The following is a 55,692-nucleotide window of genomic DNA, read 5'->3' on the forward strand; positions in this document are numbered from 1 at the left end:
CTGGCCAGGCTCGATATCAGCCTGGTTGCCGTCGACGAGGCGCATTGCATTTCCCAATGGGGCCCGGCGTTCCGGCGCGAATATGAGGACCTGTCGCGGCTGCGCGGCATCTTCCCCAACGTGCCGATCATCGCGCTGACGGCGACGGCGGACGAGAGCACGCGCACCGACATCGAAGCCCGGCTGTTCGCCGAGCGCGTCGAGACCCTGGTGCTTGGCTTCGACCGGCCGAACATCAAGCTTGCCATCGAGGCCAAGCAGGACAGCAAGCGGCAATTGCTGCGCTTCGTCGAGCGTCATCCCGGCCGCAGCGGCATCGTCTACTGCCTGTCGCGCAAGAAGACGGAGGAGACGGCGGCGTTCCTCGAGAAGAACGGCGTCACCGCGCTCGCCTATCATGCCGGCATGAGCAAAGACGCGCGTGATGCGAATCAAAACGCTTTCATGACGCTCTCCGGTGTTGTCATGGTGGCGACCATCGCCTTCGGCATGGGCATCGACAAACCTGACGTCGCCTACGTCTTCCACACCGACATGCCGGGCAGCCTGGAGGCCTACTACCAGGAGATCGGGCGCGCGGGCCGCGATGGGCGGGACGCCGAGGCGCATATGCTGTTCGGCCTTGGCGATATCCGCATGCGGCGGATGTTCATCGATGACGAGGACGCACCGGCCGAGCACAAGAGGCGCTCGCATGGCCGGCTCGACACGCTGATCGGCTATTGCGAGACGGCGCAATGCCGCCGCCAGGTGCTGCTTGGCTATTTCGGCGAGGAAGCGCAGCCTTGCGGCAATTGCGACACCTGCCTCGACCAGGCGCCACGTGCCGATGGTGGGGTGGAGGCTCGCATCATCCTGGCGGCCATCGCGCAGAGCGGCGAACGGTTCGGCGCCGGCCATGTCATCGACATTCTGCTCGGCCATGAAACCGAGAAGGTGCTGGCCAGGAACCACCAGAGGCTCGCCAGCTTCGGCAGTGGGCTGGCGCACAAGAAGGACTTTTGGCTGTCGCTGATCCGACAACTCGTTGCGGGCGGATTTCTGATGCCGGATCCGGCCGGCCATGGCGGCCTCGCCATCGCCGAAAAGGGCCATGCGCTTGGCCGTGCCGAGATGCCGTTCCATTATCGTGTCGAGGTGCGCAGCCGCGCCTTGCGCGGCAAGACGCGTTCGGGGCAGGATCTCGGGCAGGCGGATGTGGACACCGGGCTGCTGGCCGCGCTCAAGGCCTTGCGCCTGCGGCTGGCCAAGGAGCGCCAGGTGCCAGCCTATGTGGTGTTCTCCGATCGCACGCTGATCGACATGGCCGAGCGCCGCCCGCGCGATCTCGATGCCTTCGCCGAAGTGAACGGCGTCGGTGCGGCGAAGCTGAAGGAGTTTGGCCAGGTCTTTCTGAGCGCGATTGCCGTGCATCAATCCGATGGCTCGGCCTGAAGTCAGGCCAGAGACTGGTCAGAGGTCTTTATGCCCCGCAAAGTCGAGGGCGTTGCGAATGAAGCTGGGCAGCGAAACGACGAGATCGTGCGTGTGCACGGACTGAGCTGCCACCATTTCCCGGATGATGGCGCGTTCGCGCCGCCACAGATAGGCCGGGACGAAACCTGTTTGCGGAAACGTTCATGGAACAGGCAGCGCAAGACCTGGCGTCCAACACCGGGCGTCAGTGAGCAAAAACTCCTCCTGCTCCGGCAGCGGCGCGAAGCCGCGCATGACGCCCAGGGAGACCGGAAATGCCCGGGAACGCCTATATCAATCGGATCGCGACAGCGGTTCCGGAACATGAGGTTCATCAATTCTATCTGCGGTTCGCGGCTTCCATGCTCGCTGCCAGCCGCCGGAGGATTTTCGAACGCATGGCCGGCCTTGCCGACATCGAGAGCCGCTATTCCTGTTTTGCACCCGCTCTAGACCCTGAGGGGCAGTCCGTCGATTTTCGGGGAAGCTTCATCCGCGGCGCGTTTCCCGGAACGGCCGTGAGAATGGCGATGTTTTGCGAAGCCGCCCCTGCGCTGGCACAAAAAGGCGTCGACGGATTGCGGCTTGGCGACGAAGCGACACGCATCACCCATCTTATCGTTGCCACCTGCACAGGGTTTTCCGCGCCTGGTATCGATCTGGACCTGGTTCGGCGCTGCGGCCTGTCGGACAGGGTCGAACGCACGATGATCGGGTTCATGGGCTGCTACGCGGCGATCAATGCGCTCAAGCTTGCCCGCCACATCGTTCGATCCGACCCGAAGGCGAGGGTCCTGGTTGTCAACATCGAACTCTGCACCTTGCATCTCAGGGAAACCACCGAGCTGGAAAAGCTGCTGTCTTTCTGCCTCTGGGGCGATGGGTGCGCTGCCGCACTTGTCACCGCCGAGCCGCCCGGCATCGAGCTTGAGAGCTTCCACTGCGCTGTCGCGGACGAGCGGCGCGACCTGATGAGCTGGGACATTGGCGACCACGGCTTTAACATGGTTCTCTCCGGTCAGGTACCGGCGGCGGTTCATGAGACCTTGCGGAGCAACCTGGGCGCTATCCTCCGCGACCGGCCAACCGAAGCGATCGATCTCTGGGCCGTACACCCCGGCGGACGTTCGATTCTCGACGCCGTCGAAAGGGCGCTGAACCTTGCGCCCGCTGCACTGGCGCCGTCGCGCGAGGTGCTGCGCCGATACGGCAACATGTCGTCGGCCACCGTCATGTTCGTGCTGGAAAAGATGCTGAAGGCGCCAGCGGGTCTGCTCGGTTGCGGTATGTCGTTCGGACCCGGATTGACGGCCGAAACCATGCTTTTCCGAACCGTGTCATGAAGGCGCTCAGCCACCGCAGCCTCGTCCCGGAAATCCTTGACGGGCTTGCGGCCGACGATCCGCGCGCGCTCGCTTCGCGCCGAGACCTCCGCCACATCAACACGCTGATGTTCCAGGCGCGGATCATGGCATCATTGCTGCGAAAATTCGTGCCGAAGCCGCCACGCCGCATTCTGGAGATCGGAGCCGGCGACGGCACCTTCATGCGCGCCGTGGCGCGGCGCGTCGCCAGGCATTGGCCTCAGGTCGAGCTGACGCTGCTCGATCGCACCGGCCTTGTCACCGCTGCGCTGTCCGCCGATTTCGGTAGGCTGGGATGGCAGATCGAGACCATCACCTGCGATGTCTTCGATTGGGCGGAAAGGGCCGAGGGCAAGCACTTCGATGCAATCACCGTCAATCTGTTCCTGCACCATTTCCACGACGCCCAACTGGTGCATCTGTTTTCGTTGCTGGCGCCGAAAGCCCCGTTGCTCCTGGCGACCGAACCGCTGAGGGCGATCCCGGCGCTGGCCGCGACCCGACTTCTGCCGGTGATCGGCGCCAACGACGTTACCCGACATGATGCGGCCCAGAGCGTGCGCGCCGGCTTTCGCGGCAGCGAGCTTTCCGCTCTCTGGCTTACGGCGAATGGCAGGCCGCTCGAGGAGCGGCGCGCCGGTCTCTTTTCCCACATCTTCGTCGGCGCCAGCGCCGACGGCGGTCGTGACCCATGAGGCTATTGTCGACCCACGATGCGGTCATCATAGGCGCCGGCCCGGCCGGCTCCTCCGCCGCGCTGACGATGGCCCGGCGTGGATGGGCCGTGGCGATTGTAGAAAAGACTGCATTCCCGCGCCGCAAAGTCTGCGGAGAATATGTCTCGGCCAGCAACATCGCGCTGCTCGACCATCTGGAGATCGGCGATGCCTGGCGCGCAAATGCCGGTCCCGAAATCCGCCGCGTCGGCTTCTTTTCCGGCGAGACCTGCGTCGAGGCGCCGATGCCGGGTGCAAAATATGGGCCTCCCGCAAAAGACGGCTTCGGCCGGGCGCTGGGCCGTGACGTTCTCGACACTCTGCTCTTGCAGGCGGCGCGGTCGGCGGGCGCCGAGATCTTCCAGCCTTGCCGGGCGGTCGCCATCGACCGGGATGGAGACATGCAAAGCGTGCACATCCAGGCGAGGGAGGACAATTCCGCCGATGAGACGACCTTGCGTGCGCCGGTGATCGTCGCCGCGCACGGTTCCTGGGAACCGGGACCGCTGCCAAGCCAGCTCGAAAAGACCAGCCGCCCGTGGGGCCTGCTCGGTTTCAAGGCGCATTTCACCGGGTCGTCGCTCGCGCCCGATCTGATGCCGCTGCTTGCGTTTCCTGGCGGGTATGGCGGCATGGTCCTGGCCGATCATGGCCGGCTGTCGATCTCATGCTGCATACGTCGCGACATGCTCGCGCGGCTGCGAGGGAACCATAGCTCCAGGCGGCATGGCCCCAAACAGGATGGCCCTAAACAGGATGGCCAAGTGTCGGCTGCCGACGCTGTGTTTCGCCATCTCATGGCTTCTTGCCGGGGCGTGAGCGACGCTCTGGATGGAGCCAGCCGCGACGGTCCGTGGCTTGCGGCCGGCCCGATCCAGCCTGGCATTCGCGCCTGCTATGAAAGTGATATCTTCCGCGTCGGCAATGCCGCCGGGGAGTCTCATCCGATTATCGCCGAAGGCATCTCGATGGCGCTTCAGTCCGGTTGGCTGCTGGCCACGGAACTTGCGGGCGCGCCAAGCGGCCGAGCGGGGCGTGAAGCTGCCGGCAGACGTTATCAAGCCGCCTGGCGAAAACTGTTTTCGACGCGGGTCTACGCAGCTGCGGCCATCGCCCGGATGGCCATCGGGCCCGGCGGCGCGGCACTTATGGGGGCGGCTGTTCGGATTTTCCCGCAAACACTGACACTGGGCGCGCATATCAGCGGCAAGACGAGGCCGATCAGCGGTCTTACAGAATACGGCGCTCGTCTTCGCTCGCAGAAAGACAAGATATCAAATTAAATCAATGATTTCTGGCGGAGAGGGAGGGATTCGAACCCCCGATGGGCTTGCACCCATGCCGCATTTCGAGTGCGGTGCATTCGACCACTCTGCCACCTCTCCGCGGTCATGGTCGGCCGTTGCCGGCGCGGCGCACTAGATAACGGCTGAACGGGCAGGTTACAAGGCCAATCCGTGAGTTATTTGGCTTGCTCTGCAAGCGGCGGATTCATAGCGAGTCTGGTGCGGGGAGACCGAGGCGGATTGCCGGCCTGCCACGCATCCTTGCCTCCACGACGGCAGCGCGGTGCGGTGCCGTCGACACGGCCAGTGCTCGCCCGCCAATAACAACAGTCCCGGCGCGGCTGTTTGCCTTGACTCGTACCCAACCTTCGGTTAGGGACAGCGCGCAATCGGCGTGGAGGGTTCTTCCGCGCCGCTTGTTTTTTGAACCCGCAGACTGACAAAAAGACGGCTGAACCGCCAGAGGCGGTTCATCAAGGCCGACCGAACAGCGAAAGGCAAAAAATGTTCGCAGTCATTAAAACGGGTGGCAAGCAGTATCGCGTTGCCGCCAACGATCTCCTGAAGATCGAAAAAGTCGAAGCCAATGTCGGCGATATGGTCGAGATCGGCCATGTTCTCGCGCATGGCGAGGGCGAGGATGTCACGTTCGGCGCGCCGTTCGTCGACGGCGCGGTGGTCACCGCCGAAGTCGTCGAGCAGGGCAAGAACCGCACCGTCATCGCCTTCAAGAAGCGCCGCCGGCAGAATTCGCGCCGCAAGATCGGCCATCGCCAGCTTTTGACCACCGTGCGGATCTCCGAGATCCTGCTGGGTGGCGCCAAGCCGACGAAGACGGCAGCGGTCAAGGCACCGAAGAAGGTGAAGGCCGAGGCCGCCTCCGAGGTGCAGGCGGAAGCCGCGCCGAAGAAGGAGCCCAAGGCCAAGGCAGCCGAGACAAAGGCAGCCGAGACCGCGGCAGCACCGCTGTTCAAGGCGCCGAAGGGTGAACCGGACGATCTGACCGTGATCAAGGGCATCGGCCCGGTCGCAGCCAAGGATCTCAACGAGCAGGGCATCATCACCTTCGCCCAGCTCGCCAAGCTGACCGACAAGGATGTCGCCAAGATCGACGAGCACATGCCCTTCAGCGCCGACCAGATCAAGGACTGGCGCGAGCAGGCCAAGGAATTGGCGGCGAAGTGATTTTTCTGGCGATCAGCTCGCCGGATCGGACTTGAAACGGAACGCGAACGCGTTCATAAGGCCTTTTAGGCGCCTTGCGGCGCAACGGAGTTAGTTAGATGGCACACAAGAAAGCTGGCGGCTCGTCGCGCAACGGTCGCGACTCGCATTCCAAGCGTCTGGGCGTGAAGAAGTTCGGCGGCGAAGCCGTCATCCCGGGCAACATCATCATTCGTCAACGCGGCACCACGTGGCATCCCGGCGTCAATGTCGGCATGGGCACGGACCATACCCTTTTTGCGCTCGAGACCGGCGCCGTGACGTTCAACAAAAAAGCCAACGGCCGAACCTACGTATCGGTCAACCCGATTACCAAAGCCGCGGAGTAGCCGGTTCCGCACTAGAACACCGGCGCCCATCTCGGGAACCGGTGTCTGGCAAAGCCAGGAAAAGGATCAGGGGAGATGGGTTTCCATCTCCCCTTTTTCTTGTGCCTGGAGGACTTCAAATGGTTGCCGAAGCGGAAGACTCAGAAGACGAAAGTTACGCGATAGACTGCCCGGTGCTGGTCACCGAGCGGCTGGTGATGCGGGCGCCCCACGAAGGCGATATCGCGCAACTGGCCGAGCTTGCCGACAACCGTCATGTCGCCGAAATGCTGGCCCGCATGCCGCACCCCTATGGCGAGGCCGAGGCGCGCGCCTTCCTCGCGATGACCAAGTCGCGCCGGGCCGGCATCGCCTATGCCCTGACGCTGGCCGGCACCGACACTTTCGTCGGCTGCGCCGGTCTCAACACCACCGATCGCGGACTGGAGCTCGGCTACTGGATCGGCGAGCCCTACTGGAAGAAGGGCTATGCGACCGAAGCAGCGCATGCGCTGGTCGATCTCGCCTTCCAGAGGACGTCGATCCAGGTGCTGCATGCCTCGACGCGGGTCATCAATCCGGCCTCGCGCCGCGTCATCCACAAATGCGGCTTCCAGTATGCCGGCCAGGGCATGCTGAACTCGATCGTTGCCGGCCAGGTGCCGGTCGAGCGCTACCGGCTCGACAGGAAGACCTGGACCAGCCTGCGGAACTGGGTCCACTTTTGATGTGTGCCGATATTCAGGTGAGGTCGGCCTGCAAACGCTGATTTTCTGCGCTTCCCCGTTCTACTGCCTCGCAGTAGAACGGTGCTCACGTACTTTAAGTACGCTCCGCTCCGGTTCTCGAAAACCAAACGTTTTCGGCTCGGCCTGACCTGAATCTCGACGCACATCGGCGTTGAGCTTTTGGTCAAAAGTCCAGCAAAAGATTGCGGGCCAAACCTGGGGTCAGCCCAGTTCGACCCAGACCGGCAGGTGGTCCGAACCGACTGCCTTTCGGTCGACCCAGAGGCGCTGCAGGGATTTGGCAAGCGAAGCGCTGGTGAAGATGTAGTCGATGCGCTTGTGGCGGCTGGGGTCAGTGGGTTGTTTGGGGTCAACCCAGCTGACGAGATCGTCGCCGGTGGCGTTCAGGCGCAAGGCGGCATCGACGGCGAAGTCGGCGGTCAGCGGCATGCCGAATTCGTGGTCCGGGCGGCCGGCGAGTTCGACATATTCGGGCGAGCCGGCCAGCATGTTGAAATCGCCCATGCCGACAAAGGCCTCGGGATGCGGCAATTCCGGCAGGCCGATCTCGGCGACGCCGGACAGCGCGCCGCCTTCGAGCGCATAGTTCAGCATGCGTTGACGCAGAAACTGGATCTGGCTGGCGCGTTCGACAGGGCTGCGGTGATCGAGATGGATGGAATAGAAGCGGATGAAACCAAGCGGCGTCTCGATCAGCGCTTCCAGCGCGCCACGCTGGAAGTTCATCATCTCGAAGCTGCGGCTGCGCGGCAAAAGCAGGTTGCGCGACAGATGAATGGGCGTCTTCGACAGCACCATATTGCCGAGCTGGAAGGTTTTCGTGATGGCGCGGCCGTTCTCGATGTGCGAGCCTATGTTGGCCTCGAAATTGCTGCCATAGACGGCGAAGTAGTCGGGCAGCGCCTCGCCGATCTCGGCGACCATGTCGCGACCGCCGTTCCTGGGGTTGTTGCGGGTCACCTCCTGCAAGGCGATCACATCGGCGCCCTGCACGGCATCAGCGATGCGCCCGACATCGTATTGCCCGTCGAGACCGATGCCGTACTGGATGTTGTAGGTTACAAGCTTCATTCCGACATCTCTCCGGCCAATCTCACGCGGCCATTGTCACAAAACGGCCTCGCCCTTCGCCGCGCCTTGGTTTAGAGCAAAGCCCAAGGTTTAGAGCAATGCCGCAAGGCCACTAGTAGAAACTGCAAAATCCCATGAAATTTCTCGATCAAGCCAAGGTCTACATACGCTCCGGTGACGGCGGCGCCGGTTCGGTGTCGTTCCGGCGCGAAAAATTCATCGAGTTCGGCGGACCGGACGGCGGCGATGGCGGTCGTGGCGGCGATGTCTGGCTGGAGGCGGTCAACGGGCTGAACACGCTGATCGACTACCGCTACCAGCAGCATTTCAAGGCCAAGACCGGCGTCCACGGCATGGGCCGCAACATGACCGGCGCCAAGGGCGCCGATGTCACGCTGAAAGTGCCGGCGGGAACGCAGGTGTTCGAAGAAGACAACGAGACGCTGATCTGCGACCTGACCGTGGTCGGCCAGCGCTTTCTCCTGGCCAAGGGCGGCAATGGCGGCTTCGGCAACCAGCATTTCAAGACCTCGACCAACCAGGCGCCGCGCCGCGCCAACCCCGGCCTGCCGGGCGAGGAACTCAACATCTGGCTGCGGCTGAAGCTGATTGCCGATGCCGGACTGGTCGGGCTGCCCAATGCCGGCAAGTCGACATTCCTGGCCGCCGTCACCGCGGCCAAGCCGAAGATCGCCGACTATCCGTTCACGACGCTGCATCCCGGTCTCGGCGTCGCCCGCATCGACGCGCGCGAATTCGTCATTGCCGACATTCCGGGCCTCATCGAAGGCGCGCATGAGGGCGTCGGCATCGGCGACCGCTTCCTCGGCCATGTCGAGCGCACGCGCGTGCTGCTGCATCTGGTTTCGGCGCAGGAGGAAAATCCGGGCAAGGCCTACAAGACCGTGCGCGCCGAGCTCGAAGCCTATGGCAACGGCCTCACCGACAAGGTCGAGATCGTGGCGCTTTCCCAGGTCGACACGCTCGACGCCGATGCGCGCAAGAAGAAGGTCGCCTCGCTGAAGCGTGCCGCCGGCCGCGCGCCGATGCTGTTGTCGGCGGTCACCGGCGAAGGTGTCGAGGCGGTGCTGCGGGCGCTGATGTCGGTGGTGGCCGAGGCGCGTGCGCAGATCGCGGCCCCGGTCGAGACGCGCTGGGACAGATAGGACGATGCAGTCGCTGAAAAAATATCGGCGCATCACCGTCAAGATCGGCTCGGCGCTGCTTGTCGACCGCACGACGGGCCTGAAGCGCGACTGGCTGGCCTCGCTCGCCGACGACATTGCGGTGCTGGCCCAGGGCGGTGCTGAAATCCTCGTCGTCTCGTCCGGCGCCATCGCGCTTGGCCGCACCATTCTGGGACTTGGCAAGCGGGCCCTGAAGCTCGAGGAAAGCCAGGCCGCGGCAGCCGTCGGGCAGATCGCATTGGCCGGCGCCTGGTCGGATGCGCTCGGCAAGGGCAGCCTGAAATCGGGCCAGATCCTGCTGACGCTCGGTGACACCGAGGAGCGCCGCCGCTACCTCAACGCGCGGGCGACGATTTCGACGCTGCTCAAGATGAAGGCGGTGCCGGTCATCAACGAGAACGACACGGTGGCGACCTCGGAAATCCGCTATGGCGACAATGACCGGCTGGCGGCTCGCGTCGCCACCATGATGGGCGCCGACCTTTTGGTGCTGCTGTCCGACATCGATGGCCTCTATACGGCGCCGCCGGCGCGTGACCCCAACGCCAAATTCATTCCGGTGGTCGATCGCATCACGCCCGACATCGAGGCGATGGCGGGTGCGGCCGCTTCCGAGCTGTCTCGCGGCGGCATGCGGACGAAGCTCGATGCCGGCAAGATCGCCACCGCCGCCGGCACCGCAATGATCATCACGTCGGGCACGCGGCTGTCGCCGCTGATGGCGATCGAACGCGGTGAGCGTGCGACCTTCTTCCGGCCAAGCGCCAACCCGGTCAAGGGCTACAAGACCTGGATCGCCGGCCAGCTCGAGCCAGCCGGCCGGCTGACGGTCGATGCCGGCGCCATCGGCGCGCTGTCATCGGGCAAGTCGCTGCTGCCGGCCGGCGTCAAGCTGGTCAGCGGCAATTTCTCGCGCGGCGACACGGTGGCGATCCTGTCGCCCGAGGGCCGCGAGATCGCGCGCGGGCTGGTTGCCTACGATGCCGCCGATGCCGTAAGGATCGCAGGCCTGAAGACGGCCGAGATCGAAACCGTGCTCGGTTACGAGGCGCGCTCGGCGATGATCCACCGCGACGACCTTGTGGTGAGCCATTCCAGCGACCAAGTAGGGGCCAGCGACCAAGTAGGGGTCGCTGACCAAGTAACCAGCGGAGGATGAGCATGCTGAAACTGCATGAAAAATCCGGGGATGACACCGTGGCAACGATGGCCGATATCGGCCGCCGCGCCCGCGCTGCCGCCCGACCGCTGGCCATTGCCACGACCGTCGCCAAGAATGCCGCACTCCTCGCCATGGCCGAGGCGATCGTCGCTCGTGAACAGGACATTCTCGACGCCAACGCCATCGATGTCTCGAATGGTCAGGAATCCGGGCTTTCCGCCTCCTTCATGGACCGGCTGAAGCTCGATCCGGCGCGCATCCGAGCCATGGCCGACGGCATCAGGGAGATCGCCGCGCTACGCGATCCGGTCGGCGACGTGATTGCCGCATGGGACAGGCCGAACGGCCTGCATATCGAGCGCGTGCGCACGCCGCTTGGCGTCGTCGGCGTCATCTATGAGAGCCGCCCGAACGTCACGGCGGATGCCGGCGCGCTGTGTCTGAAGGCCGGCAATCCGGTGATCCTGCGCGGCGGCTCGGATTCGCTCAATTCTTCGGCGGCCATCCATGCCTGCCTGGTCGAAGGGCTGAAGGAAGCCGGCCTGCCGCAAGACGCCATCCAGCTGGTGCCGACCACCGACCGCGCCGCTGTCGGCGAGATGCTGAAAGGCTTGGGCGGTACGCTCGACGTCATCATCCCGCGCGGTGGCAAAAGCCTTGTCGGGCGTGTGCAGACCGAGGCGCGGGTGCCGGTCTTCGCGCATCTCGAAGGCATCTGCCATCTCTACATCGACCGATCGGCCGATCTCGACATGGCGGTGCGGATTGCGGTCAACGCCAAGATGCGGCGCACCGGCGTCTGCGGCGCCGCCGAGACGCTGCTGGTCGATCGGGCGGTTGCCTCCACGCATCTGGTGCCGATCCTGGACGCCTTGCGCGCGGCCGGCTGCGAAATCCATGCCGATGCCGACGTGCTGAAAGTGTTTTTCGACGCCAGGCCGGCGACCGATGCCGACTGGGTGACCGAGTATCTCGACGCCATCATCGCGGTGAAGCTGGTCGACGGTATCGGTGGCGCGATCGACCATATCGAGACCTTTTCCTCGCATCACACCGAGGCGATCGTCGCAGAGGATACGCTAGCGGTCGAAAAATTCTTCAACGAGATCGATTCGGCGATCCTGTTGCACAACGCCTCGACGCAGTTCGCCGATGGCGGCGAGTTCGGTATGGGCGCCGAGATCGGCATCGCCACCGGCAAGATGCATGCGCGCGGACCGGTCGGCGTCGAGCAGCTGACTTCGTTCAAATACCGCGTGCGCGGATCAGGACAGGTGAGGCCTTGAAGCTTTTCGTCGCTAGAGCCTGAGGCAATGCTGGCATCTTCCGAACCGGCGGTACCCTCCCGTTACCTGAAGATGCCGCACGCCGAGAAAGGGCTGGCCGTCGGCCTGTTCGGCGGCTCGTTCAATCCGCCGCATGCCGGCCACGCGCTGGTCGCCGAGATTGCGCTCAGGCGCCTGGCGCTCGACCAGCTGTGGTGGATGGTGACGCCGGGCAATCCACTGAAGAGCACCAGGGAACTGGCGCCGCTCAGCGAGCGGCTGCAACTGTCCGAGCAGATCGCCAAGAACCCGAAGATCAAGGTCTCTGCCTTCGAGGCTGCCCATCACGTCCGCTACACCGCCGACACGCTGGCGCTGGTCAAGGCGCGCAATCCCGGTGTCGACTTCGTCTGGATCATGGGCGCCGATAGTTTGCGCGATTTCCACCGCTGGCAGCGCTGGCGCGAGATCGTCATGACCTTCCCGATCGCCGTCATCGACCGTCCGGGCGCGACGCTGTCGTTCCTGTCGTCGGTCGTCGCCAAGACCTTCGACTATGCCCGCGTCGACGAGGGCGATGCGCCACGGCTCGCCCGCATGAAGGCTCCGGCCTGGACCTTCATCCACGGCCCGCGTTCGTCGCTGTCGTCGAGCGCGATCCGCAAGCTGGCAAAGGGATGAGCCCGCCCGCCCGGCCATGTCGCTTTTATCGCTCCCTTTGCACGTTTCATGGGCAATCCTGAGCAGGCATGTCGATTCCCAGGAAAAACCGCAGCGAAGTCGAGCAAGGCACAGAGCCCACGCCGCTGATCGCGATTGCCAGCGTCATCGTGTCGATGGCGCTGATCGCCGTCGGCAACGGGCTGATGTTTGCCTATATCCCGGTGCGGCTCGGCGCCGAGGGTTTCGATCCGACCTGGGCCGGGCTGATCATCACCGGACTTTCGGCTGGCGGCCTTGCCGGCTGCATCCTGACCGGACCGCTGGTCAGAAGGGTTGGCCATGCCCGCGCCTTCATGGTGCTGTCGGCGCTGGTCGCGCTGGCCAATGCCGCTGTCGGCGCCGGGGTCCATCCGCTGCTGTGGATCGCGGCGCGAGCGCTCTACGGCTTTGCCATATGCGGCCTGTTCATCGTTGCGCAGAGCTGGCTCAACGATGCCGTTGCCAACGCCATCCGGGGCCGGGTGATGGCTTTCTTCTACGTTGCCTATGTGGCCGGCCTTGGTGTTGGCTACGCGACGCTGGCGCTGGTCGATATCAGGACGGCGGATGCGCCGCTGATCGGCATCGTCTTCACGGCGCTGTCGATCCTTCCCGTGGGGATGACGCGGCTGGCCCAGCCCCCGGCCCCGCAGGCAGCTTCGGTGGCGCTGCGCCGGGCCTGGCGGATTTCGCCGGTCGGGGTCGCCGGCATGCTGGCGGTCGGCGGCCTGTCGATGTCGATCGCGGGCTTCGCGCCGATCCATGCCACGGCCAAGGGCTACAGCCAGGCAGACGTGGCGCTGCTGCTTTCGGCGATGCCGGTCGGCACGCTGATCCTGCAGATCCCGCTTGGCTGGATTTCCGATCGCACCGACCGCCGCTATGTGCTGATCGCGGCATCCGCGCTCGCCATGGTCGCCGGCCTGTTCGCGCTTGGGTTCGATGGCGGCGCGTTGGCGGCGCTGGTGGTGATTTATATCGTTTGGGATGGCGCTTCGGAATCGATCTATTCGCTTTCCAGCGCGCATGCCTCCGACCGCGCCGGCAAGGAGGACATGGTGGCGCTGTCCAGCTCGCTTTTGTTCGCGTGGTCGCTTTCCGGCTTCATCGTGCCCGGCATCGTGACCGCGCTTTCGGCCGTCTTCGGCACGCAGGCCTTCATCTATGTGGCGATCCTCATCGCCGCAGCCTTCTGCCTGTTCGTGCTTCTGCGCGTGTTCACGACGCAGGCTGTTCCTGCCGGTGAAACCGGCAGTTTCGCACCGATGACCGCGCAGGCGCCTTTGCCGGTCGAACTTGCGTTCGCGCCCGACGAGCAGGATCGGCGCAAGGGCTCTAACTCTTTGTTTTGACGCAATTCCGAAGGGAAAGCGCTATGCGCTTTTCCCGGGAAAACCGTTCACACTTTTCCTGGAATTGCTCTAACGGATCATTGCCGGCGGGCTTCCGGTTGCGGCGCTTCCGGCGGCGGCAGCGGGATCGATATGCCTTGCGAGTCGAATTCCTGCTTGGCGCGCTTGGTGAGATCGGTCTGGGTGGCGAAGAAATCCGCCGACGATGTCCAGTAGCGCAAGGCAATCGAAACGCTGCTTTCGCCCAATGTCGCGACGAATGCGATCGGGGCCGGCTCACGCTTGACCCGCCGCTCGGCGGCGGCGATGGCAAGCAAGGTCTTCTGAGCGCGGTCGATGTCGTTCCAGGAACCGATGCTGAGCGTGATGTCGCTGCGGCGCACGCCGTTACGCGAGAAGTTGCGCACCGGCTGGTTCCACAGCGTCGAATTGGGCGCCAGGATGTAGACGCCATCGGCGCTCCTGAGCTTGGTCGCGAACAGGCCGATCTCCTCGATCGACCCGGCAATCGAACCGACCTCGACGGACTCGCCGATGCGGAACGGCCGCAACGCCAGAAGCATGATGCCGGCGGCGATGTTCTGCAGCGTGCCTTGCAGCGCCAGGCCGATGGCCAGGCCGATGGCGCCGATCGCGGCAATGATCGACGCCGTCTGCACGCCGAATTGGCCGAGCACCATGATGGTGACGAGGATCAGGATGGCGTAGCGGACGATCTTGGAGAAGAAATGCCGCAACGTCGCATCGAAACCATGGATATGGCCGAGGCCGGCGAAGATCGAACGTTCGGCAAGGCCGGCGATGATGTAGCCGACAACCAGAAGGATGACGGCACCGATGGCCGAGAAGGAGTAGGAAACGATCAGCGTGCTCAGCTGTGCGAGGCCGGCCTGGACGGTGAGAAGGGCGTTTTGCGGGTCGATCGGCATGACAGGATTCCGGTTGGTCGGTGAGCCGATAACCCATGCGGGCGGCGAGGGTTCCGGTCTTTTCCAGCGTGCGGCGGAACCACAGGATCGAGAATACGTTCGTGCGAGGCAGGGTCCCGTCTTGAAACTGTCAGGGAACTCTGCCTATCTAAGTGGTGTCACCTGCTTTTGGGGGTGATTTGGTTGTTCTTGCTGCGAAAGGAAATACACTGAGAACAGCACTGCGGAAGAAGGCCGATATTATGCCTTCGCCGGCCAGGATCAGCGTAGACGACGCCGTGTCCCGCGCCATCAAGACAGTCCTTGCCAGTCTGGAAGACTCCAAGGCCGAAAATATTGTCTCAATCGACATCCAGGGGAAATCGAGCCTCGGCGACTACATGGTCGTCGCTTCGGGCCGATCGCACCGTCATGTTGCGGCTGTCGCCGATCATCTTCTCAAAGCGCTCAAGGATGCCGGGCTCGGCATGGCGCGCGTTGAGGGGTTGGCAGGCGCCGACTGGGTCCTGATCGATTCGGGCGACATCATCGTCCATGTCTTCCGCCCTGAAGTCCGCGAATTCTACAATCTTGAAAAGATGTGGCAGGCGCCGGATCTCGAGGAAGAGACCCTTCACTAAGCCGCCTTTGTTTTGATGCATGTCGTTGCCCCGAAACTGGTTCACACTTTTGGTGACATGCGTTAGCGGCTTACAGAGGCAAGGATGAAGATATCAGTTCATGCCGTGGGCCGGATGAAAGCCGGCCCCGAGAAGCTGCTCGCCGACCGTTATTTCGAGCGCTTCGCCAAGAGCGGCCCGGCGGTGGGGCTTGAATTTGCCGGCATTGCCGAGATCGCCGAGGGGCGCGGCCAGACCGCAAGCGAGCGGCGGCGCGAGGAAGGCCAGAAGCTGCAGACGCAGTTGCAGCCGGGCACCGCGCTGATCCTGCTGGACGAACGCGGCAAAAGCTTTTCCTCGGAAGATTTCGCCGGGCGCCTCGGCCTGTTGCGTGACGGCGGACGCAAGGCGCTGGTCATCGCCATCGGCGGCGCCGACGGCCACGATCAGTCGCTGCGCGACCAGGCCGAACTGGTGATGTCGTTCGGATTGCTGACCTGGCCGCACCAATTGGTGCGCGTGATGCTGGGCGAGCAGCTTTATCGGGTGGCCACCATCCTTTCGGGACATCCCTACCATCGATCTTAACCGGTGAATTGGCGCGACCTGCCCGGATTTCCGCCCCAATGCAGCGCCAGATTGGAGCTTTGGTGTGCATGTCGTTTTCCCAAAACCGGGACCAGTTTTGGGCGACATGCATTCGGGAACGGGCCTTCAAACATGGTTGATGGTTCGTTAACGAAGCCGCGGATAGAGTCGACGCCGGATGTCTGAAGGCTGGAAATCGAGAACGGGCTCATGGCGCGCGCGCTGCGGCATCGCGGCGGCGGTGCTTGTGCTGTCGCTGCATGTGGGGCGGGCCGAAAACACGCTCGACATGGCTCCCGATCCGGACCAGAGCCGCGCCGAATACGAACGGGTCTCGAAGGAGATCACGCTATCTTCCGAACGGTTGGCCAAGCTCTCCGCCGACATCGCGACGATCAAGAAGGATCACGCCTCGATCACCGCCGCACTGATCCAGTCGGCGATGACCGAGCAGAAGCTCGGCCAGGACATCGAGGACATCGGCGCCAGGCTGGAAGGGCTGAAGGGCCAGGAAGAGAAGATCCGCGCCTCGCTGGTGGCGCGGCGTGACGTGCTGGCCGAAGTGCTGGGCGCGCTGCAGCGCATGGGGCTGAACCCGCCGCCGGCGATCCTGGTCAAGCCGGAGGACGCGCTGTCGTCGGTGCGCAGCGCCATCCTGCTCGGTGCCGTGGTGCCGGAACTCCGTCAGCAGACGGATAGCCTGCTCGCCGATCTCAAGGAGCAGTCGCGGGTCACGGCCTCGATCGAGGCCGAACGGGCGCGGCTGACGGCGGCGGTCGGCGACCAGGCGGCGGAAAAGAAGCGGCTCGGCATGCTTCTGGAGGCCAAGCAGAAGCTCGAAACCGACACGCAGACGCAAATGGCCGCTGAAAAGCAGCGATCCGAGGCGCTGGCGGCCAAGGCCGGCAGCCTGAAAGAGTTGATCGCATCGCTCGAAGCGCAGGCCGACAAGAGCCGCAAGGCTGCCGATGCGGCCAAGGCCGCCGAGCAGAAGACGGCGGACGGCGACAAGACATCGGCTTCGGCGGAACTGGCGTCGCTGCCCGTGCCGGAAGGCAACCAACTTGCCGCCGCGGCACCCTTTTCGGCGCTGCAGGGACAGATCGCGCTGCCGGTGACCGGCCGCATCAAGCGGCGATTCGGCGCCGATGACGGTAACGGCGCGGTGATGCTTGGCGACATGGTTGCGACACAATCGGGAGCCATCGTCACCGCGCCGGCGGATGGGAATGTGCTTTATGCGGGGCCGTTTCGCTCTTATGGTCAACTCTTGATCCTTAACGCAGGCGACGGCTATCATGTCGTTTTGGCGGGGATGAGCAGAATCAGCGTCGCGACCGGTCAGTCAGTGCTCGCAGGAGAGCCGATCGGCGCGATGGGAGAGGCCCGGGTGGCGAGCACCTCGGTTTCGAACAATGGAAATGCCACGCCGGAACTCTATGTCGAGTTCCGCAAGGATGGAAAACCCGTCGATCCGGCCCCATGGTGGGCGGACCGTTTTTCTGGAAGGACGTGAATAATGCGGAAACTGTCGCTTCTGTTTGCCGGTGCGCTGATGGGCGCGTCCGCCATGAGCCTTGTCTATGGCACACCCGGCTCGGCGGCGAATGCTGCAGGGTCGGAGACCTACAAGCAACTGGCGATCTTCGGCGATATCTTCGAGCGTGTGCGGGCACAGTATGTGACGCCGCCCGACGACAAGTCGCTGGTCGAGAACGCCATCAACGGCATGCTTGCCTCGCTTGACCCGCACTCCTCCTACATGAATGCCGAGCAGGCGCAGGACATGCGCGTCCAGACCAAGGGCGAGTTCGGCGGCCTCGGCATCGAGGTCACCATGGAGAACGACCTGGTCAAGGTGATCACGCCGATCGACGACACGCCGGCCGCCAAGGCAGGCGTGCTGGCTGGCGACTATATCGCCAAGATCGACGGCGAAGAGGTTCGCGGCCTGACCCTCAACGACGCGGTCGACAAGATGCGCGGCCTGGTCAACACGCCGATCAAGCTCACCATCCTGCGCCAGGGCGCCGACAAGCCGATCGAACTGACGGTCGTGCGCGACATCATCAAGGTCAAGGCGGTCAAGTTCCGGGTCGAGAACGACATCGGTTACATGAAGATCACCTCCTTCACCGAAAAGACCTATGACGACCTCGAGAACGCGATCGACACCATCAAGAAGCAGGTGCCGGACGACAAGCTCAAGGGCTACGTTCTGGATCTCCGCCTCAATCCCGGTGGTCTGCTCGACCAGGCGGTGAGCGTGTCCGATGCCTTCCTCAACCGCGGCGAGATTGTCTCGACGCGTGGCCGCGATCCCAAGGACGTCACTCGCTTCGACGCCAAGCCCAAGCAGGTTGACGACATCAACGGCAAGCCGATGATCGTTCTGGTCAATGGCGGTTCGGCCAGTGCGTCCGAAATCGTCGCCGGCGCGCTGCAGGATCTGCGCCGTGTCACGGTGGTCGGCACGCAGTCCTTCGGCAAGGGTTCGGTGCAGACCATCATTCCGCTCGGCGAGAATGGCGCGCTGCGGCTGACGACGGCGCTCTATTACACGCCGTCCGGCAAGTCGATCCAGGGCAAGGGCATCACGCCCGACATCAAGGTCGACCAGCCGCTGCCGCCGGAACTGCAGGGCAGGGACCTGACGCGCGGTGAATCCGACCTCAAGGGCCATATCAAGGGCGCCGACGAGAGCACGACCGGTTCGGGGTCGGCGGCCTATGTGCCGCCGGATCCGAAGGACGACCTGCAGCTCATCTATGCCGAGCAGTTGCTGCGCGGACAGAAGACCGATCCGTCCTTCCCGCCCAATCCGCAAAAGGCCGTTCTCAACCAGTAGGGGTTGCGACCGAGAACAGGTCTGGCCGCCTGATGGAAGCAATGCGATGCTGCCGGGACCGAAAGGTTCCGGCAGTTTGATTCGGGGGCGAGGCGAAGCCCCAAACAGGGCGCCGGGGTGCGCCAGGATTGATGAATTCGCGCATGTCTTTTCGAAGCGGTTTCGTCTTCGGAGCCATGCGCCCGGGGATTTGGCTTGGCTGATATCGGCAAGGACATCGAACGCCCGCTCGGACAGGCTGTCCGGTCGCCGCGCGCCGCCGGCAAGGTCAGCGGCGGTGCGATCATGGCGGCCGCGGTCGTGCTGGTGGCGATTGGCGTTTCCGGCGCGATCGCGCTCAGGGAAAAGCCGTTTCGAAAGCCGCAAGAGGTTGCCGTTTCAACGCCGAAAGTGACACCTGCGGCCGAGCCTGCCGCCGCGCCGTCCGCTTTGGCTCCGGTGGCGGCGCCGAAGCCGGAGGCGCCGGCCAACGGGACGCCGACAAAGTCAGGTGGGCCGCAGATCATCCATGTGCAGACGGAAGAGGGCGATGGCCCGCCCAGGGCGGCGATCGTCATTCGCGATCCGTCGACCATCGGCCAGAACCTGAAGATCGCGCATATTCCAGACAAGGCGCTGATCGAGGCCAGCGACACCGGACCTTTGCCTGTGCGCGCCGCCGATGGCAGACGGCCGTTCGACGTCTATGCGCGGCCGTGGTCCGGGTCGCGAGGCGCCCGCGTGGCGATCGTCATCGGTGGGCTTGCCGTGTCGCAGACCGGCACGCAGGCGGCGATCGCCAAGCTGCCGGCGGAAGTGACGCTGGCCTTTGCGCCGCAAGGCAACAGCATTGGCCGCTGGATGCAGGCGGCACGGCAAAGCGGGCATGAGGTCGTCATGCAGGTGCCGCTCGAGCCGTTCGACTATCCCAATGTCAATCCTGGCCGCAACACGTTGACGGTGGCGGCGAGCGCGGACGAGAATTTGAAAAACCTGCACTGGGCGCTGTCGCGGACGACGAACTATACCGGCGTCATGAACTATATGGGTGCCCGCTTTTCCGCCGATGCGACGGCAATGGAGCCATTCATGGCCGAGCTCGGCAAACGCGGCCTCGCCTATATCGACGACGGTTCGTCGGCGCGCAGCCTGGCGCCGGACCTGGCGCTGAAGGACGGCGTACCCTTCGTCTCCGGTGACATGGCGATCGACGCCGTGCAGAATCGCGGTGAAATCCTGAAGAAGCTCGACAGCCTGGAGGCGACCGCGCGTGCGAAAGGCTCTGCCGTCGGCATCGGCTCGGCCTTCGACCTGACGGTCGACACCGTGTCGTCCTGGGTGGCCGAGGCCAAGAAGCGCGGCATCGAGATCGTGCCGATTTCGGCGGTGGCGATTGATCCGCAAAAAGGCTAGCCATCGGAAAACAGATTGGAAGATTGGCTGATGGCAAAGACGAAGAAAGTCGACCGCGAAACGCTGCCTTATCGGCCCTGTGTCGGGCTGGTGATCCTCAACGCCGAGGGCCTGGTCTGGGTCGGGCATCGCATTGCCGAACCGGACAGCGAATTTGCCGGCACGACGCAGCTTTGGCAGATGCCGCAAGGCGGCATCGACGAGGGCGAGGAGCCGTTGCAGGCGGCCGAGCGCGAGCTCTATGAGGAGACCGGCATGCGCGGCGTCTCGCTGCTGGCGGAGGCGCCGGACTGGATCAACTATGATTTGCCGGACCATCTCGTCGGCATCGCCTTCAAGGGGCGCTATCGCGGCCAGACGCAGAAATGGTTCGCCTTTCGCTTCCACGGCGATGTCAGCGAGATCCAGATCAATCCGCCGCCGGGCGGCCACACCGCCGAGTTCGACAAATGGGCATGGCGGCTCATGCAGGATCTGCCCGACCTGATCGTGCCGTTCAAGCGCCATGTCTATGAGGATGTGGTGGCGGCGTTCCGGCATCTGGTGCAATAACCGACGCGAAGGGACCGCGGTTGCCGTGCCGGCCCGGCGGTCCTATTGATGTCCATCCGCCACTAAAGCGTGTCGCGTCTGAACGGATTCAGGCGACCCGCTTTAGGTCTTTGTTTTTATGCATGTCGTTCTCCCAAAACCGAGGTCACTTTTGGGCGACATGCATTAAGGCGCGTCGCACCTTTTGGGCGACATGCATTGGAAGGGTCGCCATGAACGACGTCCCCAAGAGGTCGCTGCCCAGGGATATCGCTGACACGAGCGAAGCGGTGGCGGGAGCCATCCTCACCATCGATCTCGGTGCGATCCGTGAAAACTACCGGCGGCTGAAAGCGCGGTTGGGCGATGTTCGCTGCGCTGGCGTGCTCAAGGCGGACGGCTACGGCGTTGGCGCCAGCCAGGTCGCGGCGGCGCTGCTTCGCGAAGGCTGCGACACTTTCTTCGTCGCGCTGCTGGGCGAGGGCGTCGCCTTGCGCCGCTCGGTTGGGCCGGGCCCTGCCATATTCGTGCTGAACGGCATTCCGCCTGGCGCCGAGCCGGACGCCGTGGCGGCGGACCTTTGCGCCGTCATCAACAGCGTGGAGCAATTGGCGGCCTGGCGTGCGGCGGCACGCCGTGCCGGCTGGAAACTGCCGGCTGCAATCCAGGTCGACAGCGGCATGTCGCGGCTCGGCATGGCGCCCCGGGATGTGGAGCGGGTTGCGGCCGATCCGCATGCCTTCGACGGCATCGACATCCGTTTCGTGATGAGCCATCTGGCCTGCGCCGACGAGCCGGAGCATTCGGCCAATGAGCGGCAGCGACTGGCATTCGAGCGGCTGCGTGCAATGCTGCCGGAGGCGCCGGCCTCGCTCACCAATTCGTCCGGCATCTTTCTTGGGGCACGCTTTCACTACGATCTCGCACGCCCCGGCGCCGCCCTCTACGGCATCAATCCGACACCGGCCAGGCCGAACCCTATGCTGCCGGTCGTGCGGCTGGAGGCCAAGGTCGTTCAGACACGCATGCTGGAGGCCGGCGTCGGTGTCGGCTATGGCCACACATTCCACACGGTGGCTCCGCTCGCTGCCGCGACGATCTCGCTGGGCTATGCCGATGGCTGGCACCGACGCGCGGCGTCCGCGGCCTGGTTCGAGGGCGCGCGCCTGCCCTTCCTCGGGCGGGTGTCGATGGATTCGATCATTCTCGACATCTCCGCGTTGCCGTCCGGCAAGCTCCGCGAGGGGGATCTCGTCGAACTGCTCGGTCCCTCACAAAGCGTCGATGACGCTGCCGGCCATGCCGGCACCATCGGCTACGAGATACTGACCAGCCTCGGCCCGCGCTTTCATCGGCGCTATGTCGGCGGTTGAGCGCTTTGGCCGCGCTTGACAAGAGGACGCCTGTCGGCAAGGCTCTGGGCATGAGCAACCTCGCTTATATCAGAACCTTGTTCAGGGTCTGCCCGATCGCGGGATCGTAGCCCCGGCGCGGTCGCCTTTTGGCGTCCGTCCGAACCGGGGCATTTCTACCTGACATCATCATTCCCGAGCCAGACGGCCCTCGCGGCTGCCGGCTTTCATCAAGCCGCTGTCCAGTACGGCGGCAGGCACGCATCTGTTCGATGCGCCAATTCATGAGGTTTGCCATGCAACATGCAACGGGATTGCATCCACCGAGCCGGCTTCTGGTCAGCGATGCCGACCACAACAGGCTGACGGGCCTGGCGCGGGCGTCGCTCGACCGCGTGCCCGAGACAGCCGAAGAACTGCTTTCGGAGATGGATCGGGCCGTCATCACTGCGGCGGCTTCCATGCCGGCCAACGTGGTGCGGATGGGCTCGACCGTGACAATCCGCACCGATGGCGATGACACCCAGCGCATCACGCTGGTCTATCCCGGCGATGCCGACATCAGTGAAAACAGGATTTCGGTGCTGACGCCGATGGGGACAGCGCTTATCGGCGCCTCGGTCGGGGAGGTAGTGCGCTGGAGCAGTCGTGGCGGCCGGGAGCTGTCGTTGAGGGTCGAAGCCGTCGACACGCCCGCGTCCGGCCAGCAGCGGTCCTGATCATGGAGGCGGCGATGACAGGCACGAATTGCTGGCTGACGACGAAGGACTTCGCCGTCCTCGAGATCATGCTGGAGCATCGGCGGGCTTTCGCGGATCCGATCGTTCCTATGCTTGCAGACAAGCTCTCTAAAGCTGATGTGGTTCCGATCGATTCGGTCGAACCCGATATCGTTACGCTGAACAGCAGGGTTGTGTTTCGCATCGATGCCGGCCCTGCCGAGACCCGAACCCTGGTGCAGAACGAGGTGCGCGGACCGGTCGGCTCCAGCCTGTCGATCACGACCAGGCGGGGGCTGTGCATGCTTGGCATGGCCGAGGGCCAGGCGGCATCGATCGAACAGGCCGACGGCAGGCGTGAGTCGATCCTGATCGCGGCCGTGCTCTACCAGCCGGAGGCCGCGCGGCGGGCCGTCAGGGAGAAATCCCAAGCCGAGGTGCGACGACCGCATGGGCTCACGCTCGTCTACAGCGCCGCAGCCGATTGGCGGCCTCTTGGCGAGAAGGCCGGAATGCGGCAGACAGAGGGCGATGACGACCCCGGTCCTACGGCGGCGTGAAATGGCAACAGTGCATGGCCCCGAAAATCGGCATCGATTTTCGCCGGGGAGCATGCGCAAATCGGAAATGGTGGCCGCGTCCAAGGTGTCCTGAAGGACGCGCGGCGCGGCAAGGAGTGAACGATGAAGATCATGGTGCTGGGCGGTGGCGTCATCGGGGTGACCACGGCGTACTTTCTTGCCGAGGCCGGCCACGAGGTGACGGTTCTCGACCGCCAGAAAGGCCCGGCGCTGGAAACCAGCTTCGCCAATGCCGGCGAGATATCGCCCGGCTACGCCTCGCCATGGGCAGGCCCAGGCATTCCGCTGAAAGCGATCAAATGGCTGCTGATGAAGCATGGCCCACTGGTGGTGCGGCCTGCCTTCGATCCGCATATGTGGACATGGCTGATCAAGATGCTGCGCAACTGCACGGCCGAGCGTTATGCGATCAACAAGGCGCGCATGGTGCCGCTGGCCGAATACAGCCGCGACACGCTGAAGGCGCTGCGCGAAGCAACAGGCATCGCCTATGACGAACGCACCCAAGGCACGCTGCAGCTGTTTCGCACGCAAAAGCAACTCGACGGCACCGGCGGCGATGTCGAGGTTTTGAAGAAGTATGGCGTGCCTTACGAGATCCTCGACCAGGACGGCTGCATCGCGGCTGAGCCGGGCCTCGCCGGGGTGCGCGAAAAGTTCGTCGGCGGCCTCAGGCTGCCGCACGACGAGACCGGCGATTGCAAGATGTTCACCGACAGGCTGGCCGAGCTCTGTGTGGCGCGCGGCGTCAAGTTCGAATACGACGTGACGATCTGGCGTGTCATCCGCAGCCGCAACCGCATCGCCAATCTCAGCACCAGCAAAGGCTGGAAAGCCGCCGACGCCTATGTCATGGCGCTGGGCAGTTATTCGGCAGGGTTCATGCGCAGGGTGAAACGGCCGATCCCGGTCTATCCGGTCAAGGGCTATTCGATCACCGTGCCGATCAAGGATGCCGCCGCGGCACCGGTTTCGACGGTGATGGACGAGACCTACAAGGTGGCGATCACCCGGCTTGGCGACCGCATCCGGGTCGGCGGCACGGCCGAGATTTCCGGCTTCGACCTCAGGCTGCATGAATCGCGGCGCCGTACGCTGGAACACTCGGTCGGCGATCTCTTTCCGGGCGCCGGTGCGATGCGGGACGCGACCTTCTGGTGCGGGCTACGGCCGATGACGCCGGATGGTCCGCCGCTGATCGGCCGCACCGAGCTTTCCAATCTCTATCTCAACACCGGCCACGGCACGCTCGGCTGGACCATGGCCTGCGGCTCGGGCAAGGTGCTGGCCGACATCATCTCCAGCCGGGTGCCGGACATCGATGTCCGCGACCTCGCGCAGGAGCGCTATCTGCGGTAGGGCGAGCGTTGGTCAGAATGCTTGCCTGACCCAGTCCTCATCGAACAGCAGCCGATAGGCCCACGGGATCGTCACATTGGTGGCGACCGGGTTCGAGTGGGCGAGATAGTCGTCATAGATCGGCTTCATCCTGATGTAGAAGGCCGGATCGAGCACCATCATGCCGTTCTCCGAATCGTGGAAGAAGCTGCGGTTGTTGAGATTGACCGACGAGATGGCGACCAGCCTTTCGTCGATCATCATGATCTTGGAATGCAGCACCACATCCGGCGCCTTGAACTCGCGGATGTTGATGCGGTCGCCATATTTCTCGACGAACAGCTTGTTGAGCGCGGTGAGGAACTTGCCGCCAATATCGCCCTTGAGATCGATGCGCCCGACAATGTCGATCCTGACACCGCGCGCGAGTGCCCGGTCGAAGGCGAGGCCAAGCTTCGGCGTCAGGTTAAGGTAGGGATTGACGATCTGGATATGGTTCTGGGCGGCGTCGACCAGCTCGACGAAATAATCCTCCAGCGCATGCCCATCCTCGTAGGGCACCGAGATGAAGTGCCGTGCCGTGCCCCACGGGCGAGCGCCGTCGGACCGGACCGGAATGGAGAAAGGACGCGCCAGATTGGCGTCGGCGTCGCGCAGCCACACTGTCGAAAGATGCGCGGCGAGCGTCTCGACCGTGGCCGGATCGGCGAACTCGATGTCGAAGTCGCTCCAGTTCGAATAGTAGTTCAGCGAGAACCCGTCGGTCTTGCCGTATTGCTCAAGATCGGGATAGCGCGACAGATCGATCGGCTGGTGGAACAGGAAGCCGTCATGGATGTTGCGGCCGCCGATGATGGCGCGTGAGCGCGCGGGATCGTCGGCAAGCGTCGCCAGCATCTTGACGTGATGGACCTTGTGCAGTTGTGAGATCTGCTCGTCGATCGGCGCGCCATGGTCCGCCCGCCAGCGATATTCCTGCAGCTCGACATTTGGGAATTCGGCGGCCAGCCGGTGCAGCAGTGCGTCGTCCTTGTCGCGCTCCAGCACGTCGGTGACCAGGATACGCACCTTGGTGCCAAGCGCCGCATGATGACGGATCAGCCGTTCGATGATGCGGCCGGAGAAGTCAGCCTTGAACTCCAGCGACGACAGATAGATCAGCTTCAGCCTTGGCGCCTTGGAAAAGTCGAGCGGCAGTTCCGGGTCGCCCTTGTCGATGGCGCTGTTGGACAGCGGCGCTCCCATCAGTGCCTCGACCTTGGCGTTGAAGCCGTCGCGCGATTTGCGCAGCAGGCGCGGCTTCCCGATCGGCAAGGCGCAGGTCTGCGACAGCCAGCGGCTGGCGTAGAAGGCGCGGCTGAGGGGGTCGAGGCCAGTGGGGTCGGGCGTTGGACAACGCTCGTAACGACTGTCGAAGGCGGCAAGCACCGGGTCGGCGGTCTCTTCGCGCCGGATGGTGAGCGGCGCGCCAACCGGGACAAGGCTGGAGCGGATTCTTAGCACGCAGCGGTTCAGGCGGTCACTCGGGAACAGGCTGACCGTGTTGTCCTCGCCGGACAGGCGAAAGCGGAATGCCGTGCCCGTGGCGATAGTGCGTGAACCGCCGCCGGCACGGATCGCCAGCGTGCCGTCGCATGTGCCCTCGATGTCGGTCGGCTGCTTGCCGGTTTGGCGCAGCACGATCTCGATGCTGCGTGCCTGCAGGCCGGAGAAATCGAAGATCTTCGGTGCCGAAGGCCGGGCTGCCGCATCGATGTAGAGCGTTTGCCGCGACACCCGCCAACGGCCGTCGAAATGGCCCTCGCCGCTGCTGGCGCCGGCCGGCGGCAGATGCGTCTCGGCGACCGGCCCGGCCAATTGCTCCAGTGTCCGGTAGGTCGCCTGGAAATCGCTGTTGCGGATCTCATAGCGGTCGTGACCGAAAGGGCCGGTGCCGTTGGCGCGGTCCATGGCGCCGAGCTGGTGGTGGGCAAGCAGCGCCAGGAACCGCTTTTCGTAGTCGCTTGTTGCGGCGTCGCCGAAAAACTGCGCGGCGGCGACTTGCGGCCCGGGCGTCCTCGCCGACAGCGAGGGTCGCGCGCAGGCCGTCTGGCCCTGCAGGACGTCGCAGGCATTGCGGCCAGCGTCGGCACAGCCGGCAAGGACAGTCAGCCCGAGCAGAACGATGGCGATGGCTGTGCGGCCCTTCACCCGGCCGCTCCGGCCTTCAGGGCGCTCAATTGGGCCGGGTCGCGCGGCGGCATGAAGCCCCGCGGGAAGACCTTGCAGACGGGAATGGCGAAAGTGGCGATCAGCAGCTCGGCCTCGCCACGCATCTTGCGCGGCGCTGTCTTGTCGTCGCGTATCGCTTTGGCCGAAGCGATGAGGGCGCCGTCACAGTCGCAATGGTTGTGGCGGGCGATGTAGCAGGCGTCATGCGTCTGGCAGGCCGCGTCGAGGCGGTTGACCGGCCGGGCCGACAGATCGCCTGTGCGGGTGCCGGGGCCGCAATAATTGCCGAAGACGAAAGGCGAAGGCCGCGCCATGGCGTTGCGGATCGGCTTGGGCAATTCGGCCTCCGGGACCTTCGTCCACGGATTGGCGCAAGCGGAAACGAAAAGCAGCGGCAGGATGGCAAGAACGGCTCGCATGTTTATCCGCGCCAGCTTTCTGAAGGATGTCCCTACGCGGTGACCGCACGCCTGATGCCACACTCGCCGGTTTTGTGGCAAGGAAAAGGCGGCACAGCTAAACGAACAGGCCCCGTTCCCGCTCCACCGCCTTGGTGATGAAGCTGGCGACGATCTGGACGCGGCGCAGCGGCCTGACCGATTCGTGATAGACCAGCCAGTAGGCGCGACGGATGGGCGCGACGGCATCGACGGACACTAGTTCCGGCATCGAGCGGGCGACGAAGGTGTGCAGGATGCCGATGCCGGCGCCCGAGCGCACTGCCTCGGCTTGGCCGAGCGCCGAGGATATGGCGAAGCTGGTGCGCCAATCCGCGCTGAATTCTGCGGCATAGTCGAGCGAGGGGCTGACGATGAGGTCCGGCACATAGCCAATGAGGGTGTGCTGGCCAAGGTCGGCAGCGGTTCTGGGCAGGCCATGCACCTCGACATAGGCGCGGGAGGCAAACAGGCCGAGCGAGTAGTCGACCAGCTTCCCTGCCACCAGCCGGCCTTCGGTCGGCCGCTCGACGGTGATGGCGATGTCCGCCTCGCGGCGCGACAGCGAGAAGGAGCGCGGCACCGGCACGAGCTGGATCGTCAGTTCGCGGTGCAGCGCGGTCAATGCGCCGAGGCGCTTGGCCAGGAAGGCGACACCAAAGCCGTCCGGCGCGCCGATGCGCACCGTGCCGGAGACATCGTCGCCTTCACCGGCAACGGTCGAGCGCGCGGCGATCATGTCGCCCTCCATGCGCTCGGCAATGTCGAGAAAGCGCTCGCCCGCCGGCGTCAGCTCGCTGCCGGTGGTCAGCCGGCGAAACAGTTTTGTCCGCAGCGCATCCTCAAGTGCGGCGATGCGGCGCGAGACTGTGGCGTGGTTGAGTTCCAGCCGTTTGGCGGCGCCCAGGATCTGGCCGGCGCGCGCCACGGCAAGGAAGATACGGACGTCATCCCAGTTCATGGCGATCCTTGAAATGTATCTTGCGGCCTCATCATTTGCGGGAATTGATGCTCACCCGTCAATCGTTATCTATTTTCCGCACAACGGTTGCGTTCTCCGTCGCGTTGCCATCCGCCGGCCAAAGGCGGACAATGCGGCATCACAAACAAAGGGAGAGAAATCATGATCGACTACGGTCATTTCATCGGCGGCAAGCATGTCGCCGGGACCAGCGGCCGCAAGCAGGATGTCATGCAGCCGATGGACGGCTCCGTGCGCGGCACGGTGGCGCTGGCTTCGCAGGCGGAACTGCGCGCGGCGGTCGAGAATGCCAAGGCAGCGCAGCCGAAGTGGGCGGCAACGAACCCGCAGCGCCGCGTGCGCGTGCTGATGAAATTCCTCGAACTGGTCGCCCGCGACTATGACGAACTGGCCGACATCCTGGCGCGCGAGCACGGCAAGACGATCGCCGACGCCAAGGGCGACATCCAGCGCGGCCTCGAAGTGGTCGAAGTCTGCATCGGCGCGCCGCATATGATGAAGGGTGAATTCACCGACGGCGCCGGCCCCGGCATCGACGTCTATTCGATGCGCCAGCCGCTCGGCGTCGTCGCCGGCATCACGCCGTTCAATTTCCCCGCGATGATCCCGCTGTGGAAGATCGCGCCGGCCATCGCCTGCGGCAACGCCTTCATCCTGAAGCCGTCGGAGCGCGATCCGGGGGTGCCGATGCGCATTGCCGAACTGTTCCTCGAAGCCGGCCTGCCGGCGGGCATCCTCAACGTCGTCAACGGCGACAAGGACGTGGTCGACGCCATCCTCGACGATCCCGACATCAAGGCCATCGGCTTTGTCGGCTCGACGCCGATCGCCCACTACATCTATTCGCGCGGCACCGCCGCCGGCAAGCGCGTGCAGTGCTTCGGCGGCGCCAAGAACCACATGATCATCATGCCCGACGCCGACATGGACCAGACTGTCGATGCGCTGATCGGCGCCGGCTACGGCTCCGCCGGCGAACGCTGCATGGCGATCTCGGTTGCCGTCCCGGTCGGCAACGACACCGCCAATCGGCTGATGGAAAAGCTGATCCCGCGCGTCGAAAGCCTCAAGGTCGGTCCTTCGACCGACTCTTCCGCCGATTTCGGCCCGCTGGTGACGGCGCAGGCCCTGGAGCGGGTCAAGGGTTATGTCGACACCGGCGTCAAGGAAGGCGCCAAGCTGGTCGTCGACGGCCGCGGCTTCTCCATGCAGGGTTATGAAGACGGCTACTATATGGGCGGCTGCCTGTTCGACAACGTCACCGCTGACATGCGTATCTACAAGGAAGAGATCTTCGGGCCGGTGCTCTCGGTGGTGCGCGCACCGACCTATGAGAGCGCGATCAAGCTCGCCAACGACCACGAGATGGGCAATGGCGTCGCCATCTTCACCCGTGACGGCGATGCCGCGCGCGACTTCGCAAGCCGTGTCCAGGTCGGCATGGTCGGCATCAACGTGCCGATCCCGGTGCCGATCGCCTACTACACCTTCGGCGGCTGGAAGGCATCTTCCTTCGGCGACCTCAACCAGCACGGTCCGGACGCGTTCCGCTTCTACACCAAGACCAAGACGGTGACCTCGCGCTGGCCGTCCGGCATCAAGGACGGTGCGGAATTCGTCATCCCGACGATGAATTGAGCCAGAAAAACATTCGAATATCGGAAAGGCGGGTTCATCCCGCCTTTTTCGTTTCTGGGTGCCCGCTATCTTCTTCACACGGTTGGAATCGTGCCGCCATCGATGACGTATTCGGCACCATGGATCGCCGCGGCGCGGTCCGAGACAAGGAAGGCGACCAGTTCCGCGATTTCGTGCGGCCATGCCGGCCGGCCGATTGGGATGCCGCCCAGCGCATCCATGATGCCCTGACGGGCGGTTTCCTCATCCGAACCGGAATGGGCGGCCAATCGCTTCACCATGGCTTCCGAAGCGGCGGTGTGGATCCAGCCCGGCGCCACGGTGTTGACGCGGATGCCTTTCGGGCCGAGCTCCTTGGACAGTGCCTTGCTGTAGGTGGAAAGGGCTGCCTTCGCCGCCGCATAGGCGATGGTGGATTCGTGCAGCGGCAGGCGGCGCTGGATCGACGATATGTGGACGATCGCGCCGGAGCCTTGCTCGATCATGTGCGGGACAAGCAGGCGGTCGAGCCGCACTGCCGCCAGCAGGTTGAGGCTGAGTTCGTCCTGCCAGAGCTGATCGGTCAGTCCGGCAAATCCGCCACCGGGGCCCTTCGACCCGCCGACGCTGTGCACGATGATGTCGACGCCGCCAAGCTGCTCCATGACCTCTGCGGCCACTGTTTCGGTGCCTGCCAAAGTACTCACATCGGCCTGCACGAACAGCTTTGGCGATAGCGCATCGGGAAGCGCCGAGCGGGCCGTGGTGAGAACGGCCGCGCCCGCCGCCGAAAGCCTGGCAACGATGGCCTCGCCGGCACCCTTGGTGCCACCGGTGACCAGAACGCGCTTGCCGGCAAATTCCTGATCGTCGACGGTGAATTTCTGAGCGATGGTCATGCGCCGATCTCCAGCCGTGCGATCCGGTCATCGGCCAGGGTGAAGACGTAGCGGAGCGTCGCCGGGCTGCCGGGGAAATTGCCCGAGACGATGCCGGCAATCCGCCACGCATCGCCATTGACCGTCGCGTCGGCGACCTCGACGGCCACCCGGTATTTGCTTGTCGTTGCTTCCATCCAGCTGCGGATGGCGGCCGGACCATGATGGGTTTCGCCTTCGTCCCTGACCGTGGCGTCCGATGAGAAAGAGGCGAGCATGGCGTCGACGTCATGCCTGTTCTTGGCGGCGAAATAGTCGGTCAGCGGCTGCGGAAGTTTTGCGGTCATGGCTTCTCTCCGGTTCCAGTTCCGGCCGTTGACGCGAGGGTCCGCGGCCTTGTCCGGCTCCTAAAATGAGATAGACTGAAAAAATGACAAGAACCGACGGAAAAGTAAGGTACTTACCCGAAAGTAAGGTTAGGCCTGAAAGCAAGGGCGAAGCGTTGACGCCTCTGTCGGCGGCGAGCGGCGTCGAGAACGTGCTGCGCATCCTCGAAGGCCGCTGGAAGCTGGTGATCCTGTTTCACCTGTTTGGCGGCAAGGTGCTGCGCTTTTCCGATCTCGAGCGTGCCATCCCGGCGATCTCCCAGAAGATGCTGATCCAGCAGCTGCGGCAGATGGAGGCCGACGGCATCGTCCGCCGCATCGTCCATCATCAGGTGCCGCCGAAGGTCGAGTATTGCCTGACCGATTGGGGACAGGCGCTATGTCCGGCTCTCGACGCTCTGCTCAAATGGGCAGCGCTTCGCGTGGTGGAAGCTTGACGCGGATTGCGCCTCGCAACGCGCCGCAAGGATGCTTGTTTTCGCATCGAGACCTCACCATATCGATTCCAGGGAATGCGATAGAATTCCCTGATGACAGACCGGAAACCAGAAGGAGTGACGTGATGAAGACGTCGAATCCGGCCTGGATCGTCCCGGCATATTGAGGCTGCCCATGTGCCTCCCTTTGCCGGAACGCCAAGGCGAAGGAGGTGCCAGATGGCACACAAATTTTCGTTCCGATGGATCAGGATAGCCGCGATTGGCGCCACACTGGCGCTGTCGACGCCATCGGCACAGGCGCAGTTCATCTGCGGCGGCCACAGTGATCTTGTCGCGGGATTGGCGCAGGCCTTTCAACAAAAGCAGATCGGCTACGGTGTGGTCGGGCAAGCCGCCATTGTCGAGGTCTATGTTTCGGCAAGCGGGACATGGACCATGCTGGTGACCGACGTGCAGGGCCGAAGCTGCATCTTCGCGACCGGTGACGGATGGGAGAATACCGTCACCGCGACGGCGCAAGGGATCTGAACCGTTCGATCAGCGCGTTGCGGCCACCTCGGCATGGCCGCGCAGCAGCGCCATCAGGCGCTTGGCGTCCTTGGCCGCGGCCTCCTCGTCGCCGTCAAGGATCGAGCGGATCAGCGCGACATGGTGCTCGGCGGATTCGGCAAGGCCGGTGTCGGCCTTGTAGCGGAACCAAAAGCGGCGGCTGTGGGTCTGCAAGGGGGCGGCCAGGCGGGCGGCGAACGGGTTGTCGGCGGCCAACGCCAGCGCTTCGTCAAGCGCCTTGTCGGCCTGGATGAAGGCAAGCACGTTGCCCGAGATCACCGCTTTCTGCATGGCGAGCGCCGCTTCGTGAAACAGGTCGGCGGCCTCGCGGGTGACGAAGCGGGCGGCCGAGCGGGCCAGGACCACCTCGACGCCGCGGCGCGCATCGAGCACGCGCAGCCAGTCGCCCGGATGGAGCGGAGCGATCGCGATGCCGGCGCGCGGCCGCACGTCGAGCAGCCCTTCCCAGGCCAACCGCTGGATCGCCTCGCGCACCGGTGTCCTGCCAAGCCCGAGCCTGTCGATCAAGGCGCCCTCGGTGACGAAGCTTGCCGGGGCGAGTTCGAGCGTGACGATCATATGCTCGAGCACATGGTAGGCCCTGGTCGCGGCCGGCTCGGTTGGGATGCTTGCTTCCATGGATATCAAACGCGCTCTCCTGATATATCTTGAATATATCATAACGGAATCCGTATTGACAGGCAGTTTCTTAACAGATATATGGCTGATATATCAGATGGAGCAATGACAATGTGGACCGGAGTTTTTCCTGCCGTCACGACCAAATTCACCGCGGATGATCGTCTCGATCATGCCGAGATGGAGCGCTGCTTTGCCCTGCAGATGGAGGCCGGCTGCGACGGCATCATCGTCTGCGGATCGCTCGGCGAAGGGCCGATGCTGTCGCCCGACGAGAAGATCGAGGTGCTGAAGACCGCGCAGAAAGTCGCCGGCAAGAAGCCGGTGCTGCTGACCGTCAACGAGGCCGGCACCCGCGAGGCCGCCAGCATTGCCAAGCGCGCCGCCAAGGAAGGCGCCAACGGCCTGATGGTGGTGCCGAGCCCGATCTACCACACCAATGCGGAAGAGACTGTCGCGGCGCTCCGCGCGGTCGCGCAGGCCGGCGACCTGCCGGTCATGATCTACTCCAACCGGCTCGCCTACCGCGTCGACGTCACCGTCGACCAGATGGAGGAGTTGGCGTCGGACAAGCGCTTTGTCGCGATCAAGGAATCCTCGGACGACATCCGTCGCTCGACCGAGATCATCAATCGCCTGGGCGACCGCTACGACCTGTTCACCGGCGTGGACAATCTCGCCTTCGAGGCGCTGTCGGTCGGCGCCATCGGCTGGGTGGCCGGACTGGTCACCGCGTTCCCCCGCGAGACCGTTGCCATCTACCAGCTGATGAAGCAGGGCCGCCGCGAGGAGGCGCTCGCCATCTACCGCTGGTTCCGGCCGCTGCTCGATCTCGATGTCTCGACCTATCTGGTACAAAACATCAAGCTTGCCGAAGTGTTCGCGATCAACACAAATGACCGCGTGCGCATGCCGCGCCAGCCACTGTCTGGAGAGCGCCGCAAGGCAGTCGAGAAGATCATCAAGGATGCACTCGCCGTGCGGCCGAAGCTACCAACGTTCTGAGGAAAATATATGCCGTCCCGGATCCATCTCAAGCGCGTCGAAAGCGATGGGGATTGGGCGGCATATCACCATATTCGCAAGCGCGTTCTTTGGGAGGATCGGGGTTTGGATGGCTACAACGAACAGCATCCCGACGACCGTCTTGCTGGCAATCATCCATTGCTCCTCATGCGCGACGGCGCGCCGGTAGGGACCGCGAGGCTGGACGTTGCCGGTCCCCGCCTCGGCATTGTCAGGCTTGTTGCCATCGAACCCGATCTGCAGCGGCGCGGCTTGGGCCGGATTCTTATGCAGGAAGTCGAGACCTACGCACACCGCCTTGGCTTGGAGCAGCTTGAAGTCAATGCCGCCAAGGAGGCAGAAGGGTTTTATCAGACCGTTGGTTGGGCGGTCGCCCAGGCCGACCGAATAAACCCTCTGATGACAAAAGCCCTCAACCCTGGAGACATCCGGTCGTGACGGCGCCAACCGAGATATTGGACATCGCCATCATCGGTGGCGGCATCATTGGCATCTGCGCCGCCGCGTCTCTCGCCGAGGCGGGGCGCAAGGTCACGATCTTCGATAGGACGGGCATCTGCGAGGAGACGAGCTCCGGCAATGCCGCCGCCTTTGCCTTTTCCGATGTGCTGCCCCTGGCGCATAAGGGCATGATGCGGCAGCTGCCGAAATGGCTGGCCGATCCGCTCGGCCCGCTCAGCATTCCGCCCGCCTATCTGCCGAAGCTTCTGCCCTGGCTGATCCGCTTCTGGCGCGCCGGTGCACCGGGAAAATACGAGGCGAGCCTTGCCGCTCAGGCAAGCATGATGAAGCTCGCCGAAATGGAATGGATGGGCCTGCTCGATCGCTCCGGTACGCGCTCGATGCTGCGCGAGGACGGTTCACTGGAGCTCTACGAAAGCGAAGCCGAGTTTCAGGCCGGGCTGCCCGGCTGGGCGGCGCGTAAGCGTTTCGGCATCGGTTTCCGCCATGTCGAGGGCGAGGAACTGGCCGCCTTGCAGCCGGGGCTTTCGCCGCGCTTCATCAAAGGCACGTTCGTGCCGGGATGGAAGACGGTCGCCGACCCGAAACTGCTGGGCAAGGCGGTGTGGGCCTATGCGCAGGCCAAGGGCGCCCGCTTTGAGCTGGCTCGGATCAGCCAAGTTGCGGCGGACCAGAATGGTACGACACTGACGTTGGCAGACGGCACGACAAGGCAGGCCCGACACCTTGTCGTCGCCGCCGGCGCATGGTCGCATCTGCTGGCGCGGCAGCTCGGCGATCGCATTCCGCTGGAGACCGAGCGCGGCTACAACACCACGCTGCCGACGAGTGCCTTCGACGTGAAGCGGATGCTGATCTTCTCCGGCCATGGCTTCGTCGTCACGCCGCTCGAAACGGGCCTGCGAGTCGGCGGCGCCGTCGAACTCGGCGGCATCGAGCGGCCGCCCAATTATAACAGGTCGAAGGCGCTGCTGCGGAAGGCGCAAAAATTCCTGCCGGGGCTCGATCCCTCGGGCGGGCGCGAATGGATGGGGTTCCGTCCCTCGCTGCCGGATTCAGTGCCCGTCATCGGCGGCGCGCCGGGAAAGCGGTCGGTGGTTTATGCCTTCGGCCACGGCCATCTCGGCCTGACCCAGGCGGCAGCCACCGGACGGTTGATCAGGGATCTTGTCCTGGGGCAGACTCCGCCGATCGATCTGGCCCCCTTCGGCCCACAACGATTTTGATTTTTCGGGTTTTGTTTTCGAGGAGCGTCATGGCCAAGAAATCCTTCTTCTGCATAGACGGCCACACCTGCGGCAATCCGGTCCGCCTGGTCGCCGGCGGCGGCCCGTTGCTTCAGGGCTCGACGATGATGGAGCGGCGGGCGCATTTCCTGGCCGAGTATGACTGGATCCGCACCGGGCTGATGTTTGAGCCGCGCGGCCATGACGTGATGTCCGGCTCCATCCTCTATCCGCCGACACGCGAGGATTGCGACATCGCCATCCTGTTCATCGAAACCTCCGGCTGCCTGCCGATGTGCGGCCATGGCACCATCGGCACGGTGACGATGGCGATCGAGCACGGGCTGATCAAACCGAAGACGCCAGGCGTTCTCAGGCTCGACACGCCGGCCGGCCTGGTCATCGCCGAATACAAACAGGTCGGCGATTATGTCGAGGAGGTGCGCATCACCAATGTACCGTCCTTCCTCTACGCCGAGGGGCTGACGGTCGAATGCCCTCAGCTCGGCGAAATCGCCGTCGATGTCGCCTATGGCGGCAATTTCTACGCCATCGTCGAGCCGCAGGCGAACTACCGCGACATGGCCGACTATTCGGCGGGCGACTTCATCGCCTGGAGCCCGGTGGTGCGGCAGCGGCTCAACGAAAAATATTCCTTCGTGCATCCCGAGAACCCGGACATCAACCGGCTGTCGCACATGCTGTGGACCGGCAAGCCGACCGTGGCCGGGGCCGACGCCCGCAATGCCGTCTTCTACGGCGACAAGGCGATCGACCGCTCACCGTGCGGCACCGGCACCTCGGCGCGCATGGCGCAACTTCATGCCAAGGGCAAGCTCAAGGCCGGCGACAGCTTCGTCCATGAATCGATCATCGGTTCGCTGTTCAAGGGCAAGGTCGAAAAGGACGTCACCGTCGCCGGCAAACCGGCCATCATACCCTCGATCGGCGGCTGGGCACGGATGACCGGATTGAACACCATCTTCATCGATGACCGCGATCCGTTCGCGCATGGTTTCGTGGTCAAGTGAAGGGAAACCTGACCCTGGGGAAAGAAACGGAACGAAAAACGGATCGTGTCAGCAACGCAACGATTCTTCTCATCACCTAATTTTGACGGCGATTTCTTCGAAACGGGGCGCATGATGCGGTCGAATCGTCAAAGACATTGCGTTATGCCAATGGTAGGGTCCGCGATAGTCCAGGGGTCGGATGGGAGAAAACGGGCAATCGGACGGCGTGCCGCGAAAACACGCATGACGATTGAAAAATGACGTTGCAATCCGGGCTCGAAACTTTACGACTAGGGGAAATACGAAAAGGGATGCGTCTGCATGGGCGACATTCCAGGGGAGCCATGTACACATGCAGTACTTTGTCCAGCAGCTTATCAACGGGCTGACGCTGGGATCGATCTATGGGCTGATCGCGATCGGCTATACGATGGTCTACGGCATCATCGGCATGATCAATTTCGCCCATGGCGATATCTTCATGGTGGGTGCCTTCACGGCACTGATCGTCTTTCTCGCATTGGGCGCGCTGTTCTATTCGGTGCCCGTTGTGGTGGCGCTGCTGGTCATGATGATCGTGGCGATGCTGCTCACCAGCCTTTACAACTGGACGATCGAGAAGGTGGCCTACCGGCCGCTGCGCGGTTCGTTCCGGCTGGCGCCGCTGATCACCGCCATCGGCATGTCGATCGCGCTGTCGAATTTCGTCCAGGTGACGCAGGGGCCGCGCAACAAGCCGATCCCGCCGATGGTCAGCCAAGTCTACAACATCAACGGTATCAGCGTGTCGCTGAAGCAGATCATCATCGTCGTCGTCACGGCGCTGCTGCTGGCGCTGTTCTGGTATCTGGTCAACAGGACTTCGCTTGGGCGGGCGCAACGGGCCTGTGAGCAGGACCGCAAGATGGCGGCGCTGCTCGGCATCGATGTCGACCGCACCATCTCGATCACCTTCATCATGGGGGCGGCCCTTGCCGCGGTCGCCGGCACTTTGTTCCTGATGTATTACGGCGTCATTGCCTTCTCGGACGGCTTCACGCCTGGCGTGAAAGCCTTCACGGCGGCGGTGCTGGGCGGTATCGGTTCGCTGCCGGGTGCGGTGCTCGGCGGGCTGATGATCGGCTTCATCGAGAGCATGTGGTCGGCCTATTTCTCGATCGACTACAAGGACGTCGCGGCGTTCTCGATCCTGGCGATTGTGCTGATCTTCCTGCCTTCCGGCATATTGGGCCGGCCAGAAGTCGAAAAGGTTTGAGACCATGGCCGTCACCGTATCTCCGGAGCGCGACACCGTCGCCACCCCCGTGCAGCGCGCCACGCGCGAGGCGCTTTATGCCGGCGCCATATCGTTCGGCCTGTTCGTGCTGTTCATCGGCCTGAAGACGGGTCAGAACATTTCCAATGAGCTGGTCCTGACGACGCGCTGGGGCCTGCTTGCCGCCGTGGTGATCGCCACGGCTGTCGGGCGGTTTCTTTATGTCGCTTATGGCCAGCCCTTCCTGGCCAACCAGAAGATCACCGACGTCGCCACCGGCCTGCTGCCGGCCAGTGTGGCGTCGCGCTTCTTCCAGTTGCCGGCCTTCATCGTGGCCATCATCGCCGCGGTGCTGCTGTTCGTGTTCAACAACTCTCTCGCCGGATGGGTGGGAGCTGAGCCGGCCGGCTATCTGCAATTCCTGCGCGCCCTGGCGGTCATCTATGTGCTGGCTTGCGTGATCTACTACTTCCGCGCCTTCATCCATGCCAACTTCACCAAGTTGGGCATCACGGCGCTGGTGCTGTACCCGATCCTCGTGGTCGCGGTGCTGTCGCTGAACGCCTGGTCCATAACCGGTGGGCTGCAGGGTTCGCTGAAATGGGTCGACAATTTCGGCATCCAGATCCTGATCTATGTGATGCTGGCCTGGGGTCTGAACATCGTCGTCGGCCTCGCCGGCCTGCTCGATCTCGGCTACGTCGCCTTTTATGCAATTGGCGCCTATGCGTATGCGCTGCTCGGCACCCAATACGGCCTGTCGTTCTGGATCCTCCTGCCGGCAGCGGGTGCCATGGCCGCCTTCTGGGGTGTGCTGCTCGGCTTCCCGGTGCTGCGCCTGCGCGGCGACTATCTGGCGATCGTGACGCTGGCTTTCGGCGAGATCATCCGCTTGGTGCTGATCAACTGGCGCGAGGTCACCAACGGGTCGGCCGGTATCTCCGGCATTCCCAAGGTCAGCTTCTTTGGCCTGATGTCGTTCAACGTGTCAGACCCGAACTACATCGCCAAGGTGCTGCACATAGCCCAGTCGGGCGCCTACTATAAGATTTTCCTCTATTATCTGATCCTGGGCCTGTGCCTGCTCACCGCCTTCGTCACCATCCGGCTGCGGCGCCTGCCGGTCGGCCGCGCATGGGAAGCGCTGCGCGAGGACGAGATCGCCTGCCGGTCTCTGGGCATCAACACGACGACAACCAAGCTTACGGCTTTTGCCACAGGCGCCATGTTCGGTGGCTTCGCAGGCTCCTTCTTCGCCGCGCGGCAAGGCTTCGTCAGCCCGGAATCCTTCGTCTTCCTGGAATCGGCCATTATCCTCGCCATCGTCGTGCTCGGCGGCATGGGCTCGCTGGTCGGCATAGCGGTTGCCGCAATGGTGATGATCGGCGGCACCGAGGCGCTGCGTGAACTCGACTTCCTCAAGCAGATCTTCGGGCCAGACTTCACCCCGGAACTCTACCGCATGCTTCTGTTCGGCATGGCCATGGTCATCGTCATGCTGTGGAAGCCGCGCGGCTTCGTCGGCAGTCGCGAACCGACCGCTTTCCTCAAGGTGCGAAGAGCTGTCTCTGGCTCATTCACCAAGGAGGGCCACGGCTGATGAATGCGAGCTCGATTCAGGGGACCAATCCGGGCATGAACGACGCTATCCTGCAGGTCGATCACCTGTCGATGAAGTTCGGCGGCCTGGTCGCCATCGGCGACCTGTCCTTCACCGCCAGGCGCGGCGAGATCACCGCGCTGATCGGACCCAACGGCGCCGGCAAGACCACCGTGTTCAACTGCATCACCGGCTTCTACAAGCCGTCGGAAGGCATGATCACGCTCAACCGGAACGACGGATCGAGCTATTTGCTTGAACGTCTGCCCAACCATGAGATCCCGGCGCGCGCCAAGGTGGCGCGCACCTTCCAGAACATCCGCCTGTTCTCGGGCATGACGCTCCTGGAGAACCTTTTGGTTGCGCAGCACAACAAGCTGATGAAGGCATCGGGCTATACGATCCTTGGCCTGTTCGGCTTCAGCAGCTACCGCAAGGCCTCGGCCGAATCGGTCGAGCTTGCCAAGCACTGGCTGGAGAAGGCCGATCTTGTCGACCGTGCCGACGATCCGGCCGGCGACCTGCCCTATGGTGCGCAGCGCCGCCTCGAGATTGCCCGTGCCATGTGCACGGGGCCGGAGCTTCTGTGCCTGGACGAGCCGGCGGCCGGTCTCAATCCGAAGGAATCGGCGGCGCTCAACGAACTGCTGATCGATATCAAGAGCACCACGGGCACCTCGATCCTGTTGATCGAACATGACATGTCGGTAGTCATGCAGATATCCGACCATGTCGTGGTGCTGGAATATGGCCGCAAGATCTCGGACGGTAGTCCGCAATCGGTGCGCACCGATCCGCGCGTCATCGCCGCGTATCTCGGCGTCGACGACGAGGAAGTCGAGGCGGTCCTGACCGAGGTCGGGGACGAAGACGTCATCGAACAGCTCGATACCGGCCCTGATGCCGCGCATGGACCGGGGACGTCGTCTTCGTATCTCGCCGGGCCGGTGACCGACACGGTCGGCCATAGTCAAGGTGAACGCGTGACTGTGTCGAAGGGCGCCTCCAAGGCGGCGCAGGTCGATGCGAAGGTCAAAAACGCACCAAGAAAGCCGTCCGAGCGGGCCACGGCCAAGCCGGCCGCGAAAACCCCGACAGCCAAGCCGCGCGGAGGGCGTAAATGATGGCCGCGACAACGCTGCTCGATATCAAGGGCGTGCAGACCTATTACGGCAACATCCGGGCGCTGAACGGTGTCGATGTCACCGTCAAGCAGGGTGAGATCGTGGCGCTGATCGGCGCCAACGGCGCCGGCAAGTCGACGCTGATGATGACCATTTTCGGCGCGCCGCGCGCTCGCGCCGGCACCATCACCTTTGCCGGCACCGACATCACCCAGATGCCGACGCATGAGATCGCGCGCATGCGTATCGCCCAGTCGCCCGAAGGCCGACGCATCTTTCCGCGCATGACGGTGATGGAAAACCTGCAGATGGGCGCCAGCCTCGACAACCTCAAACACTATGCCGAGGACGTCGAGAAGGTGTTCACGCTGTTCCCGCGGCTCAAGGAGCGCATCGCCCAGCGCGGCGGCACGCTGTCGGGCGGCGAGCAGCAGATGCTGTCGATTGGGCGTGCGCTGATGGCGCGGCCGAAGCTGCTTTTGCTCGACGAACCGTCGCTGGGTCTGGCGCCGCTGATCGTCAAGCAGATCTTCGACGCCATCCGCGAACTGAACCGCACGCAGGGGCTGACCGTGTTCTTGGTGGAGCAGAACGCCTTCGGCGCGCTGAAACTCGCCACGCGCGGCTATGTCATGGTCAACGGCAATGTGACGATGAGCGGCACCGGCAAGGAACTGCTCGCCAATCCGGAAGTGCGCGCCGCCTATCTCGAAGGCGGACACCACTGAGTTTGGAGCGGAATGTGTGCATGCGGTATTCCGCTCCAAGTTGTTTGTTTGTCGCATGATCTTTGTCCGAAAAGTCTGCAACTTTTCGGGATCATGCTAAGGAGACTTCACCATGCAGGGCATTCTCTACGAGGAGCCGTCGATCTGGCAGTTCTTCTTCGTCACCTGTCTGCTGGGCGGCTGGGCGGCCTGGATGACCGGCAAGGCCAGCGCCCAGACATGGCGCAGCTTCATCCAGCTGTTCGCCTATATGCTGGGCCTCGGCATCGGTATCCGCTTCATCCATCACGCGCTGTTTGGCGGCACGATGTTCTCGCTGCACTACTACATCGTCGACACCATCGTGCTGATGATCCTCGGCTTCGTCGGCTATCAATACACGCGCACCAACCAGATGGTCACACAGTATAATTGGCTCTACGAAAGAGCTTCAATCTTGAGCTGGAAACCGAAAGGTTGACGTTCATCATTAACGTCGCTTCGGAATTGAATCGGCGTGACAAGTGCCTGAAAATCGGCAAACTATGCTTTCTGCGATAAGGGTGGGCATCGCATGAAAGCTTCATCCACGCCCACTCCGTAAATGGGAGCGTTTAAATGAAAAAGTCACTTTTGTCCGCCGTCGCCCTGACCGCGCTTGTCGCGTTCGGTGGCGCCGCGTGGGCTGACGTCATGGTCGGCGTCGCCGGCCCGATCACCGGCCCGAACGCCGCCTTCGGCGCGCAGCTTCAGAAGGGTGCGGAAGCGGCTGTTGCCGACATCAATGCCAAGGGCGGCGTCAACGGCGAGCAGATCAAGCTCGAAGTCGGCGACGACGTCTCCGATCCGAAGCAGGGCATCTCGGTCGCCAACAAGTTCGTCGGCGACGGCGTCAAGTTCGTGGTCGGCCACTTCAACTCGGGTGTCTCGATCCCGGCTTCGGAAGTCTATGCGGAAAACGGCATCGTCGAAGTGACGCCGGCCGCGACCAACCCGCAGTTCACCGAGCGCGGCTTGTGGAACGTGTTCCGCACCTGCGGACGCGATGACCAGCAGGGCAGCATTGCCGGCGCTTATCTCGCCGCGAACTTCAAGGACGCCAAGATCGCCGTCGTGCACGACAAGACCACCTACGGCCAGGGCCTTGCCGATGAAACCAAGAAGGCGATGAACGCCAAGGGCGTGACGGAAGTCATGTATGAAGGCATCAATGTCGGCGACAAGGACTTCTCGGCGCTGATCGCCAAGATGAAGGAAGCCGGCGTTTCCATCATCTATTGGGGCGGCCTGCACACCGAAGCCGGCCTGATCATCCGTCAGGCGGCCGACCAGGGCCTCAAGGCGACGCTGGTTTCCGGCGATGGCATCGTGTCGAACGAGCTGGCTTCGATCGCGGGCGACGCGGTTGCGGGCACGCTCAACACGTTCGGCCCGGATCCGCGCCTGATCCCCGCCAACAAGGAACTCGTCGAGAAGTTCCGCGCGCAGGGCTTCGAGCCGGAAGCCTATACGCTCTACGCTTACGCTGCCGTGCAGGCGATCGTCGAAGCAGCGACCGCTGCCAAGTCGAACGACCCGCAGGCAGTTGCCAAGGCGCTGCATGAAAACGGCCCGTTCAAGACCGTGCTCGGCGACCTGTCCTATGACGCCAAGGGCGACCCGACGCTGCCCGGCTACGTCATGTACGAATGGAAGAAGGGCGACGACGGCAAGTACACCTACATCCAGAAGATGTAAGCTCGTCAGTCTCGATTTCCAAGGAATGCCCGGCGCCTCGCGCCGGGCATTTTTCTTTTGAGCCGCGCTCACGTTCAGAGGTCCGGCAGGCCGATACTGCGGGGCCTTTAGCCGGAAAATGATCATGCCTTGAATGGCAGCGGCAGTACTTTCTTACGCGTTCGAATGAATGCGACCGACTTTGTCGCAAAGATTCCATTTCAATCGGTTTAAACGTGCGTCAATTTTGTTTGCACTGCAGCATTTTCACGCTAATCATTGCGCCGATTTCTCTTCCTTCCGTTGCTGGAGCCCAGTCCTTGGCCATCACGAAGATCCTCGTCGCCAACCGGTCCGAAATCGCCATTCGCGTCTTTCGCGCGGCCAACGAACTCGGCCTCAAAACCGTGGCGATCTGGGCAGAGGAGGACAAGTACTCCCTGCATCGCTTCAAGGCCGACGAGAGCTACCAGGTCGGACGCGGGCCGCATCTGACCCGGGACATGGGACCGATCGAAAGCTATCTGTCGATCGAGGAGGTGATCCGCGTCGCCAGGCTTTCGGGCGCCGATGCCATTCATCCCGGCTACGGGCTGTTGTCGGAAAGCCCCGAATTCGCCGACGCCTGTGCCGAGGCCGGCATCACCTTCATCGGGCCGAAGCCGGACACGATGCGGCGGCTCGGCAACAAGGTCGCGGCGCGCAATCTCGCCATCGAGGTCGGCGTGCCGGTCATTCCCGCCACCGATCCGTTGCCGGACGACATGGATGCGGTCAAGAAACTGGCCAAGGAAATCGGCTACCCGGTGATGTTGAAGGCATCATGGGGAGGCGGCGGCCGCGGCATGCGCGCCATCCGCGCCGAGGCCGACCTTGCCCGTGAGGTCACGGAAGGCAAGCGCGAGGCGAAGGCCGCCTTCGGCAAGGACGAGGTCTATCTCGAAAAGCTGATCGAGCGCGCCCGCCATGTCGAGGTGCAGGTGCTGGGCGACACGCATGGCAACACCGTGCATCTGTTCGAGCGCGACTGTTCGATCCAGCGCCGCAACCAGAAGGTCGTCGAGCGGGCGCCGGCGCCCTATCTCGAAATGTCGCAGCGCGAGGAGCTTTGCGGTCATGCGCTGAAGATCGCCCGCGAGACCAGCTATATAGGTGCCGGCACGGTCGAGTTCCTGCAGGACGCCGACACAGGCAAATTCTACTTCATCGAGGTCAACCCGCGCATCCAGGTCGAGCATACCGTCACCGAGCAGGTGACCGGCATCGATATCGTCAAGGCGCAGATCCATATCCTCGACGGCTTTGCCATCGGCACGCCGGAATCGGGCGTGCCGGCACAGAAGGACATAAGGCTGAACGGCCACGCCTTGCAGTGCCGTATCACCACGGAAGACCCCGAGCACAACTTCATCCCGGACTACGGCCGCATCACCGCCTATCGAGGCGCGACGGGTTTCGGCATCCGCCTCGACGGCGGCACCGCCTATTCGGGCGCGGTCATCACCCGCTTCTATGATCCGCTGCTGGAGAAGGTGACGGCATGGGCGCCGACGCCAGCCGAGACCATCGCCCGCATGAACCGGGCGCTGCGCGAGTTCCGCATCCGCGGCGTCGCCACCAATTTGACCTTCCTCGAAGCGATCATCAACCACCCGAGCTTCGCCGACAATTCCTACACGACCAAGTTCATCGACACGACGCCGGAGTTGTTCCAGCAGGTCAAGCGCCAGGACCGTGCGACCAAGCTCATCAACTATCTGGCCGACGTGTCGGTCAACGGGCATCCCGAGACTCGCGGCCGGCCGCAGCCGAAGGCTGATGCGGCCGCACCCGTGGTGCCCTACCTCAACGGCAATGTGCCCGGCGGCAGCAAGCAGAAGCTCGACGTGCTCGGACCGCAGAAATTCGCCGCCTGGATGCGCGACCAGAAAGAGGTGCTGGTCACCGACACGACGATGCGCGACGGCCATCAGTCGCTGCTGGCGACGCGCATGCGCACGCATGACATTGCCGGGATCGCCGGCACCTATGCGCGGGCCCTGCCGCAGCTTCTGTCGCTCGAATGCTGGGGCGGCGCCACCTTCGACGTCGCCATGCGCTTCCTCACCGAGGATCCATGGGAGCGGCTGTCGCTGGTGCGCGAGGCTGCGCCCAATCTGCTGCTGCAGATGCTGCTGCGCGGCGCCAACGGCGTCGGCTACACCAACTATCCCGACAATGTCGTGCAGCATTTCGTCAAGCAGGCGGCTGCCGGCGGCATCGACCTGTTCCGCGTCTTCGACTGCCTGAACTGGGTCGAGAACATGCGCGTCGCCATGGATGCGGTCGGCGCCGAGGGCAAGCTGATCGAAGCGGCGATCTGCTACACCGGCGACATCCTCGATCCGGCGCGGGCGAAGTACGACCTCAAATACTATGTCGGCCTGGCCAGGGAATTGCAGGCGGCCGGCGCCCACATCATCGCCGTCAAGGACATGGCCGGGCTGCTGAAGCCTTCCGCCGCGCGCGTGCTGTTCAAGGCACTGCGCGAGGCGACCGACCTGCCGATCCATTTCCACACCCATGACACGTCAGGCCTGTCGGCGGCGACGGTGCTGGCGGCGGTCGACAGCGGCGTCGACGCCATCGACGCGGCGATGGATTCGCTGTCGGGCAACACCTCGCAGCCATGTCTCGGCTCCATCGTCGAGGCGCTGAAGGGCACCGAACGCGACCCCGGCCTCGACCCGCAATGGATCCGCAACATCTCCTTCTACTGGGAAGCGGTGCGCAACCAGTACGCCGCCTTTGAAAGCGACCTCAAGGGACCCGCGTCGGAAGTCTATCTGCACGAGATGCCGGGCGGACAGTTCACCAACCTCAAGGAGCAGGCGCGTTCGCTCGGGCTGGAGACGCGTTGGCACGAAGTGGCGCAGACCTATCACGACGTCAACCTGATGTTCGGCGACATCGTCAAGGTGACGCCGTCGTCCAAGGTTGTCGGCGACATGGCCTTGATGATGGTCAGCCAGGACCTGACCGTCGCCGATGTCGAAAATCCCGACAGGGATATCGCCTTCCCGGACTCGGTCGTCTCGATGCTGCGCGGTGATCTCGGCCAATCGCCCGGCGGCTGGCCGGCGGCGCTGCAGAAGAAGGCGCTGAAGGGCGACAAGCCGATCACGGTGCGGCCCGGCTCGCTGCTCAAGGCAGCCGACCTCAAGGCGAGCCGCAAGGAGATCGAGGAGAAGCTCGAGCGCAAGCTTTCGGAGTTCGAATTCGCCTCGTGGCTGATGTATCCGAAGGTGTTTACGGATTTCGCCGGTGCGCAGGAAACCTACGGCCCGGTCAGCGTCCTGCCGACGCCCACCTATTTCTACGGCATGAAGCCGGAAGACGAGATCTTCGTCGACATCGAGAAGGGCAAGACGCTGGTGGTGCGGTGCCTTGCCATCGGCGATGTCGATGAGAAGGGCATGGTCACCGTGTTCTTCGAGCTCAACGGCCAGCCGCGCCGCGTGAAAGTGCCCGACAGGGCGCATGGCGCGTCCGCCGCCAAAGCCCGCCGCAAGGCCGAGCCCGGCAACGAGGCGCATGTCGGCGCGCCGATGCCGGGGGTCGTCTCGGCGCTTTCGGTGGCCGCCGGCCAGGCTGTGAAGGCCGGCGATGTGCTGCTTTCCATCGAAGCGATGAAGATGGAGACGGCGCTGCATGCCGAGCGTGACGGCACGGTCGCCGAGGTGCTGGTCAAGGCCGGCGACCAGATCGATGCCAAGGATCTGCTGATCGCCTTCAGCTAATTGGTGCCTTCCTGGCGATGGCTGTCCGCATCATGGCGGCAGCGTCAGTTCGATCATCGATAACAGCTTGACCCGCCGCCGCCGGTCGGGCATCGAGCCCGCTCAATTCGCCGCTGCATGCATCCCGAGTCGCGGCGCAAAACCGATGTGGAGAAAAACATGGCCGACGATATCACCGAGACCAGCCAGACTGTTGCCGCCGGCCAGCTGCGTGCCTTCATCGAGCGCATAGAGCGGCTCGAGGAAGAGAAGAAGACCATTTCCGACGACATCAAAGAAGTGTTCGCCGAGGCCAAGGGCACCGGCTTCGACACCAAGGCGATGCGCACGATCATCCGGCTGCGCAAGAAGGACCAGGCCGAGCGGCAGGAAGAGGAAACCATCCTCGATCTGTATAAGGCCGCGCTCGGCATGGTGTAGAGACTGTCTGGAAATTCTACTCCGGCGGCCATCTGATGGCGTTTTCTGCGCTTCCCAGTTCTACTGCGTCGCAGTAGGACTGTGCTCACGGACTCAAAAGTCCGCTGCGCTCCGGTTCTCGAAACCACCACCAAATGACTCGCCAGAGCGAATTTCGAAACAGTCTCGGGCCGAGCAGGATGCTGGAGCGAGCATCGAACCATGAGCGAATTCGATTTCGGCGCCCGCCGCGCCTCTGAATTCCGCCAGCGCGGCTTCTGGACGCTGTTCGCCGAGCGGCATCCGGAAGAAAGGGCTCTAATGGCAAGGCGCGGACCCTGGTTCTGGCAGCGCGGGCTGCCCGATTTCGCCTTGGTCCTTTCCATGTATGTCGCGCCGGCGCAGAACCATGTCGGCGTCTTTTTCGGCCGCAACGAGAAGTTCGGCGCCACGCAAGCATGGTCGCGGTTGAAGCCGTTCCAGCCTGATATCGAAGACAGGCTGAAGCTCAGGCCGGAACAGAGTTGCGAGGGCCTCGGCATCAATTCGATGTGGCGGGTGAATTGTTATGCCGAGGACAATTGGCCAGCGATGACCGACTGGCTGGTGACCGAATGCTCGCGTATCGAGCGCGCGGTGACAGAAGTCCTGGGACAGGGATAGATATCAAGTGTTGCCAGAAGGCGTCGAATCCTTCTTCCGCTCCCGCTGGCAAGGCCTGGTGCCGCTCGACCGGCTGTTCTGGCGCGACCTTGTTCTTGTCGGCACGGCGCTCAACGTCGCATCTTTGGTGGCCGCGATCATCCTGCTCGGACTGAAGCTGCCGCTCGCGCTGGTTCTGGCGGTGCATTTCGCGCCGGTGCCCTACAACATCTTTCTGACCTTTGCCGTATGGCGAACCACGGAAAAGGCCGGTGGCGCCAAGGCCTCGCTGATGACGCTCGGCGCTACATTGTGGCTAATCCTGACGGTCGTGGTCTGACAGCGCGGATACGGGCGCCCATCGCGTTCGCCGGGTTTCCCACCTGGGCAATGAAAAGGGCAGCCGCAGCCGCCCTTTTCATTCATTCAATCGAATTTCGACTCAAGCCGCCGGCTCGAATTTCAGTGCCACGCCGTTGATGCAATAGCGCAGGCCGGTCGGCGGCGGGCCGTCCTCGAAGACATGGCCGAGATGGCTGCCGCAGCGGGCGCAGTGGCATTCGGTGCGGACCATGCCGTAGCTGCGATCGACAGTGTTTTCGACCGAGCCCGGCACGGGATCGTTGAAGCTCGGCCAGCCGGTGCCGCTCTCGAACTTCAGCTTGGATTCAAACAAGGGCTGGTCGCAGCCGACGCACGAAAATGTGCCGGCGCGCTTCTCGTAGAGCAAAGCGCAGCTTCCCGGCCGCTCGGTGCCATGGCCGCGCATGACGGCATATTGCTCCGGCGACAGCCGGGCGCGCCATTCGGCGTCGGTGCGGGTTACGGGGTAGGTGTGGGTGTCCATTTGATCTCCTCAGCCTTGCCGGCTCGTTGTTGATTGCAACCTCATATTCGCCTGAAGATAGGCGTTTGTTACAGACCTGCCCAGTGCCTGGCATTCCAAAGTCGATTCGCTCCATTGGCCTTTCAAGCGTCTGAGCTGCCCCTCACCTGCCTGCCAGGACAGTGAGGGGCAGCGCCAACTTCCACGATTGGTGAAGCGATAGTCCCGCACCTCCTAAAACTAGTGCTTCCTCGAAAGCTGCTTCGTCGCGGCTTCGAGCCCAGCCAGCGTCAGCGGGAACATGCGGCCGCCGAAAATGTCGCGGATCATCGCGATCGAATGGGTGTAGCCCCAGTTCTTAGAATTTTCGGGGTTCAGCCATACCGCGTTCGGCCATTGCTGCAGCAGGCGGCCGAGCCAGACGCTGCCTGCTTCCGGATTCCAGTGTTCGACCGAACCGCCGGGGTGCGCGATCTCGTAAGGGCTCATCGAGGCGTCGCCGACGACGATCACCTTGTAGTCCGGGCCGTATTTGTGAAGCAGGTCGAAGGTCGGAATCACCTCGGCATGCCTGCGGCGATTGTCCTTCCACACGCCCTCATAGAGGCAGTTGTGGAAGTAAAAATATTCGAGCTGGCGGAACTCGGCGCGGGCGGCGGAAAACAGCTCCTCGACGCTTTTGATGTGGTCGTCCATCGAGCCGCCGACATCGAAGAACATCAGGAGCTTCACCGCGTTGCGCCGTTCCGGGCGCGTCTGCACGTCGAGATAGCCGTGCTCGGCGGTGGCATGGATGGTGCCGGGCAGGTCGAACTCCTCCTCGGCGCCCTCGCGCACCCAGCGGCGCAAGCGCTTCAGCGCGATCTTGATGTTGCGCGTGCCGAGCTCGATGGCGTCATCGAAATTCCTGAACTCGCGTTTGTCCCAGACTTTTACGGCGCGGCGGTTGCGGCTTTCATGCTGGCCGATGCGCACGCCCTCGGGATTGTAGCCATAGGCGCCGAAGGGCGATGTGCCGCCAGTGCCGATCCATTTCGAGCCGCCCTGATGGCGGCCTTTTTGCTCTTCGAGCCGCTGCTTCAAGGTCTCCATCAGCTTTTCGAAACCGCCGAGTGCCTCGACCAGTTTTTTCTCTTCGTCGGTCAGGTGCTTTTCGGCGAGGCGGCGCAACCATTCCTCGGGGATGTTGGCGACATCGACGGCATCCGGCCCGCCCAGCGCTTCGATGCCCTTGAAGACATGCGCAAACACCTGATCGAAGCGGTCGATATGGCGCTCGTCTTTCACCAGCGCCGCACGGGCGAGGTAATAAAAACCTTCGACGTCATAGTCGACCAGCCCGGCTTCCAGCCCCTCCAGCAGCGACAGATATTCCCGCAGCGAAACGGGAACACGCGCTGCCTTCAGTTCGAGGAAGAAGGGGATGAACATTGTCTTCTATAGCAAATCATACTCGATGAAGCCGGTTCGCCGCGCCACATGGTCGTAGAGTTTGCGCGCGGTGGTGTTGGTCTCGTGCGTCATCCAGTAGACGTTCTTGACGCCGATTTTTGCGGCTTCCTCTTTTACCGCCTTGATCAGTGCCGCACCGACACCCTTGCCGCGCACCTCAGGGTCGGCAAACAGATCCTGAAGATAGCAGTTGTTTTTTTCGGACCAGCCGGAGCGGTGGTAGAGATAGTGGGTGAGGCCGACGGCCTTGCCGTCGAGCGTGGCGATGAAGCCTTTTGGCTCGAACTCGCCCGCCGTGAACAGCCGTTTCCAGGTGATTGCGTAGACCTCTTCGGGAAGCTTCGTCTCGTAGAAGGTCAGGTAGTCTGTCCACAGGCGCCGCCAGTCGGCGTGGTCGGACTGCGCGAGCGGGCGGACAACAATCTCAGACATTTTATCTCCTCCGAAGGTTCTTGCCGAAGCTGCCTGCCTGTTCGGTTGCCGGCAACGGTCCACAGCCGGGAAAGCGCTAAACGCTGCTACCCTATTGCTGCCTTCGCGCCATGAAGGCCAGCCGTTCGAACAGGTGCACATCTTGTTCGTTCTTCAGCAGTGCCCCGTGCAGCTTGGGCAGGGCGTTCTTCGGATCGGCGCGCAAATCCTCGGGCGCGATGTCGTCGGCGACCAGCAGGCGTATCCAGTCGAGCGCCTCGGAGGTCGAAGGCTTCTTCTTCAGCCCCGGCACCTCGCGGATTTCGTAAAACTGGGTGAGTGCTGCGCGCACCAGGTTCTGCTTGATGCCGGGATAGTGGACGTCGATGATTTTGTGCAGCGTGTCGACGTCGGGAAAGCGGATGTAATGGAAGAAGCAGCGGCGCAGGAAGGCGTCCGGCAGCTCCTTCTCGTTGTTGGAGGTGATGATGACGATCGGCCTGACGGCGGCGCGGATGGTTTCGCCGGTCTCGTAGACGAAGAACTCCATCCGATCGAGTTCCTGAAGCAAATCGTTGGGGAATTCGATGTCGGCTTTGTCGATCTCGTCGATCAGAAGCACGACTTTCTTGCTGGCCGCGAACGCCTCCCACAATTTGCCACGCTTAATGTAGTTCCTGATGTCGTTGAACCTGACATCGCCAAGCTGGCTGTCGCGCAGCCGCGAGACGGCGTCGTACTCGTAGAGCCCCTGCTGTGCCCTGGTGGTCGACTTGACGTGCCATTCGATGAGGTCGAGGCCAAGTGCTGACGCCACCTGGCGGGCGAGTTCCGTCTTGCCGGTGCCCGGCTCGCCCTTGACCAGCAAGGGCCGTTCCAGTGCGATCGCGGCGTTGACGGCCACCATCAGATCCTTGTCGGCGACATAGGCCGCCGTGCCTTCGAAACGCATTCTTGCTCCTCGGTTGGTCATCGCGACCGTAAGGACGCGGCCGTGCCTGTGCAAGGGTGAGGTGTTGGCGGCGGGCGAGGCCTGAAGCCGACACGGAAAGAATGCCTGTCTCACTGGCGCTTGGCCGACCGGCAGCCTATATTGGCTGGGACGGTCTGTGCTTCCCGGCAGGAGAACATTTTCCCCGGGGCCTTAACGATCCTTAGGGAGCTGTCCCTGGGAAGACCCGTGGGTTTTCTCACACGGCGCCCACCTACTTTGTAGGTTCCCGGGATCGCTCTCTCCACCGGTTGTGTGGATCGTCACTTATTGCCACGCGTCGCTCCCGACACTTCATTCAGATCTGACCTTTTCTACCCTGGCCGCATGACCCCTCCCAAAGACCTGAAAAAGCAGCTTCGCCGCGAGGCCCTCGGGCGCCGCGACGCGCTCGATGAATTCTGGCGGGTGGAGGTCGCGCTTGAAATGGCAGAGACGGCACGCGATCACCTCGGCGTCGAGCCGGGCCAGATCGTTTCCGGCTTCTGGCCGATGCGCTCGGAAGTCGACGTCAGGCCGCTGATGTTTGCCTTGCGCGAAAAGGGCGCACGGCTTTGCCTGCCGGCCATTCTCGACAAGACCACCATCGTTTTTCGCGAACTGGTGCGTGGCGCGCCGATGGTCGAAATGGGTTTCGGCACCGTCGGTCCGCACGAAGAAGCCGAGGTGCTCGACCCCGCAGTGATGCTGGTGCCGCTCGCCGCTTTCGATGCGCGCGGCCATCGCATCGGCTACGGCGCCGGCTATTACGACCGCGCCATCGCCAGGCTGGTCGACAAGGGCCAGCCGCCGCGGCTGGTCGGCATCGCCTTCGACTGCCAGGAGGTGGCGCAGGTGCCGGATGAGAACCACGACGTCATCATTCCGGAAATACTCACCGAGAGCGGGTTGCGCCGCTTCGCGCCAAAATTGTAGATAAGTACAAGGGACGCATGATCTTTCACGGGCGTCATGCAGCTTTCGCTGACCTTCGGTGCGGGATCATATGAGACTTCTCTTCCTCGGTGACATGGTGGGCAAGACGGGACGCACGGCAGTGTGGGAACAACTGCCTGGCCTTATCTCCGACTTCAAACTCGATTTCGTCATCGTCAATGGCGAGAACGCCGCCGGCGGCTTTGGCATCACCGAAGAGATCTTTCGCGAGACGATCGCGGCCGGTGCTGATGTCGTCACCACCGGCAATCATGTCTGGGACCAGCGCGACGCGCTCGCCTTCGCGCCGCGCGAAGAGCGCTTTCTGCGCCCCTCCAACTTTCCCAAAGGCACGCCCGGGCGCGGCTCCGGGGTCTACATCGCCAGGAGCGGGGCGCGCGTGCTGGTCGCCAACATCATGGGCCGGGTGTTCATGCATCCCGAACTCGACGATCCGTTCCAGGCCGGCGAACGCGAGCTGGCCGCCTGTCCGCTCGGCGAGCAGGCGGACGCGGTGGTCATCGATTTCCACGCCGAGGCAACGTCTGAAAAGATGTGTTTCGCGCATTTCGTAGACGGCCGCGCCAGCCTCGTCGTCGGCACCCACACCCACCAGCCGACCGGCGACCACCAGATCCTCAATGGCGGCACCGGCTATCTGTCCGACGCCGGCATGTGCGGCGACTATGATTCCTCGCTCGGCATGGACAAGGAGGAACCGCTCAACCGGTTCCTGTCGAAAGTGCCGAAGGGGCGTTTCGAGGCCGCCACCGGACCGGCGACATTGTGCGGCGTCGGCGTCGATATTTCCGACCGCACCGGGCTGGCCGAGCGGATCGCGCCGTTTCGTCGCGGCCCGCGGCTGGAGGAAACCGCACCGTCTTTCTGGTCGTGACATTGATATAGGCGCGCGCAGTACCTAATTGCCGGCGACACTGCTCTAGATCGTAGGGGACGACCTCCATGCAGCTTATCGAATTCCTGGCGCCGCATTTTCAATTCGTGTCCGACCCAACGGCATGGGTCGCGTTGCTGACGCTGGTGGTGCTGGAGATCGTGCTCGGCATCGACAATCTGATCTTCATCTCGATCCTGACCAACAAGCTGCCTGAAGCGCAACGGGCTCGCGCCCGGCGCCTCGGCATTTCGGCGGCGCTGATCATGCGGCTGGTGCTGCTGGCCACCATTTCGATCATCGTCCAGCTGACGACCCCGGTGTTCACGGCCTTCGGCCACGGCTTCTCCTGGCGCGACCTGATCCTGATCGCCGGCGGCCTGTTCCTGGTCTGGAAGGCGACCAAGGAGATCCATCACACGGTCGATCCCGACGACCACAAGGACACGATGCTGGGCGAGACGCTGCAGATCAGCCTTGCCGGCGCGATCTTCCAGATCCTGCTGCTCGACCTGGTCTTCTCGATCGATTCGATCATCACCGCCGTCGGCATGACCGACGAGATCGCCATCATGTACATCGCCGTGATTGTCGCGGTGAGCGTGATGATGCTGGCGGCCGGACCGCTGGCCAATTTCATCGCCAAGAACCCGAGCATCGTCATGCTGGCATTGGGCTTCCTGCTGATGATCGGCATGACGCTGATCGCCGACGGCATGGGCTACCATGTGCCCAAGGGCTATATTTACGCGGCGATGGGTTTCTCGGCGCTGGTCGAAGGGCTCAACATGCTGGCGCGGCGGCGCAAGAAGGCGAAGTCGGGCGGCGGGCACTGACCCCCGAAAGCGCCGCTTCTTCGCCATCAACCGTCATAACAGCGCAGCCAGCGGTGTGTTGCTAGAGGCGCAATAGCTGCGGCTGGACGAATTGAGCCGATTTATCTATAAGCCGGCCATTCCGACAGAGAACGCCGTGCTTCCACGAGTTGCACCTGGGACGCTCTGAAAATTTGAATTCGGGCATTGCGGAAGACGCGGTGAGATCACCTCGCTTCGGAATGCTCTAGCCGAGAAGACGACAGGGGTGCCATGGCTGGCCATTCACAGTTCAAGAACATCATGCACCGCAAGGGCCGCCAGGATGCGGTGCGGTCGAAAATGTTTTCCAAGCTGGCGCGCGAAATCACCGTCGCCGCCAAGAGCGGGACGCCCGATCCATCGATGAACCCGCGCTTGCGACTGGCGATCCAGAACGCCAAGGCGGTGTCGATGCCGAAGGACAACATCCAGCGCGCCGTCAACAAGGCTTCGATGGGCGATGCCGAGAACTACGAGGCGGTGCGCTATGAGGGCTATGGTCCGGGCGGCGTCGCCGTTATCGTCGAAGCCCTGACCGACAACCGCAACCGATCGGCGTCGAATGTGCGCGCCGCCTTCACCAAGGCCGGCGGGGCAATGGGCGAAACCGGCTCGGTGTCGTTCATGTGGGACCGTGCAGGCGAAATCTACTATCCGGCATCGGCGGGCAGCGCCGACAAGATCATGGATGCGGCGATCGAAGCCGGCGCCGACGATGTCGAGTCGGACGAGGAAGGCCACACCATCTATTGTGGCTTTGAGAATCTCGGCGAAGTGTCGAAGGCGCTGGAAGCCTCACTTGGCGAAGCGGAGTCGGTGAAGCTGATCTGGAAGCCGCAGACCAATGTTCCGGTCGACGAAGACCGGGCACAGTCGCTGATGAAGCTGGTCGCCACGCTCGAGGATGACGACGACGTGCAGAGCGTCTACGCCAACTTCGAAGTCGATGACGAGACCATGGCCAAGCTCAGCGCGGCATGAGCGAGCAGCTCCTCCCCGCCATCCGCATCACCTATTGCACGCAGTGCCAGTGGCTGCTGCGTGCTGGCTGGATGGCACAGGAGCTGCTGTCGACCTTCGGCACCGATCTGGGCGAGGTCACCTTGGTGCCCGGCACCGGCGGCATCTTCACCATCAGTTGCAATGACGTGCTGGTCTGGGACCGCAAGCGCGATGGCGGCTTTCCGGACGCGGCAAAACTCAAGCAGTTGGTGCGCGACGTCATCGACCCGGATCGCGATCTCGGTCATGCCGACCGCAAGGGCCACACGTCAAAGGGGCATACGCCAAAAGACCCCGCCTGAGCGGAGCCTTTTGCGTTTCGTCGACTGCTTTGTTTGACGCAATTCCCAAGGGAAAGCGCTGCGCGCTTTTCCCGGGAAAACCGCTTCACACTTTTCCTGGAATTGCTTTCTAGAGCAATGCGAAGATAAAGCAGGCCATCGCCACGACTGCGGTGATGGTGCGAACGTGGTTCCACATCACCCATTGGCTCAGATGGTTCGCCCACACGGCGGCGCCATTGCTGCTGGCTGGGTC

The 55,692-nt window shown here is 63.4% G+C and carries 55 protein-coding genes, 1 tRNA gene, 1 other RNA gene and 2 pseudogenes (2 of these 59 running past the window's edge); 45 read left to right on the forward strand and 14 right to left on the reverse strand.

What is annotated here, in order from left to right; all coding sequences use genetic code 11:
- From recQ to ACZ89F_RS34240, 4 genes are all read left to right on the forward strand, one after another.
- Nucleotides 1-1,434, forward strand: the 3' portion of a protein-coding gene (gene recQ, locus ACZ89F_RS34225) for a DNA helicase RecQ (protein ID WP_476096644.1). The gene continues 405 nt to the left of window position 1, outside the view; 1,434 of the gene's 1,839 nt are visible here — the last part of the coding sequence; its start codon lies off the left edge, out of view; its stop codon occupies nt 1,432-1,434.
- A gap of 296 nt (nt 1,435-1,730) precedes the next feature.
- Nucleotides 1,731-2,798 (forward strand): type III polyketide synthase, encoded by a 1,068-nt coding sequence (locus tag ACZ89F_RS34230; protein WP_476096645.1) that lies wholly within the window; start codon nt 1,731-1,733, stop codon nt 2,796-2,798.
- Nucleotides 2,795-3,514, forward strand: a complete 720-nt coding sequence (locus ACZ89F_RS34235) for a methyltransferase domain-containing protein (protein WP_476096646.1) — start codon at nt 2,795-2,797, stop codon at nt 3,512-3,514. The genes ACZ89F_RS34230 and ACZ89F_RS34235 overlap by 4 nt, the downstream gene beginning before the upstream one ends.
- Nucleotides 3,511-4,818 carry an NAD(P)/FAD-dependent oxidoreductase gene (locus tag ACZ89F_RS34240; RefSeq protein ID WP_476096647.1) on the forward strand — a complete coding sequence of 436 codons (1,308 nt, stop codon included), beginning with the start codon at nt 3,511-3,513 and terminating at the stop codon, nt 4,816-4,818. The genes ACZ89F_RS34235 and ACZ89F_RS34240 overlap by 4 nt, the downstream gene beginning before the upstream one ends.
- A 12-nt stretch (nt 4,819-4,830) precedes the next feature.
- Here ACZ89F_RS34240 and ACZ89F_RS34245 read toward each other — a convergent pair.
- Nucleotides 4,831-4,920 (reverse strand) — tRNA-Ser (locus ACZ89F_RS34245).
- Between the two features lie 405 nt (nt 4,921-5,325).
- On the opposite strand from ACZ89F_RS34245, the gene ACZ89F_RS34250 reads away from it, so the two are divergent.
- The 3 genes from ACZ89F_RS34250 to ACZ89F_RS34260 all read left to right on the forward strand — a co-directional run bounded on the left by ACZ89F_RS34250 (nt 5,326) and on the right by ACZ89F_RS34260 (nt 7,081).
- On the forward strand, nt 5,326-6,006 hold the full coding sequence (locus ACZ89F_RS34250; RefSeq protein ID WP_476096648.1) for a 50S ribosomal protein L21: 681 nt from the start codon (nt 5,326-5,328) through the stop codon (nt 6,004-6,006).
- 98 nt (nt 6,007-6,104) lie between these two features.
- Complete coding sequence (gene rpmA, locus ACZ89F_RS34255) at nt 6,105-6,374, forward strand: 50S ribosomal protein L27 (protein ID WP_015315190.1); 270 nt, start codon at nt 6,105-6,107, stop codon at nt 6,372-6,374.
- 119 nt (nt 6,375-6,493) lie between these two features.
- Nucleotides 6,494-7,081 (forward strand): GNAT family N-acetyltransferase, encoded by a 588-nt coding sequence (locus ACZ89F_RS34260; protein ID WP_476096649.1) that lies wholly within the window; start codon nt 6,494-6,496, stop codon nt 7,079-7,081.
- 222 nt (nt 7,082-7,303) lie between these two features.
- Here ACZ89F_RS34260 and ACZ89F_RS34265 read toward each other — a convergent pair whose 3' ends face one another.
- A complete protein-coding gene (locus tag ACZ89F_RS34265) occupies nt 7,304-8,173 on the reverse strand; it encodes an endonuclease/exonuclease/phosphatase family protein (RefSeq protein WP_476096650.1) in 870 nt (289 codons plus the stop codon).
- 134 nt (nt 8,174-8,307) lie between these two features.
- Between ACZ89F_RS34265 and obgE the strand changes: the two genes are divergently transcribed.
- From obgE to ACZ89F_RS34290, 5 genes are all read left to right on the forward strand, one after another.
- Nucleotides 8,308-9,339 (forward strand): GTPase ObgE, encoded by a 1,032-nt coding sequence (obgE, locus tag ACZ89F_RS34270; protein ID WP_109664514.1) that lies wholly within the window; start codon nt 8,308-8,310, stop codon nt 9,337-9,339.
- A gap of 4 nt (nt 9,340-9,343) precedes the next feature.
- Entirely contained in the window at nt 9,344-10,519 is a 1,176-nt protein-coding gene (gene proB / locus ACZ89F_RS34275; protein WP_476096651.1) for a glutamate 5-kinase, read from the forward strand.
- 2 nt (nt 10,520-10,521) lie between these two features.
- Nucleotides 10,522-11,808: a glutamate-5-semialdehyde dehydrogenase gene (locus tag ACZ89F_RS34280; protein ID WP_476096652.1), complete on the forward strand. Its 1,287-nt coding sequence runs from the start codon at nt 10,522-10,524 to the stop codon at nt 11,806-11,808.
- 72 nt (nt 11,809-11,880) lie between these two features.
- A complete protein-coding gene (locus ACZ89F_RS34285; RefSeq protein ID WP_476097455.1) occupies nt 11,881-12,468 on the forward strand; it encodes a nicotinate-nucleotide adenylyltransferase in 588 nt (195 codons plus the stop codon).
- Between the two features lie 68 nt (nt 12,469-12,536).
- A complete protein-coding gene (locus tag ACZ89F_RS34290) occupies nt 12,537-13,841 on the forward strand; it encodes an MFS transporter (protein ID WP_476096653.1) in 1,305 nt (434 codons plus the stop codon).
- A gap of 77 nt (nt 13,842-13,918) precedes the next feature.
- Here the strand turns inward: ACZ89F_RS34290 and ACZ89F_RS34295 are convergent, their stop codons facing one another.
- Nucleotides 13,919-14,770, reverse strand: coding sequence for a mechanosensitive ion channel family protein (locus ACZ89F_RS34295; protein WP_476096654.1), 852 nt, complete (start codon nt 14,768-14,770; stop codon nt 13,919-13,921).
- Between the two features lie 242 nt (nt 14,771-15,012).
- Between ACZ89F_RS34295 and rsfS the strand changes: the two genes are divergently transcribed.
- The 10 genes from rsfS to ACZ89F_RS34345 all read left to right on the forward strand — a co-directional run bounded on the left by rsfS (nt 15,013) and on the right by ACZ89F_RS34345 (nt 24,739).
- Nucleotides 15,013-15,390, forward strand: a complete 378-nt coding sequence (rsfS, locus tag ACZ89F_RS34300) for a ribosome silencing factor (protein WP_056586238.1) — start codon at nt 15,013-15,015, stop codon at nt 15,388-15,390.
- An 84-nt stretch (nt 15,391-15,474) separates the two neighbouring features.
- Entirely contained in the window at nt 15,475-15,957 is a 483-nt protein-coding gene (gene rlmH / locus ACZ89F_RS34305) for a 23S rRNA (pseudouridine(1915)-N(3))-methyltransferase RlmH (RefSeq protein WP_136618482.1), read from the forward strand.
- A 178-nt stretch (nt 15,958-16,135) separates the two neighbouring features.
- On the forward strand, nt 16,136-17,473 hold the full coding sequence (locus tag ACZ89F_RS34310; protein ID WP_476096655.1) for a murein hydrolase activator EnvC family protein: 1,338 nt from the start codon (nt 16,136-16,138) through the stop codon (nt 17,471-17,473).
- Nucleotides 17,474-18,805 carry a S41 family peptidase gene (locus tag ACZ89F_RS34315; RefSeq protein WP_056586250.1) on the forward strand — a complete coding sequence of 444 codons (1,332 nt, stop codon included), beginning with the start codon at nt 17,474-17,476 and terminating at the stop codon, nt 18,803-18,805.
- A 195-nt stretch (nt 18,806-19,000) separates the two neighbouring features.
- Nucleotides 19,001-20,197, forward strand: a complete 1,197-nt coding sequence (locus tag ACZ89F_RS34320) for a divergent polysaccharide deacetylase family protein (protein ID WP_476096656.1) — start codon at nt 19,001-19,003, stop codon at nt 20,195-20,197.
- A 30-nt stretch (nt 20,198-20,227) separates the two neighbouring features.
- Complete coding sequence (locus ACZ89F_RS34325) at nt 20,228-20,749, forward strand: RNA pyrophosphohydrolase (protein WP_476096657.1); 522 nt, start codon at nt 20,228-20,230, stop codon at nt 20,747-20,749.
- Between the two features lie 212 nt (nt 20,750-20,961).
- A complete protein-coding gene (alr, locus tag ACZ89F_RS34330; RefSeq protein ID WP_476096658.1) occupies nt 20,962-22,101 on the forward strand; it encodes an alanine racemase in 1,140 nt (379 codons plus the stop codon).
- A 275-nt stretch (nt 22,102-22,376) separates the two neighbouring features.
- On the forward strand, nt 22,377-22,799 hold the full coding sequence (gene rnk / locus ACZ89F_RS34335; RefSeq protein WP_476096659.1) for a nucleoside diphosphate kinase regulator: 423 nt from the start codon (nt 22,377-22,379) through the stop codon (nt 22,797-22,799).
- 2 nt (nt 22,800-22,801) lie between these two features.
- Complete coding sequence (locus tag ACZ89F_RS34340) at nt 22,802-23,359, forward strand: GreA/GreB family elongation factor (RefSeq protein ID WP_476096660.1); 558 nt, start codon at nt 22,802-22,804, stop codon at nt 23,357-23,359.
- Between the two features lie 123 nt (nt 23,360-23,482).
- Nucleotides 23,483-24,739: a D-amino acid dehydrogenase gene (locus ACZ89F_RS34345; protein ID WP_023811792.1), complete on the forward strand. Its 1,257-nt coding sequence runs from the start codon at nt 23,483-23,485 to the stop codon at nt 24,737-24,739.
- 12 nt (nt 24,740-24,751) lie between these two features.
- Here ACZ89F_RS34345 and ACZ89F_RS34350 read toward each other — a convergent pair whose 3' ends face one another.
- The 3 genes from ACZ89F_RS34350 to ACZ89F_RS34360 all read right to left on the reverse strand — a co-directional run bounded on the left by ACZ89F_RS34350 (nt 24,752) and on the right by ACZ89F_RS34360 (nt 28,327).
- The gene (locus ACZ89F_RS34350) at nt 24,752-26,908 is read right to left on the reverse strand and encodes a phospholipase D-like domain-containing protein (protein ID WP_476096661.1); all 2,157 of its coding nucleotides are present in this window, start codon (nt 26,906-26,908) and stop codon (nt 24,752-24,754) included.
- Entirely contained in the window at nt 26,905-27,348 is a 444-nt protein-coding gene (locus ACZ89F_RS34355) for a hypothetical protein (protein ID WP_476096662.1), read from the reverse strand. Before ACZ89F_RS34355 ends, ACZ89F_RS34350 begins: the two co-directional genes overlap by 4 nt.
- 97 nt (nt 27,349-27,445) lie before the next feature.
- Complete coding sequence (locus ACZ89F_RS34360) at nt 27,446-28,327, reverse strand: LysR family transcriptional regulator (RefSeq protein WP_476096663.1); 882 nt, start codon at nt 28,325-28,327, stop codon at nt 27,446-27,448.
- A gap of 162 nt (nt 28,328-28,489) precedes the next feature.
- On the opposite strand from ACZ89F_RS34360, the gene ACZ89F_RS34365 reads away from it, so the two are divergent.
- Nucleotides 28,490-29,986: a CoA-acylating methylmalonate-semialdehyde dehydrogenase gene (locus ACZ89F_RS34365; RefSeq protein WP_023811796.1), complete on the forward strand. Its 1,497-nt coding sequence runs from the start codon at nt 28,490-28,492 to the stop codon at nt 29,984-29,986.
- A 74-nt stretch (nt 29,987-30,060) separates the two neighbouring features.
- Here ACZ89F_RS34365 and ACZ89F_RS34370 read toward each other — a convergent pair whose 3' ends face one another.
- Together ACZ89F_RS34370 and ACZ89F_RS34375 are read right to left on the reverse strand one after the other, a co-directional pair.
- A complete protein-coding gene (locus ACZ89F_RS34370; RefSeq protein ID WP_476096664.1) occupies nt 30,061-30,864 on the reverse strand; it encodes an SDR family oxidoreductase in 804 nt (267 codons plus the stop codon).
- On the reverse strand, nt 30,861-31,190 hold the full coding sequence (locus ACZ89F_RS34375; RefSeq protein WP_476096665.1) for a nuclear transport factor 2 family protein: 330 nt from the start codon (nt 31,188-31,190) through the stop codon (nt 30,861-30,863). The genes ACZ89F_RS34370 and ACZ89F_RS34375 overlap by 4 nt, the downstream gene beginning before the upstream one ends.
- 155 nt (nt 31,191-31,345) lie before the next feature.
- Between ACZ89F_RS34375 and ACZ89F_RS34380 the strand changes: the two genes are divergently transcribed.
- Entirely contained in the window at nt 31,346-31,666 is a 321-nt protein-coding gene (locus ACZ89F_RS34380) for a winged helix-turn-helix transcriptional regulator (protein ID WP_476096666.1), read from the forward strand.
- A gap of 219 nt (nt 31,667-31,885) precedes the next feature.
- Nucleotides 31,886-32,197, forward strand: coding sequence for a hypothetical protein (locus ACZ89F_RS34385; protein ID WP_476096667.1), 312 nt, complete (start codon nt 31,886-31,888; stop codon nt 32,195-32,197).
- Between the two features lie 9 nt (nt 32,198-32,206).
- Here the strand turns inward: ACZ89F_RS34385 and ACZ89F_RS34390 are convergent, their stop codons facing one another.
- The gene (locus ACZ89F_RS34390; protein ID WP_476096668.1) at nt 32,207-32,857 is read right to left on the reverse strand and encodes a GntR family transcriptional regulator; all 651 of its coding nucleotides are present in this window, start codon (nt 32,855-32,857) and stop codon (nt 32,207-32,209) included.
- A 111-nt stretch (nt 32,858-32,968) separates the two neighbouring features.
- On the opposite strand from ACZ89F_RS34390, the gene ACZ89F_RS34395 reads away from it, so the two are divergent.
- The 14 genes and pseudogenes from ACZ89F_RS34395 to ACZ89F_RS34460 all read left to right on the forward strand — a co-directional run bounded on the left by ACZ89F_RS34395 (nt 32,969) and on the right by ACZ89F_RS34460 (nt 48,146).
- Complete coding sequence (locus tag ACZ89F_RS34395) at nt 32,969-33,862, forward strand: dihydrodipicolinate synthase family protein (RefSeq protein ID WP_476096669.1); 894 nt, start codon at nt 32,969-32,971, stop codon at nt 33,860-33,862.
- A gap of 9 nt (nt 33,863-33,871) precedes the next feature.
- Nucleotides 33,872-34,321, forward strand: coding sequence for a GNAT family N-acetyltransferase (locus ACZ89F_RS34400; protein ID WP_476096670.1), 450 nt, complete (start codon nt 33,872-33,874; stop codon nt 34,319-34,321).
- Nucleotides 34,318-35,571 (forward strand): NAD(P)/FAD-dependent oxidoreductase, encoded by a 1,254-nt coding sequence (locus ACZ89F_RS34405; RefSeq protein ID WP_476096671.1) that lies wholly within the window; start codon nt 34,318-34,320, stop codon nt 35,569-35,571. The genes ACZ89F_RS34400 and ACZ89F_RS34405 overlap by 4 nt, the downstream gene beginning before the upstream one ends.
- A gap of 29 nt (nt 35,572-35,600) precedes the next feature.
- Nucleotides 35,601-36,602, forward strand: coding sequence for a 4-hydroxyproline epimerase (locus tag ACZ89F_RS34410; RefSeq protein WP_476096672.1), 1,002 nt, complete (start codon nt 35,601-35,603; stop codon nt 36,600-36,602).
- 334 nt (nt 36,603-36,936) lie between these two features.
- Complete coding sequence (locus ACZ89F_RS34415; protein WP_378984750.1) at nt 36,937-37,839, forward strand: branched-chain amino acid ABC transporter permease; 903 nt, start codon at nt 36,937-36,939, stop codon at nt 37,837-37,839.
- Nucleotides 37,840-37,936: 97 nt separating this feature from the next.
- Nucleotides 37,937-39,439: pseudogene (livM, locus tag ACZ89F_RS34420) on the forward strand (high-affinity branched-chain amino acid ABC transporter permease LivM); the annotation flags it as partial.
- Nucleotides 39,439-40,551, forward strand: a pseudogene (locus tag ACZ89F_RS34425) (ABC transporter ATP-binding protein); the annotation flags it as partial. The pseudogenes livM and ACZ89F_RS34425, both read left to right, overlap by 1 nt.
- A gap of 11 nt (nt 40,552-40,562) precedes the next feature.
- Nucleotides 40,563-41,291 (forward strand): ABC transporter ATP-binding protein, encoded by a 729-nt coding sequence (locus ACZ89F_RS34430; RefSeq protein ID WP_476097456.1) that lies wholly within the window; start codon nt 40,563-40,565, stop codon nt 41,289-41,291.
- Between the two features lie 112 nt (nt 41,292-41,403).
- Nucleotides 41,404-41,751 carry a DUF6867 family protein gene (locus ACZ89F_RS34435; RefSeq protein WP_056586311.1) on the forward strand — a complete coding sequence of 116 codons (348 nt, stop codon included), beginning with the start codon at nt 41,404-41,406 and terminating at the stop codon, nt 41,749-41,751.
- A gap of 137 nt (nt 41,752-41,888) precedes the next feature.
- Nucleotides 41,889-43,007: a branched-chain amino acid ABC transporter substrate-binding protein gene (locus ACZ89F_RS34440; RefSeq protein ID WP_476096673.1), complete on the forward strand. Its 1,119-nt coding sequence runs from the start codon at nt 41,889-41,891 to the stop codon at nt 43,005-43,007.
- 299 nt (nt 43,008-43,306) lie between these two features.
- Nucleotides 43,307-46,765, forward strand: coding sequence for a pyruvate carboxylase (pyc, locus tag ACZ89F_RS34445; RefSeq protein WP_476096674.1), 3,459 nt, complete (start codon nt 43,307-43,309; stop codon nt 46,763-46,765).
- Between the two features lie 159 nt (nt 46,766-46,924).
- Nucleotides 46,925-47,185: a DUF2312 domain-containing protein gene (locus ACZ89F_RS34450; RefSeq protein ID WP_027027312.1), complete on the forward strand. Its 261-nt coding sequence runs from the start codon at nt 46,925-46,927 to the stop codon at nt 47,183-47,185.
- 201 nt (nt 47,186-47,386) lie between these two features.
- Nucleotides 47,387-47,827, forward strand: a complete 441-nt coding sequence (locus ACZ89F_RS34455) for a hypothetical protein (protein WP_476096675.1) — start codon at nt 47,387-47,389, stop codon at nt 47,825-47,827.
- A gap of 7 nt (nt 47,828-47,834) precedes the next feature.
- The gene (locus ACZ89F_RS34460; RefSeq protein WP_476096676.1) at nt 47,835-48,146 is read left to right on the forward strand and encodes a hypothetical protein; all 312 of its coding nucleotides are present in this window, start codon (nt 47,835-47,837) and stop codon (nt 48,144-48,146) included.
- A 102-nt stretch (nt 48,147-48,248) separates the two neighbouring features.
- On the opposite strand, the gene msrB is transcribed toward ACZ89F_RS34460, so the two are convergent.
- From msrB to ACZ89F_RS34480, 4 genes are all read right to left on the reverse strand, one after another.
- The gene (msrB, locus tag ACZ89F_RS34465) at nt 48,249-48,653 is read right to left on the reverse strand and encodes a peptide-methionine (R)-S-oxide reductase MsrB (protein WP_476096677.1); all 405 of its coding nucleotides are present in this window, start codon (nt 48,651-48,653) and stop codon (nt 48,249-48,251) included.
- Nucleotides 48,654-48,872: 219 nt separating this feature from the next.
- Nucleotides 48,873-50,063 (reverse strand): vWA domain-containing protein, encoded by a 1,191-nt coding sequence (locus ACZ89F_RS34470; protein ID WP_476096678.1) that lies wholly within the window; start codon nt 50,061-50,063, stop codon nt 48,873-48,875.
- A 6-nt stretch (nt 50,064-50,069) separates the two neighbouring features.
- The gene (locus ACZ89F_RS34475; protein ID WP_476096679.1) at nt 50,070-50,516 is read right to left on the reverse strand and encodes an N-acetyltransferase family protein; all 447 of its coding nucleotides are present in this window, start codon (nt 50,514-50,516) and stop codon (nt 50,070-50,072) included.
- 91 nt (nt 50,517-50,607) lie between these two features.
- Nucleotides 50,608-51,447 carry an AAA family ATPase gene (locus ACZ89F_RS34480; protein ID WP_476096680.1) on the reverse strand — a complete coding sequence of 280 codons (840 nt, stop codon included), beginning with the start codon at nt 51,445-51,447 and terminating at the stop codon, nt 50,608-50,610.
- Nucleotides 51,448-51,596: 149 nt separating this feature from the next.
- Between ACZ89F_RS34480 and ssrS the strand changes: the two genes are divergently transcribed.
- The 6 genes from ssrS to ACZ89F_RS34510 all read left to right on the forward strand — a co-directional run bounded on the left by ssrS (nt 51,597) and on the right by ACZ89F_RS34510 (nt 55,457).
- Nucleotides 51,597-51,752: non-coding RNA, 6S RNA (gene ssrS / locus ACZ89F_RS34485), on the forward strand.
- 61 nt (nt 51,753-51,813) lie between these two features.
- Nucleotides 51,814-52,401, forward strand: coding sequence for a 5-formyltetrahydrofolate cyclo-ligase (locus ACZ89F_RS34490; RefSeq protein ID WP_476096681.1), 588 nt, complete (start codon nt 51,814-51,816; stop codon nt 52,399-52,401).
- 70 nt (nt 52,402-52,471) lie between these two features.
- Entirely contained in the window at nt 52,472-53,296 is an 825-nt protein-coding gene (locus tag ACZ89F_RS34495; RefSeq protein WP_476096682.1) for a TIGR00282 family metallophosphoesterase, read from the forward strand.
- A gap of 68 nt (nt 53,297-53,364) precedes the next feature.
- Nucleotides 53,365-54,132: a TerC family protein gene (locus ACZ89F_RS34500; RefSeq protein ID WP_476096683.1), complete on the forward strand. Its 768-nt coding sequence runs from the start codon at nt 53,365-53,367 to the stop codon at nt 54,130-54,132.
- A 252-nt stretch (nt 54,133-54,384) separates the two neighbouring features.
- Nucleotides 54,385-55,134, forward strand: coding sequence for a YebC/PmpR family DNA-binding transcriptional regulator (locus ACZ89F_RS34505; RefSeq protein WP_476096684.1), 750 nt, complete (start codon nt 54,385-54,387; stop codon nt 55,132-55,134).
- A complete protein-coding gene (locus ACZ89F_RS34510) occupies nt 55,131-55,457 on the forward strand; it encodes an Rdx family protein (RefSeq protein WP_476096685.1) in 327 nt (108 codons plus the stop codon). The genes ACZ89F_RS34505 and ACZ89F_RS34510 overlap by 4 nt, the downstream gene beginning before the upstream one ends.
- Before the next feature lie 109 nt (nt 55,458-55,566).
- Here ACZ89F_RS34510 and ACZ89F_RS34515 read toward each other — a convergent pair whose 3' ends face one another.
- Nucleotides 55,567-55,692, reverse strand: partial view of an anthrone oxygenase family protein gene (locus ACZ89F_RS34515; protein WP_476096686.1) — the 3' portion only. Its footprint extends 351 nt past the window's final position; 126 of the gene's 477 nt are visible here — the last part of the coding sequence; the start codon falls outside the window, past its right edge; the stop codon is at nt 55,567-55,569.

This window comes from Mesorhizobium sp. USDA 3734, assembly GCF_056279665.1.

Excerpts from the sequence above, each read along its gene's own strand:
- rsfS (WP_056586238.1), top strand. The coding sequence starts at position 15,013 with ATGCCTTCGCCGGCCAGGATCAGCGTAGACGACGCCGTGTCCCGCGCC.
- ACZ89F_RS34450 (WP_027027312.1), top strand. The coding sequence starts at position 46,925 with ATGGCCGACGATATCACCGAGACCAGCCAGACTGTTGCCGCCGGCCAG.
- ACZ89F_RS34470 (WP_476096678.1), bottom strand. The coding sequence starts at position 50,063 with ATGTTCATCCCCTTCTTCCTCGAACTGAAGGCAGCGCGTGTTCCCGTT.
- rnk (WP_476096659.1), top strand. The coding sequence starts at position 22,377 with ATGCAACATGCAACGGGATTGCATCCACCGAGCCGGCTTCTGGTCAGC.
- rpmA (WP_015315190.1), top strand. The coding sequence starts at position 6,105 with ATGGCACACAAGAAAGCTGGCGGCTCGTCGCGCAACGGTCGCGACTCG.
- ACZ89F_RS34365 (WP_023811796.1), top strand. The coding sequence starts at position 28,490 with ATGATCGACTACGGTCATTTCATCGGCGGCAAGCATGTCGCCGGGACC.
- ACZ89F_RS34250 (WP_476096648.1), top strand. The coding sequence starts at position 5,326 with ATGTTCGCAGTCATTAAAACGGGTGGCAAGCAGTATCGCGTTGCCGCC.
- ACZ89F_RS34390 (WP_476096668.1), bottom strand. The coding sequence starts at position 32,857 with ATGGAAGCAAGCATCCCAACCGAGCCGGCCGCGACCAGGGCCTACCAT.
- ACZ89F_RS34505 (WP_476096684.1), top strand. The coding sequence starts at position 54,385 with ATGGCTGGCCATTCACAGTTCAAGAACATCATGCACCGCAAGGGCCGC.
- ACZ89F_RS34495 (WP_476096682.1), top strand. The coding sequence starts at position 52,472 with ATGAGACTTCTCTTCCTCGGTGACATGGTGGGCAAGACGGGACGCACG.
- ACZ89F_RS34375 (WP_476096665.1), bottom strand. The coding sequence starts at position 31,190 with ATGACCGCAAAACTTCCGCAGCCGCTGACCGACTATTTCGCCGCCAAG.
- obgE (WP_109664514.1), top strand. The coding sequence starts at position 8,308 with ATGAAATTTCTCGATCAAGCCAAGGTCTACATACGCTCCGGTGACGGC.
- ACZ89F_RS34360 (WP_476096663.1), bottom strand. The coding sequence starts at position 28,327 with ATGAACTGGGATGACGTCCGTATCTTCCTTGCCGTGGCGCGCGCCGGC.
- ACZ89F_RS34235 (WP_476096646.1), top strand. The coding sequence starts at position 2,795 with ATGAAGGCGCTCAGCCACCGCAGCCTCGTCCCGGAAATCCTTGACGGG.
- ACZ89F_RS34385 (WP_476096667.1), top strand. The coding sequence starts at position 31,886 with ATGGCACACAAATTTTCGTTCCGATGGATCAGGATAGCCGCGATTGGC.
- msrB (WP_476096677.1), bottom strand. The coding sequence starts at position 48,653 with ATGGACACCCACACCTACCCCGTAACCCGCACCGACGCCGAATGGCGC.
- ACZ89F_RS34475 (WP_476096679.1), bottom strand. The coding sequence starts at position 50,516 with ATGTCTGAGATTGTTGTCCGCCCGCTCGCGCAGTCCGACCACGCCGAC.
- ACZ89F_RS34230 (WP_476096645.1), top strand. The coding sequence starts at position 1,731 with ATGCCCGGGAACGCCTATATCAATCGGATCGCGACAGCGGTTCCGGAA.
- ACZ89F_RS34295 (WP_476096654.1), bottom strand. The coding sequence starts at position 14,770 with ATGCCGATCGACCCGCAAAACGCCCTTCTCACCGTCCAGGCCGGCCTC.
- ACZ89F_RS34310 (WP_476096655.1), top strand. The coding sequence starts at position 16,136 with ATGTCTGAAGGCTGGAAATCGAGAACGGGCTCATGGCGCGCGCGCTGC.
- proB (WP_476096651.1), top strand. The coding sequence starts at position 9,344 with ATGCAGTCGCTGAAAAAATATCGGCGCATCACCGTCAAGATCGGCTCG.
- ACZ89F_RS34395 (WP_476096669.1), top strand. The coding sequence starts at position 32,969 with ATGTGGACCGGAGTTTTTCCTGCCGTCACGACCAAATTCACCGCGGAT.
- ACZ89F_RS34290 (WP_476096653.1), top strand. The coding sequence starts at position 12,537 with ATGTCGATTCCCAGGAAAAACCGCAGCGAAGTCGAGCAAGGCACAGAG.
- ACZ89F_RS34325 (WP_476096657.1), top strand. The coding sequence starts at position 20,228 with ATGGCAAAGACGAAGAAAGTCGACCGCGAAACGCTGCCTTATCGGCCC.
- ACZ89F_RS34285 (WP_476097455.1), top strand. The coding sequence starts at position 11,881 with ATGCCGCACGCCGAGAAAGGGCTGGCCGTCGGCCTGTTCGGCGGCTCG.
- ACZ89F_RS34370 (WP_476096664.1), bottom strand. The coding sequence starts at position 30,864 with ATGACCATCGCTCAGAAATTCACCGTCGACGATCAGGAATTTGCCGGC.
- ACZ89F_RS34455 (WP_476096675.1), top strand. The coding sequence starts at position 47,387 with ATGAGCGAATTCGATTTCGGCGCCCGCCGCGCCTCTGAATTCCGCCAG.
- ACZ89F_RS34340 (WP_476096660.1), top strand. The coding sequence starts at position 22,802 with ATGGAGGCGGCGATGACAGGCACGAATTGCTGGCTGACGACGAAGGAC.
- ACZ89F_RS34410 (WP_476096672.1), top strand. The coding sequence starts at position 35,601 with ATGGCCAAGAAATCCTTCTTCTGCATAGACGGCCACACCTGCGGCAAT.
- ACZ89F_RS34265 (WP_476096650.1), bottom strand. The coding sequence starts at position 8,173 with ATGAAGCTTGTAACCTACAACATCCAGTACGGCATCGGTCTCGACGGG.
- ACZ89F_RS34345 (WP_023811792.1), top strand. The coding sequence starts at position 23,483 with ATGAAGATCATGGTGCTGGGCGGTGGCGTCATCGGGGTGACCACGGCG.
- ACZ89F_RS34240 (WP_476096647.1), top strand. The coding sequence starts at position 3,511 with ATGAGGCTATTGTCGACCCACGATGCGGTCATCATAGGCGCCGGCCCG.
- alr (WP_476096658.1), top strand. The coding sequence starts at position 20,962 with ATGAACGACGTCCCCAAGAGGTCGCTGCCCAGGGATATCGCTGACACG.
- ACZ89F_RS34480 (WP_476096680.1), bottom strand. The coding sequence starts at position 51,447 with ATGCGTTTCGAAGGCACGGCGGCCTATGTCGCCGACAAGGATCTGATG.
- ACZ89F_RS34400 (WP_476096670.1), top strand. The coding sequence starts at position 33,872 with ATGCCGTCCCGGATCCATCTCAAGCGCGTCGAAAGCGATGGGGATTGG.
- ACZ89F_RS34435 (WP_056586311.1), top strand. The coding sequence starts at position 41,404 with ATGCAGGGCATTCTCTACGAGGAGCCGTCGATCTGGCAGTTCTTCTTC.
- ACZ89F_RS34490 (WP_476096681.1), top strand. The coding sequence starts at position 51,814 with ATGACCCCTCCCAAAGACCTGAAAAAGCAGCTTCGCCGCGAGGCCCTC.
- ACZ89F_RS34500 (WP_476096683.1), top strand. The coding sequence starts at position 53,365 with ATGCAGCTTATCGAATTCCTGGCGCCGCATTTTCAATTCGTGTCCGAC.
- ACZ89F_RS34355 (WP_476096662.1), bottom strand. The coding sequence starts at position 27,348 with ATGCGAGCCGTTCTTGCCATCCTGCCGCTGCTTTTCGTTTCCGCTTGC.
- ACZ89F_RS34510 (WP_476096685.1), top strand. The coding sequence starts at position 55,131 with ATGAGCGAGCAGCTCCTCCCCGCCATCCGCATCACCTATTGCACGCAG.
- rlmH (WP_136618482.1), top strand. The coding sequence starts at position 15,475 with ATGAAGATATCAGTTCATGCCGTGGGCCGGATGAAAGCCGGCCCCGAG.
- ACZ89F_RS34415 (WP_378984750.1), top strand. The coding sequence starts at position 36,937 with ATGCAGTACTTTGTCCAGCAGCTTATCAACGGGCTGACGCTGGGATCG.
- ACZ89F_RS34260 (WP_476096649.1), top strand. The coding sequence starts at position 6,494 with ATGGTTGCCGAAGCGGAAGACTCAGAAGACGAAAGTTACGCGATAGAC.
- ACZ89F_RS34280 (WP_476096652.1), top strand. The coding sequence starts at position 10,522 with ATGCTGAAACTGCATGAAAAATCCGGGGATGACACCGTGGCAACGATG.
- ACZ89F_RS34440 (WP_476096673.1), top strand. The coding sequence starts at position 41,889 with ATGAAAAAGTCACTTTTGTCCGCCGTCGCCCTGACCGCGCTTGTCGCG.
- ACZ89F_RS34430 (WP_476097456.1), top strand. The coding sequence starts at position 40,563 with ATGGCCGCGACAACGCTGCTCGATATCAAGGGCGTGCAGACCTATTAC.